The 41,200-nt window shown below is 69.2% G+C and carries 33 protein-coding genes and 1 riboswitch (1 of these 34 running past the window's edge); of the genes, 13 read left to right on the top strand and 20 right to left on the bottom strand.

Annotation, left to right across the window (positions count from 1 at the left end; genetic code table 11):
- Positions 1-259: 259 nt before the first annotated feature.
- Positions 260-1,255: an N-acetylglucosamine kinase gene (locus tag AS181_RS19695; protein ID WP_058253213.1), complete on the bottom strand. Its 996-nt coding sequence runs from the start codon at positions 1,253-1,255 to the stop codon at positions 260-262.
- Positions 1,256-1,355: 100 nt separating this feature from the next.
- Between AS181_RS19695 and AS181_RS19690 the strand changes: the two genes are divergently transcribed.
- Positions 1,356-1,823 (top strand): nitroreductase family deazaflavin-dependent oxidoreductase, encoded by a 468-nt coding sequence (locus AS181_RS19690; protein ID WP_058253212.1) that lies wholly within the window; start codon positions 1,356-1,358, stop codon positions 1,821-1,823.
- Positions 1,824-1,848: 25 nt separating this feature from the next.
- On the opposite strand, the gene AS181_RS19685 is transcribed toward AS181_RS19690, so the two are convergent.
- Both AS181_RS19685 and htpG read right to left on the bottom strand, forming a co-directional pair.
- On the bottom strand, positions 1,849-2,841 hold the full coding sequence (locus AS181_RS19685; RefSeq protein ID WP_058253211.1) for a hypothetical protein: 993 nt from the start codon (positions 2,839-2,841) through the stop codon (positions 1,849-1,851).
- 31 nt (positions 2,842-2,872) lie between these two features.
- On the bottom strand, positions 2,873-4,885 hold the full coding sequence (htpG, locus tag AS181_RS19680) for a molecular chaperone HtpG (RefSeq protein WP_058253210.1): 2,013 nt from the start codon (positions 4,883-4,885) through the stop codon (positions 2,873-2,875).
- Between the two features lie 173 nt (positions 4,886-5,058).
- Here htpG and AS181_RS19675 point away from each other — a divergent pair, with 173 nt between their 5' ends.
- Positions 5,059-5,814, top strand: coding sequence for a PIG-L family deacetylase (locus AS181_RS19675; protein ID WP_058253209.1), 756 nt, complete (start codon positions 5,059-5,061; stop codon positions 5,812-5,814).
- Here AS181_RS19675 and recD read toward each other — a convergent pair.
- The 4 genes from recD to AS181_RS19655 are packed head-to-tail and all read right to left on the bottom strand — an operon-like array spanning position 5,811 to position 15,055.
- Complete coding sequence (gene recD, locus AS181_RS19670) at positions 5,811-7,673, bottom strand: exodeoxyribonuclease V subunit alpha (RefSeq protein ID WP_058253208.1); 1,863 nt, start codon at positions 7,671-7,673, stop codon at positions 5,811-5,813. The genes AS181_RS19675 and recD overlap by 4 nt on opposite strands.
- A complete protein-coding gene (locus AS181_RS19665; RefSeq protein WP_058253207.1) occupies positions 7,670-11,053 on the bottom strand; it encodes a UvrD-helicase domain-containing protein in 3,384 nt (1,127 codons plus the stop codon). Before AS181_RS19665 ends, recD begins: the two co-directional genes overlap by 4 nt.
- The gene (gene recC / locus AS181_RS19660; protein WP_058253206.1) at positions 11,050-14,508 is read right to left on the bottom strand and encodes an exodeoxyribonuclease V subunit gamma; all 3,459 of its coding nucleotides are present in this window, start codon (positions 14,506-14,508) and stop codon (positions 11,050-11,052) included. The genes AS181_RS19665 and recC overlap by 4 nt, the downstream gene beginning before the upstream one ends.
- A 31-nt stretch (positions 14,509-14,539) precedes the next feature.
- Positions 14,540-15,055 carry an acyl-CoA thioesterase gene (locus AS181_RS19655; RefSeq protein ID WP_058253205.1) on the bottom strand — a complete coding sequence of 172 codons (516 nt, stop codon included), beginning with the start codon at positions 15,053-15,055 and terminating at the stop codon, positions 14,540-14,542.
- Between the two features lie 134 nt (positions 15,056-15,189).
- On the opposite strand from AS181_RS19655, the gene AS181_RS19650 reads away from it, so the two are divergent.
- Positions 15,190-15,795, top strand: a complete 606-nt coding sequence (locus tag AS181_RS19650; protein ID WP_058253204.1) for a GNAT family N-acetyltransferase — start codon at positions 15,190-15,192, stop codon at positions 15,793-15,795.
- A 170-nt stretch (positions 15,796-15,965) separates the two neighbouring features.
- Complete coding sequence (locus tag AS181_RS19645; protein WP_058253203.1) at positions 15,966-17,483, top strand: NAD(P)/FAD-dependent oxidoreductase; 1,518 nt, start codon at positions 15,966-15,968, stop codon at positions 17,481-17,483.
- Between the two features lie 33 nt (positions 17,484-17,516).
- Here the strand turns inward: AS181_RS19645 and AS181_RS19640 are convergent, their stop codons facing one another.
- The 7 genes from AS181_RS19640 to AS181_RS19610 form a co-directional block, all read right to left on the bottom strand.
- Positions 17,517-18,245: an urease accessory protein UreD gene (locus AS181_RS19640; RefSeq protein WP_058253202.1), complete on the bottom strand. Its 729-nt coding sequence runs from the start codon at positions 18,243-18,245 to the stop codon at positions 17,517-17,519.
- A gap of 2 nt (positions 18,246-18,247) precedes the next feature.
- Positions 18,248-18,934: an urease accessory protein UreG gene (gene ureG, locus AS181_RS19635; RefSeq protein WP_058253201.1), complete on the bottom strand. Its 687-nt coding sequence runs from the start codon at positions 18,932-18,934 to the stop codon at positions 18,248-18,250.
- Positions 18,935-18,994: 60 nt separating this feature from the next.
- Complete coding sequence (locus tag AS181_RS19630; RefSeq protein ID WP_058253200.1) at positions 18,995-19,660, bottom strand: urease accessory protein UreF; 666 nt, start codon at positions 19,658-19,660, stop codon at positions 18,995-18,997.
- The gene (locus tag AS181_RS19625; RefSeq protein WP_058253199.1) at positions 19,660-21,378 is read right to left on the bottom strand and encodes an urease subunit alpha; all 1,719 of its coding nucleotides are present in this window, start codon (positions 21,376-21,378) and stop codon (positions 19,660-19,662) included. The genes AS181_RS19630 and AS181_RS19625 overlap by 1 nt, the downstream gene beginning before the upstream one ends.
- 3 nt (positions 21,379-21,381) lie before the next feature.
- Positions 21,382-21,756 (bottom strand): urease subunit beta, encoded by a 375-nt coding sequence (locus AS181_RS19620; protein ID WP_058253198.1) that lies wholly within the window; start codon positions 21,754-21,756, stop codon positions 21,382-21,384.
- 85 nt (positions 21,757-21,841) lie between these two features.
- Positions 21,842-22,144: an urease subunit gamma gene (locus AS181_RS19615; RefSeq protein ID WP_058253197.1), complete on the bottom strand. Its 303-nt coding sequence runs from the start codon at positions 22,142-22,144 to the stop codon at positions 21,842-21,844.
- 133 nt (positions 22,145-22,277) lie between these two features.
- Positions 22,278-22,700: a PaaI family thioesterase gene (locus AS181_RS19610; RefSeq protein ID WP_058253196.1), complete on the bottom strand. Its 423-nt coding sequence runs from the start codon at positions 22,698-22,700 to the stop codon at positions 22,278-22,280.
- A 342-nt stretch (positions 22,701-23,042) separates the two neighbouring features.
- Between AS181_RS19610 and AS181_RS19605 the strand changes: the two genes are divergently transcribed.
- The 9 genes from AS181_RS19605 to AS181_RS19565 all read left to right on the top strand — a co-directional run bounded on the left by AS181_RS19605 (position 23,043) and on the right by AS181_RS19565 (position 34,552).
- Entirely contained in the window at positions 23,043-23,441 is a 399-nt protein-coding gene (locus AS181_RS19605) for a BlaI/MecI/CopY family transcriptional regulator (RefSeq protein WP_058253195.1), read from the top strand.
- Between the two features lie 44 nt (positions 23,442-23,485).
- Positions 23,486-24,439 (top strand): M56 family metallopeptidase, encoded by a 954-nt coding sequence (locus AS181_RS19600; protein ID WP_058253194.1) that lies wholly within the window; start codon positions 23,486-23,488, stop codon positions 24,437-24,439.
- A gap of 85 nt (positions 24,440-24,524) precedes the next feature.
- Positions 24,525-25,982, top strand: a complete 1,458-nt coding sequence (gene gndA / locus AS181_RS19595; protein WP_058253193.1) for an NADP-dependent phosphogluconate dehydrogenase — start codon at positions 24,525-24,527, stop codon at positions 25,980-25,982.
- 16 nt (positions 25,983-25,998) lie between these two features.
- Positions 25,999-27,432, top strand: a complete 1,434-nt coding sequence (locus AS181_RS19590; protein WP_058253192.1) for a GuaB1 family IMP dehydrogenase-related protein — start codon at positions 25,999-26,001, stop codon at positions 27,430-27,432.
- 1 nt (position 27,433) lies between these two features.
- The gene (locus AS181_RS19585; protein ID WP_058253191.1) at positions 27,434-28,903 is read left to right on the top strand and encodes a hemolysin family protein; all 1,470 of its coding nucleotides are present in this window, start codon (positions 27,434-27,436) and stop codon (positions 28,901-28,903) included.
- Positions 28,893-29,969: a hemolysin family protein gene (locus AS181_RS19580; RefSeq protein ID WP_058253190.1), complete on the top strand. Its 1,077-nt coding sequence runs from the start codon at positions 28,893-28,895 to the stop codon at positions 29,967-29,969. Before AS181_RS19585 ends, AS181_RS19580 begins: the two co-directional genes overlap by 11 nt.
- Positions 29,966-30,910 (top strand): 3-methyladenine DNA glycosylase, encoded by a 945-nt coding sequence (locus tag AS181_RS19575; protein ID WP_416259071.1) that lies wholly within the window; start codon positions 29,966-29,968, stop codon positions 30,908-30,910. Before AS181_RS19580 ends, AS181_RS19575 begins: the two co-directional genes overlap by 4 nt.
- Positions 30,911-30,946: 36 nt before the next feature.
- Complete coding sequence (locus tag AS181_RS19570) at positions 30,947-33,178, top strand: malate synthase G (protein ID WP_058253189.1); 2,232 nt, start codon at positions 30,947-30,949, stop codon at positions 33,176-33,178.
- A 138-nt stretch (positions 33,179-33,316) separates the two neighbouring features.
- Positions 33,317-34,552 (top strand): substrate-binding domain-containing protein, encoded by a 1,236-nt coding sequence (locus AS181_RS19565; protein ID WP_058253188.1) that lies wholly within the window; start codon positions 33,317-33,319, stop codon positions 34,550-34,552.
- A gap of 91 nt (positions 34,553-34,643) precedes the next feature.
- On the opposite strand, the gene gcvP is transcribed toward AS181_RS19565, so the two are convergent.
- The 6 genes from gcvP to gcvH all read right to left on the bottom strand — a co-directional run.
- On the bottom strand, positions 34,644-37,580 hold the full coding sequence (gene gcvP / locus AS181_RS19560; RefSeq protein WP_058253187.1) for an aminomethyl-transferring glycine dehydrogenase: 2,937 nt from the start codon (positions 37,578-37,580) through the stop codon (positions 34,644-34,646).
- A gap of 173 nt (positions 37,581-37,753) precedes the next feature.
- A riboswitch (glycine riboswitch) is annotated at positions 37,754-37,857 on the bottom strand.
- A 29-nt stretch (positions 37,858-37,886) separates the two neighbouring features.
- Positions 37,887-38,531, bottom strand: a complete 645-nt coding sequence (locus AS181_RS19555; RefSeq protein WP_058253186.1) for a MerR family transcriptional regulator — start codon at positions 38,529-38,531, stop codon at positions 37,887-37,889.
- Between the two features lie 295 nt (positions 38,532-38,826).
- Positions 38,827-39,339, bottom strand: coding sequence for a bifunctional nuclease family protein (locus AS181_RS19550; protein WP_055475394.1), 513 nt, complete (start codon positions 39,337-39,339; stop codon positions 38,827-38,829).
- A gap of 174 nt (positions 39,340-39,513) precedes the next feature.
- Positions 39,514-40,236 carry a transcriptional regulator FtsR gene (ftsR, locus tag AS181_RS19545; RefSeq protein ID WP_431840247.1) on the bottom strand — a complete coding sequence of 241 codons (723 nt, stop codon included), beginning with the start codon at positions 40,234-40,236 and terminating at the stop codon, positions 39,514-39,516.
- A gap of 5 nt (positions 40,237-40,241) precedes the next feature.
- Entirely contained in the window at positions 40,242-40,694 is a 453-nt protein-coding gene (gene garA, locus AS181_RS19540) for a glycogen accumulation regulator GarA (RefSeq protein WP_055475393.1), read from the bottom strand.
- Between the two features lie 315 nt (positions 40,695-41,009).
- On the bottom strand, positions 41,010-41,200 hold the end of the coding sequence (gene gcvH, locus AS181_RS19535; protein ID WP_055475392.1) for a glycine cleavage system protein GcvH. 214 nt of this gene lie beyond the right edge of the window; the window shows 191 of its 405 coding nt (coding positions 215-405); its start codon lies beyond the right edge, outside the window — the gene reads right to left on this strand; the stop codon is at positions 41,010-41,012.

Below are 41,200 nucleotides of genomic sequence, written 5' to 3'. Positions count from 1 at the left end.
TCAACTCGGGATACACGTTATTCTTCACCTGCGAGGTGCCTTTCTTCTTGTGACTATTTGTTTGTGGTGAATCAATAATCACAAGGCAGACAGGCACTTTCGCGTATCACACGCCGAACACCAGCAACATCAGTGAAATATCCAGGCTCAGGGAGCGGTGGGCTGACGCGCACTCCGCAAGCTTCCGAGCGCTCGTCAGGGAGCCGGGGTTATGCGCTTCTTTCGCATCAGGGAGCGGGGGCTGCGCGGTTCTGACGGCTCAGGGAGCAGAGGTCGCACGGTAGACGTGCTCGGACAGCGGGTGTGCGGCGTCGAGATCGGTGAGGAGTCGGACGCCGTCGAAGGGCGGGCCGTGCGGCGGTTCCACGGACGCCTCGGGGGCTCGGCGAGAGACGTTGTCGACGAACCGGTTTCGGAGTCGATCACTGGCCGACATCACACCGCCGACCCAGCTCACGCGTGCTGGCTCGCCGGCCTCGCGGCCGCTGCGTCCGAGCGCGGTCATCGCCGACGTCGCCAGTTCGTCGGCGGCGTCGTCGATGACCTGTTGGGCCACCGCATCGCCGGCCTCCGACGCGGCGTCGACCACCCGGGCGAACGCGGCGATGCGTGCGACGCGGTCGGGGTCGGCCTGAACCGACATGTACAACTCGGCCAGCGGACCGAATTCCTCCTCGGTCGCCACGCGGAGTGCCGTCTCGGGCCCCCGGCCGTCGAAGGCGCGCAGTGCCGCGGTGATGCCCGACCGCCCGATCCAGTAGGCACTGCCGGCGTCGCCGAAGAGGTATCCCCAGCCGTCCACCCGGCAGACACCGCCCCGGCCGACCCCGAGGGTGACCACGCCTGTCCCGACCGCGGTGACCGCGCCGAACTCGTGACGATTCGCGGCCAAATACGCGGTCACCGAATCATGGGCGAGGGCAACGGAGTCGACGCCTGCGTCGCCGAGCGCGGCGAGGAGATCGATTGGGCGGGAGGCGCCGGGGGTCAGTCCGGACACGCCGGCCGCGACCACCGCCGGGCCGGGCGACCCGTCGGGACCCGACCTCACCTCCGCCATTCGTAGGATGTCCCGCACAGTTGCGGCGATCTGCTCCACGACCGGTCGGTCGGTCCGGATCGGGGGCGCGTCGTGGTCAGAACCACCGTCGGGCGTCTCGATCCGCACGCGGGTGCCGGTCTGGCCGCCGTCGATCAAGATGCGCGTCACGCTGTCACCGGTCGTCACGGACCGCAACGCTACCTCGGTGCCCATCCGCCCGGAGGGCATCGAACCGTCACGGCGTCGGCGGAGACTCGACACGGGTCCGGGGAGTCGACGTCGATTCGCCGAATCCCCGTGACACACTGGGCGCATGAAGGTGCGGCGCGGACTCGCAGTGAAGATCGGGTCGATCTCCTGGATGCCTCGCTTCCTCCCGCAGATCGTCAGGTGCGACAGCGTTCTTCAATCTATGTCGGGACAGCGGCTGAGCCTGCTCGACATAGGTGATCTGCCGAACATCACGATCCGGGTCCCGGGCCGCAAGAGCGGTGCGATCCGGACGACGCAACTCCTGGCCGTCCCGGACGGGTCGGACTGGTTGATCGCCGGCTCCTACTTCGGCGGTCCCAAGATGCCGGCGTGGGTCTTCAACCTCCGCGCTGCCGACGAGATCGAGATCATCGTCCACGGTGAGGTGTCGGAGGCGGTGCCCACCGAACTGGTCGACGCCGAGCGGGACGCGGCCTGGCAGACGCTGCGGGCGGTGTGGCCGAACTTCGATCTGTACGAGAAGCGCACCGACCGCCGCATCCCGGTGTTCCGGCTGCGACCGCGCTGACCCGACCTGGTCGGAACTCGGTGGGTCAGCCGTCGGTGACGAACTCGGGACTGCTCTCGGTGAGGTCGACATGGCCCACGAGGTACTGCTCGTCGACGGTCTCCACCCGGGGGCCGTCCGCGTCGTACTCGGGGGTGTAGGACACCCGCCAGCGCACCGGGCCGACGACGTCGACGACACCCAGACCCGACCCGTCCCGGCTGCTGTCCCCACTCGCATCCGAAACCGGATCACGGAGCAGATAGCGCAGCCCGGACAGGTCTTTCGGAGCCGTCCACCGCACACTGCCGTCCACCGCGGAGCGGTACAACCGTTGGGTACAGCCCGCGACCTGCCGACCCGCATCGGCCTGGGTCGACGCCGCACACGCGGTCAGGTGCGCCGACACCGAATCGCTGACGGCTCCGGCGCCGGTGGCGCTCAGTTCGCCGACGACGCGGACGGACATGGGTCCTCTCGGCGTGGTCGGAGGATCGTCGTCTGCGACGCGCGCGACGAAGTCGGTGTCGCGGGAGCCCCAGCGCTGCGGTCCGGGGAACACGTGCACCGTGTCCCCTTCCTCGACCTCGCCGCCGAAGAACGTCGGTTGCACAACCCGTAGCGACTCGATCCGGACCGCGATCGCGCCGTCGACGACGGCCCAGCCGTCGGCGACCCGTACGGTCCGGATCTCGGTGTCGATGACCCGGGCACCCATCCGGTATCTCGCCCGGACGTTCTCCTCCGGCGCACCGTCGGCAGCAGACCGGACCTCGATGTCGCCCAGCGGCGCCGCGGCGCGTTGAGCCCGCAGGACGTTGTCGGACAGAAACCGGGTGTCGGGGCGCGGATCGATGACACCCAGAGCCGCGTCGGCGTCGGCATCGGCGAGCGCGTCGAGATAGGTCTGCACCGCCTCGGACGGGGTGGCCGCCCGCTCGTCCTCGCGGGCCAGCCCGACGACGAGCGCGGCGACCAGCACCACCGCCAGGACAACCGCCACGCCGCCGAAGACGACGATCCGTCTTCGGCGGCTCACCTGCGGCGTACCCGTGGTCTGGACAGACCGATCAGGATTCCGAACCGGCCGACGGTCCGCTCACCGCGAACGATTCGGTCAGCCGACCGGCCAACAGCTTCGCGAACTCGGCCGGGTCGTCGAGCTCACCGCCCTCGGCGATCACGGCCATGCCGTACAGCAGCTTCGCCGTCGGCACCAGTTGTTCGTGATCCCCGGCTCCGTAGGCCTTGTTCAGCGCGGCGACGAGCGGGTGATCAGGGTTGAGCTCCAGTGCCCGCTTGGACTTGGGGAATTCCTGACCGGACGCCCGGTAGAGCTTCTCCAGCTGCGGAGACATCGAGAACGTGTCACCGACCAGGCACGCCGGCGACTCGGTGAGGCGCGACGAGAGTCGCGTCTCACTGACGTCGTCGGAGAGGGTGCTCGTGAGCCACCCCAGCAGGTCGGCGTAGGTCTTGTTCTGCTCCTCCTTGGCGGAATCGTCGGCGTCCTCGTCGTCACCGTCGAGGTCGACGGCGCCCTTGGCGATCGACTGGAACGACTTGCCGTCGAACTCCGCACCCGCCGAGACCCACATCTCGTCGACGGGATCGGACAGGACGAGAACCTCGATTCCCTTGGCGCGGAACGCTTCCATGTGCGGCGAGTTCACGATCTGCTGACGCGATTCGCCGGTCATGTAGTAGATCGTGTCCTGACCGCTCTTCATCCGGCCGATGTAGTCGGCGAGTGTGGTCAGTTCGTCCTCGGAGTGGGTGGTCGCGAACGACGAGGCCTTGAGGAGCGCCTCGCGGTTGTCCGGATCGTTGACCAGACCTTCCTTGAACACCCGGCCGAAGGCATCCCAGAACGTGCGGTAGTCGTCGGGCCGGCCGGCGCGCATCTCGGTGACCGTCGAGATCACCTTCTTGGTGAGCCGGCGACGGATCGCGCGGATCTGGCGGTCCTGTTGCAGGATCTCGCGGGACACGTTCAGCGACAGGTCGGCCGCGTCGACGACACCCTTGACGAAGCGCAGGTACTCCGGCATCAGTTCGGCGCAGTCGTCCATGATGAAGACGCGCTTGACGTAGAGGTGGATGCCGACCTTGCTGTCGCGCATGAACAGGTCGAACGGTGGCTGCGTCGGGATGAACAGCAGCGCCTGGTACTCGAAGGTGCCCTCGGCCTGCAGCGTGATGGTCTCCAGCGGCGCATCCCAGGCGTGGGAGACGTGCCGGTAGAACTCCTGGTACTCCTCGTCGGTCACCTCCGAGCGCGACTTGGCCCAGAGCGCCTTCATCGAGTTGATCGTCTCGGCCTCGACGACCGTCTTCGTCTCCGGCGCTTTCTTCTCGTCCGCGTTGTCGGCGTCGGAGGCCTCGGTGTCGGGGGTCTCCACCGGAACGGTCTTCTCGACGTCCATCCGGATCGGCCACGCGATGAAGTCCGAGTACCGCTTCACGAGCTGGCGGAGCTTGGTCGGATCCGAATAGTCGTAGAGGTGATCCTCGGTGTCGACGGGCTTGAGCGCCAACGTGACCGAGGTGCCCTGCGGGGCGTCGGGGACGTCGTCGATCGTGTAGGTTCCGTCGCCGGTCGACTCCCAGCGGGTGCCGGTGCTCTCCCCCGCCTTACGGGTCACCAGCGTGACCTTGTCGGCGACCATGAACGTCGAGTAGAAGCCGATGCCGAACTGACCGATCAGTTCCTCGGCCGCCGCGTCGGACACCCCGTTCGCGCGAGCCTCCGCGAGCGACCGGCGCAACTCGGCCGTGCCCGAACGGGCCAGCGTGCCGATCAGGCCGACGACCTCGTCGCGGGTCATGCCGATGCCGTTGTCGGCCACGACGAGGGTCCGGGCCTCGGCATCGGGGTCGAGCGTGATGTGGAGGTCGGAGGTGTCGACGTCGAGGTCTTTGTCGAGCAGGGACTCCAGCCGCAGCTTGTCCAGTGCGTCGGACGCGTTGGAGATCAGCTCGCGCAGGAAGCTGTCCTTGTTGGAGTAGATCGAGTGGACCATGAGATCCAGCAGCTGCCGGGTCTCGGCCTGGAACTCGTGGACTTCGGGCTGAGCGCTCATCGCAGACCTCCATGTTCTGTTCTCGTGCACCGGACGGACGAACATCTCCGCGCCGGTGCGACACGTGTGACGGACACCGACTTTACCGAGCGGTGGTGTGGCTACCCTGGGTCGGGGACCGACTACCCCGCACGACATCCGTGCCGTGCGGGAACGATCAGGAAGCCAGGTGGATGGGCACACCCCGACTGCTGTTGGTGCACGCGCACCCCGACGACGAATCACTGTGGACCGGTGGACTCATCGCGCGTCACACCGACGCCGGCGGCGAGGTCGACCTCGTGATGTGTACCTGGACCGACGGCACCGTCCGGCACCGCGAACTCGCCGACGCGGTCGACATCCTCGGCATGCCGCGACCACCGATCATGCTCGGCTATGCCGACGACCGGCGACCAGAATCCGCACCCGATGCGCAGCGGCTGTGCGAGGCGTCGTTCGACGAACAGGTCCGTGCGCTCACCCACCACATCCGGGCACTGCAACCCGACATCGTCATCACCTACGACCCGCTGGGTATCTACGGTCACCCCGACCACGTCCACGCGCACCGGCTCGCGTGCGCCGCGGCCGACGCGGCGGCGTCGACGAAGCTCTACCACCGCGCCGGGCCGGCCTGGCGCGTGCGTTCGCTGTACTTCGCCACCATCCCGGAGTGGATGATGGACATCCTCGCGGAGAGCCTGTTCGCGGACATCCCCCGGGAGCAGCTACCCGGCACCCCGGAGTCCGAGATCGACGTGGTCGTCGACGTGTCGGATCTCGCGGCCCGCAAGAGGGCCGCCGTCACCGCCCACCGTTCCGAGATCGATCGCAGCCGGGCCATCTCCGGCTTCATGTCGCTGCCCGACGACATCCAGGAGAAGCTGCTCGGCGTCGAGTGCTATCAGCGCCGCGACCTCGTCCCCGGTGGTTGCGACCTGATCTAGGAGCGGTCGAACGGCGTCACCGCCGATCGCAGACCGCTGGCCCGCTGCACGCGGCGGTCGACCGCCGCGGCCAGCACCTCGGGTGTCCCGACGATCCGCACGTGGTCGCGGGCGCGGGTGATGGCGGTGTACAGCAACTCCCGGGTGAGCAATTCTGAGCCCGTGGGCGGGAGGATCACCGTGACCTGCCGGAACTGGCTGCCCTGGCTGCGGTGGATGGTCATCGCGTGGACCGACACGACGTCGGCGAGCTGCGTCGGGTGCAGGAGTCGCACCGATCCGCCGCGACGGAAGGCGACCCGGACTGCGTCGGCCCCCTGCGTCCGGCCCTCGGGATCGGCGATCACCACGCCCGTGTCGCCGTTGAACGTCGCCGTCTGGCGGTCGTTGGCGGTGACCAGGATGGGCTGTCCCGCATACCATCCGGCTAGCTCGGCGCCGGCGGTGCCCAGCCACTCGGTGATCCTGGCCGACCAGCCACGGACACCCCATGAGCCCTCCCGGTGCGCGCACAGCACCCGGTGGGCGTCGAGCGCGTCGAGCGCCCCGTCGGCATCGGCACGACGGGCCGCTGCCCGCAGCGCCCGGCCCCATTCGACGAGATCGGCACGGACGGCATCGAGGTCGTCGGGCGCGACGAGTTCGACGTTCGGGACGTCGTCCGCGGCGACCAGTCTCAGGACTTCGTCTGCGTCACCGGCGTTCACGGCCGCCGCGACCCGCGAGATGCCGCCGCCGAAACGGAATTGGCGCCGCAGGGTGATGACGCCACCGGCGAGATGATCGGTGTCCTCGGGTTCCAGTTCATGATCGGCATCCCCGCCCACCGCCTCGAGCGCGGCCTGTGATACCGCCGTCATGGTTCCCGAATCTCCCTGCACTCCAGCGACATCCGCCCGTTCGACGAGATCCGCGAGCACCGCTCCGGCCTCGACTGACGCGAGCTGATGCGGGTCACCGACGAAGATCACCCGTGCATCCGGACGGACTGCGTCGAGCAGACGGCTCATCGCGGTCATCGACAGCATCGAGGTCTCGTCGACGACGATGACGTCGTGCGGCAGTGTCCGCCCGCGGCCGTACCTCGGGTTGGCACCCGGGCGCCAGCCGAGCAACGAGTGGAGCGTCACGGCGTGCGCCGTGACGGGAACCGTCGACTCCGCTTCCACCGAGGCCTGCAGCTGAGCCGCCGCCCGGCCCGTCGGCGCGCACAGCCCGATACGGAGGCCGGGTCCCTGCAGGGCGTCCAGCACCGCGAGAATGCGTGCGACCGTGTAGGTCTTGCCGGTGCCGGGACCGCCCGCCAGGACGGTGGTCCAGCGGGTCGCGGCGACCGCTGCCGCCAGCTTCTGCAGGTGCCCGTCCTCAGGCGAGGTGTAGACGGCGGCTATCGCAGCGCGCAGCGCATCGGCTTCGACCACGGGTGTCGTCTGTGCGCGGCGGGCCAGCGTCTCGCGGATCGTCTGTTCCTGCCGAAAGTACTTCTGGAGGTACACCAGCGGCCCGTCGATGGACCGTCGCGCCACCAACGGACGCAACGGACCCGCCTCGCTGCCGGCCACGAGCGGACTCTCGAGCAGTGCGTCGAGCACCGCATCGGACGACGGGATGGTGAGGTCAACGGTGTCGTCGCCGGCCAACTCGCCCAGTCTGTCCAGCGCGAGGCACGTCGAACCGAGCCGCACCGCACGGACCGCCAGCGCGGCGCCGAGACGCGCGGTCTCGGACACCGGCTCGGCGCACATCGCCACGAGACGGTCGGTGATGTGCACGTCCGCGGCGGCGAGCACTCCGGCCTCGTTCCACTCGGCGAGCACACCGGTGGCCCACTCCACCACCTGGACGTCGGACACGGTCATCGGGACGCTCCCGCCAGTGCATCGGACAATGCGAGGATCAGCTCTGCGGGCACATCCCACTCGAACACGCCGCAACCGGGCGGCGTGCCCGGCCCGGCCATCCCGCGCACGAAGTGGTACTGCACCGGGCCGAGATGCCGGACCGGATCGTAGCCGACGACGCGCCATCGCAGATACCTGTGCAGCGCAACCGAATACAGCATCGCCTGCAGCGGATAGTGGGCGGCGATCATCTCGCCTGACATGGCCGCGGTGTCGAAGTCCTCGACGACCAGGTCCCCCGCCCGGATGCGGTTGGTCTTGTAGTCGACGACCACGTAGCGGCCGTCCGGGGTGCGCAGCACCGAGTCGATGCTGCCCGTCAGGAAACCGCGCAGTTCACGATCGGGGAGCTCGCGGAGGTGATCGACGTAGTCACGCAACGGATCGTCGACGGGCAGATACCGGTCCAGCAGTTCGGCGAACACCCCCGGCGTCGCCCCACGGGCGCCGGGTGTGCGATCCGGCGGCCCCAGCGGGAGCTCGAAGTCGAGCTCGGCGAGGCGATCTCCCGGCTCGACGCCCCAGAGATCGCCGAAACCGAGTGGCGTGGTGAGGACGCCGACGAGCGCGGCGACCAGTACGTCGGCGTCGATGTCGGCCGGCAGGACCCCGAGTGCGCGCGAACACAATTCGCGCACATGGGTCTCGATGTCGGGCGCCGAGGTGTCGACGTATTCGAGGACCTCGTGCACCAGGGTGCCGAACGCCGCCCCGTAGGGCAGCCCGTTCATCAGCGACGGCGTTCCCGCTCGGCGCCCCTCGGCGGGCGGCTCGTCGAGCTCGACCGGGTCGGCGACCGGCTCGTCACCCAGGATGTCGTCGGCCGGTTCGCTGCCGGTGGTGACGACAGAACCGGCGGGCCCCCCGGGTGCGCCGTGCGCGACGTCGGCGACGATGGCCGAGTACGACGTGCGACGCCATTCCTGATCGATGGCGCGCCGGAACCGCGCGACCCCGAGGGTCGCCGGCTCGACATCGGCGTGCGGCGGGACCGCCACCGCACCGGCCTCGATCCGGCCGGCGGGCTCGACCGAGATCGCGGCATCGCGCCCGGTCAGGGTGCGCAGGACGCCGACGCACGTCGCGTCGTCGTCGGGTATGGGGACGTCGGGGGCGACCGACCACACCGATTCGCCGGTCTCGGAAGGGATTCGGGTCGCGGTGTCGCGTCCGAAGATCAGTCGGTGCAGCGGTCCGCTCGTGGTGTTCATCGACGGCGCCCACCACGCCACGACCTGCGATTGCGCCCGCGTCAGCGCGACGTAGAGCAACCGGAGGTCTTCACCGGCCGTCTCCTCGGCGTACCGCTTGCGCCGCGCCGCGCGGCCGGGCGCCTGTCCGCCACCGACATCGAGGCGCCGGGTACCCGACTCGTCGTGGTAGGTGATGTTGCCGCGGTCGCCGATCCACGTCCCGTCCCAGCCGTAGGGCACGTAGACGATCGGGAACTGCAGGCCCTTGCTGGCATGCACGGTCATGATCTGGACGGCCTGGGTGTCGCGGTCGAGGCGTCGACTCTGGTCTTCGTATCGCTGGCGCGCGGACGTGTCGGCGATCCGCTCGGCCAGCCACTCGACGAGGCCACTGACTCCCGCCGAGGTCTCGACCACGTGCTTGTTGCAGAGCGCGGACACCTGCAGGAGATCGGTGAGGATGCGTTCACCGTTCTCGGTGGCCAGGACGCGCGCGGCGACACCGTGCGAGTCGAGCAGGCGCTGCGCCATCGCCGCGAACCCGCCCTGCACGAACACCCGTCCCAGCGAGGCCAGTTCGGCCCCGAGCTCGGCGACCTCGGGTTCGCCTGCGGTGGCCACCTTCTCGATCGACCAGCCGAGCAGGGTCGTGAGCGCCGCCAACCGCACGCGGTCCGCGCGGGAGGGTTGTTCGACGGCACGCATCACCCACAGCCAGTGCTGGGCCGCGGTCGTGGAGAACACGTTGACCCCCGACCCGATCACCGAGTTGATGCCGCGCTCGGCGAGCTCCCGCTGGAGCGGTTCGATGGTGCTGTTGAGCCGCACCAGGATCGCGATGTCGCCCGGATCCACCGGGCGGGAGGTTCCGTCGGCCTCGAGTCGAGCGCCCTGGGCGAGGGTCTGCGCGATGTCGTCGGCGACATCGACCGCGATCCGGTCGCGGACGTCCTTCACCGCGGGCAGGTTGTAGGCGTTACGGGACGTGAAGTCGGTGCGCAGGAAGGCGCGGATGCGTAGCGGCGGACGACCGTCGAGCCGGCTGCCCGGGTGTGCCGCCGAGACCGGATGCACCACGATGCCCGGATGTCCCAGCGCCGCTTCGCCGTACAGATGTCCGAGGGCGTCGACCAGCGCGCCGTCGGATCGCCGGTTCACGTCGAGCGCCTGCAAGGTGTCGGCCGAGGACACCGCGGCGAGGTAGCTCAGGACCTCGGCACCGCGGAACCCGTAGATCGACTGTTTGGGGTCGCCGACGAGGATGAGTCGGCGATGGCCGTGGAAACACCGGCGCAGGATGTCCCACTGCAACGGGTCGGTGTCCTGGAACTCGTCGACCAGGACCACGGTGAAGGTGTTGCGGATACGTTCGCACGCGCGCTCGCCGACCACCGGGTCGGTCACGATGCGTTGCAGGATGGCCTGCAGGTCGTCGTAGGTCCGTACGCGCGCATCACGTTTGCGCGCCTCGACGATGCGGCGGACCGCGGACGCGAAACTCACCCGACGGGCGGCCACCGCATCGCCACCCGGCCCGTCGGTCGACTCGGACTCGTCCGGCGCCAGTGCGACCGACGCCTGGCGTACCGCGTCGCGGGCGATCGACTGCGCCTCGGTGAAGTCGAATTCCGGTGTGTCGCTTGCCCAGAAACCGCGCAGGTAGAGGTCCAGCGCCACCTCTTCGGTGAGTTCGTCGACCTCTTCGACGATCGAGTAGACCAGTTCACGCTCACCCAGGAAGCCCAGCGCCTCCAGCATGCGGTTGCAGAACGTGTGGGTGGTCGCGATCGTCGACGCGTCGAAGTCGCTCAGAGCGCGAGCGAGATTGCGACGACGGGTGGCGACCTCGTCCGGTGATCCCTGCGCCAGCATCTGCAGCAGCGCGTCGTGGCCGGGGGCGGCACCGGGACGGTCGAGTCCGTCCAGCAACTCGCGCACGCGGTCTCGCATGCGTTCACGCAGCTCGGCGGTCGCGGCCCGGCTGAAGGTCACCAGCAGCATCTCCGAGATCGGGACTCCCTCGGCGATGTGCCGGGCGGCAAGTCCGACGATGGCGTAGGTCTTCCCGGTTCCGGCGCTCGCCTCCAGGACCGTGGTGTGATCCGGCAGGTCGGCGGTGACGTCGAAGGTGGCCGGCCGTCTCACGTGCCCTCCCGGTGCTCATCGAGTGGCACCCACACGGTTCGCGCCAGCCCGGCGAACAACGGTTCGTCGTCGGCCATGGGCAGTTCGACACCGCCGACGGTGCGATGGTCGGGCGTCGCGCTGTCGAGGAGGTCGTCGAAATCGACCTCGGCCAGCACGTCCCCGCCGAATGCGAGCTTCACATGCGGGTCGTGCGCGGCACCGAATCTGTCGTCGAAGCTCCGGCGGGCGTTGGCGAGCGAGAACGTGCTGCGCCGGCCGGGCCCGTCGTTCTCGACGAACGTGTACGCGGGCTCCAGCGGCAGCGGCAGCGGACGACGCAGACCCTCGTCGCGAAGCCGGACGAGGTCGTGGAGCAACGGCACCGGGTCCTCGGGGCGCCGGAGTCGGATGGTGCTGGTCCCGCCGCCTCGCGGGGCCCGCCCGATCAGGACCGCCGAGTCCACCGACCGCGCCGCGGCATTGCCCTGGGTCGCGGCGGCGGCCACCGCGAGAAGCGTGATCCAGCCGCTGAGTTGCTGTTTGGCCTTGAGCTTGGAGTACGTCGGCCGCACCAACGCGGCCGGCCCGGTGTCGCCGAACACGTCACCGACCGTTCCGTGCACCCGGCGGCCGTCGGGTAGTCGGACCAGGACGTCGAGGGTCGTGGGAGTCCCTGTGCGCAACGGCTCGACGACGCCGTACAGCCGCGTGACCGTCCGCGAGATCGCGCGGAGCTCACGGGTGCCGAAGGCGAATGGCGGCAGCGTGCCGCGCCGGAGCTCGGCCGCCTCGCACTCCCCGATGGACACCCCGGTCAGCATCCGGGAGAGGAATCGGTCGCCGATCCCCCACTTGTCCAGTGGTTCCAGTTCGACGTCGAGCTGGTCGTCGTGTGGCCGGTCGTCGTCGGGGATGCGGGCACCGAGGCGCTGGCGGACGAACGCCACGATCGGGTCCACGTGGAAGTCGATGAGGGTCGCGAGGTCGATGTCTTCGGTGTCGGGGGTCCGTTCCGGCGCGGGCAGCACCTCGGCAGCGGCGACCACCACGCGCCGCGTCGGCTCGCGTAAGGCCTCGGCTCCGCGAAGTATCGACGCGTCGTGGCTGAACGGCCCCGCGATTCCCGGCACGCCACCGGGGGTGAAGTTCCGCGCGTCGAACCCGTGCAGCGAATGCCGGCGAACGGGACTCACGCCGGTCAGACCGGTGAGCGTGTCGACCAGTTCGCTCACGACCACAGCGGGCGGGATCCGCCGGCCGGAGACGGGGTCGGCGCCACTGTAGAAGACGAGGAGGGCATCTTGCGCGGCGCAGATCGCGTCGAGGAAACACTGCCGGTCCTCGTCCCGCGGATTGCGTTCGCCCACCAGCGGATCGACGCCGAGTACGTCATCCCCGTCGATACGCTGGACACGCGGGAACACCTCGGCGTCGATCCCGAGCAGCACGATCACCCGGTGCGGCACCGAGCGCATCGGCACCATCGTGCACACCGTCAGCTCTCCGGTGCGGAAGTTCGAGCGCGTCGGCCGGCCGGCGACCAGCGCCGACAGGAGGTCCCGCACGTCCGCCAGACGCAGCACCTCCTCCGGCTCGACCGGTCGGGTGTCCCCGAAGGCCTCGCTGAGCATTCGGATGGCCTGTGCCCGTTGCCAATCCTCGGCGGGCTCGGTCGCCGTCAGCGACGAGACGGCGTCGATGAGCGTCTCCGCCCATCGGTGCGCGGGAGCGGCTTCCCGCAGTTCGGCCAGCACCCGACCGAGTCGGTCGAGGAACTCGTCGAACCTGCCGACGAGATCGATGCCGGTACTCTCCACTCCGGCGAGCGGCAGTGCGGTACCGAGCCATTCGTCGTCGGCCTCCTCGGCGACGACGCCGAGGGCGATGCGGTCCAGGCCGGCGTCGAAGGTGCCCTGGCGGAATCGTTCGAGACCGTATCGGGCGCGTTCGGCGACACCTATCCCCCAGCGGACGTTGCTGTGCGCCAGCCACTCCCGGATCAGATCCAGGTCGTCGTCGGTCATCGCGAACCGGGTTCGTACCGGCGGGGCGCCGAGGAGGTCGACGACGTCACCGGCGGTCACCCGGCCCGCGGCCAGCTCCACGACTCCGACGATCACGTCGAGGATCGGGTTCACATGGCGAATTCCACGGTCGGCGAGCCGAACTCGCAGGTCGAACGCCGGATGTGGCAGCCCCGCTTGCCCGAATGCGCCACGGATCAGGGGCGCGAAGGTCTCGACGTCCGGGCACATGATGAGGACATCGCGCGGCTGCAGCTCGGGATCGGCGGCGAACAGATGCAGCAACCGATCCCGCAGGACCTCGATCTGCCGCTCGGGCCCGTGACACGCGTGCACCTCGACGGACGGGTCCGCGGAGACGGTCGGGTCCGACGTGCCGGCGAGGCCGGGCGCGGGCGCGAGGCCGGGCGCGGGAGCAAGGTCGTCGCGGATCCCCGACTGGACGACGTGCAGCGCGGTATCGCCGAGCACCGACTCCCGCGGCACATGGTGGAGGTCCCGATCGACGATCGGAGCGAGCCGCAACTGGAGCTCCTGCAGATCACGGGAGAGACCGGCGAGCAGGGGGTTTCGCAGTTCGGGGAGCTCGCACTCCCCGCGTCGAGGTGGGACCCCGTTGCCGGAGCCGGAGTCGACGAGGGCACCGAGGTCCGCCCACAGCCGCGGACTCGGGTGGGGCACGAACAGGTGGACATCGTGGTGGACGGCCGCGGCCGCGGCGATCTGACGGAACGACTCGGTGATCCGCGTCGGCCCGAAGACCGACAGTCGTTCCGGCAATCCCCCCGCCGCGGGGTCGGTGCGCAGCCGATCGCAGACCGCGGCGAGATCCTCCGCGGGATGCGGCCGGCCGATCTCGGCGCGGACCGCGCGCCAGAACCCGGGCTGCCACGCCAGGTCGTCCCGCAGGGGGCGGCCGGCACCGTCGAGATCGTGGCCGGCGGCCCAGTCGGCGATGAGCGACGGACGTGACCGCCCGTACCGGTCGAACAACTCGGCCAGATGGCGTGCGGTGGCGTAGCGGCGCCCGATCCGGGGCGAGGAGGTGTCGCCCGCGCCGATGTGCCGCGCGATCACGTCGAGCGCGGGGTCGTCGACACGGTCGTCGAGGACACGCAGCACCGGCCACGTCAGTTCGGCCGCACGCCACGGATCGTCCGGCGCCGTCAGCGAGCCCGAAGTGTTGAGACGCGTATCACCGAGCACCGCCGCGACGATGGCGTCAGCCAGGCGGGACGGTCCGGTGAAGTCGATGTTGGCCGCGATCCCGTCGTCGCCGGCCCCTGCCCCCAGGCGTCGGGCCAGATGCTGGGCGAGCCACCGCTCGACTCCCGCGGCGGGAACCGACACGATCTCCGGGCGCATCGGGTCGCCCAGCGGGTGCGCGAGGACCTCGGCCAGGGCATCGGCCAGCGTGTCGGTGCGTTCGGCGCGGTGCAGGATGAGCATCGGACGGCTGTGACTCCGGGGCTCGGCCCGGTCAGCCCGCGGCGTTCGACCGGGGCGTGTGGAAACGCACCGGCTCGCCGAGGCGCGCGGTCAGCAGCGGCCGGGCGTCGTCGGGAATCGGGGTGGGTCGGCCGGTGTCCGGGTCGACGACGACCATCGTGGTCTCGGCCGTGGCACACAGCATCCCGGACTGGTCGAACAGGCGCAGGGCCATGACGAACGACGACCGGCCCACGCGTCCGATGCAGGTGCGCACGTGCACCGGGTCGAGCGAGTAGTGCACGGGAGCGGAGAACTCGATGTCCTGACGCGCGACGAGGAACGAGAACTTCCGCGGCCGGTCGGGCATCCATTCATAGAACGAACGCACCCGGCTCTCCTCGAAGATCCGGGAGATCTGCACGTTGTTGATGTGGTTGTTGATGTCCATGTCGCCCCAGCGCAGCGCGACCGGGATGTCGAGGACGTAGTCCGGTCCGGCGGAACCGGCTGCGGTTGCCTCGGGATCGAGGGCATCTGGGTCGGGGGCATCTCGGTGGGGGGCCACGGCGCGATCTTAGTGCGGGACACGCGTACGACGAACTGCAGGAGTCACCGCCGACCAGACCGTAGACTCACTCGCCGGGGCAGGACGTCAGGCGTATCGGTGCGCGCACCCCCGGCGCGCGGTGAGGGGCTCGGGTGAACATCGACACGGCACGGGCTCGGCTGCGCCCGGTGTCCGCCGTCGATGTCGACGAGCTCGTCCACCTCGACAGCGATCCCGAGGTCATGCGGTACGTGAGCGGCGGTGCCGCGACACCGCGCGCCGTGATCGAGGACTGGGTGGTCCCCCGCGCCGAGACCGAACACCGCAGACACGGCACCGGCACCTGGATCCTGTGCGACCCCGCCACCGCCGCCTTCCTCGGCTGGATCTCGCTGCGCACACCACGGCACAGCAACCGTGCCGAACTCGAACTGAGCTATCGCCTCCGGCGCACGGTGTGGGGCCGCGGCCTCGCGACCGAGGCGGCGTTCGCCCTCGTCGCGTTCGCGTTCGACCACCTCGGCACCGAGCGGGTGTTCGCGAGCACGGTCGCCCGCAACGCGTCGTCGCGCCGCGTGATGGAGAAGCTCGGGATGACGCTCTGCGCCATCCACCTCTGCGACGACGCCGCGGACTCGGCCGAGCTGCTGACCATCCACCCGGACCGCGACCGGTCTGAGGTCGAATACGAGCTCCTCCGGGCCGACTGGCAGGAGCGATCGCAACGATGGTCGTCGGCCGGGGGTCTCACCGCGTGAGCGCAACACCCCTCTGGCCGCGCCCATCGGATCATCATTGACTACCGTTGAGAACATGCACGGTCGTACTCCGGCCCCGGCGCTACACGGCCCCCTCGGGTAGCACCCCACTCGGGTTCGCCGAAGTCCGCACGACCGTCGCCCAACGACCTGGAAGGAGATGTCTGGAGATGAGCAGCCCCGCCGTCCAGGCCCCCGCTGGAGCAGCCACGACCCGTCGGAAAGTGGTCATCATCGGTTCGGGCTTCGGCGGATTGTTCGCCGCCCAGCGACTGGCCAAGGCCGATGTCGATGTCACGCTGATCGCCAAGACCACCCATCACCTGTTCCAACCGATGCTCTACCAGGTGGCGACCGGCATCGTCGCCGAGGGCGAGATCGCACCGGCCACCCGCGTGGTCCTGCGCAAGCAGAAGAACACCGCGGTGCTCATGGGTGACGTGTACGACATCGACCTCGAGGCCAAGACCGTCACCTCCCGCCTGCTCGAGCGCATCACGGTCACCCCGTACGACGACCTCATCGTCGCCGCCGGCGCCGATCAGTCGTACTTCGGCAACGATCACTTCGCCGAGTACGCGCCCGGCATGAAGACCATCGACCACGCACTCGAACTGCGCGGACGGATCCTGGGCGCCTTCGAGCAGGCCGAGCTGTCCCACGACCCCGCCGAGCGCGCCAAGCTGCTGACCTTCGTGGTCGTCGGCGCCGGCCCCACCGGTGTCGAATTGGCCGGCCAGATCGCCGAGATGAGCGACAAGACCCTCAAGGGCGCGTTCCGCAACATCGACCCGACCGAAGCCCGGGTGATCCTGCTCGATGCCGCGCCGGCCGTCCTGCCACCGTTCGGCCCGAAGCTCGGCGGCAAGGCCGCGGCCCGCCTCGAGCGCATGGGTGTCGAGATCCAGCTGAACGCGATGGTCGTCGACGTCGACTACGACGGCCTGGTCGTCAAGGAGAAGGACGGCACTACCCGCCGCATCGAGTCGCAGTGCAAGGTGTGGTCGGCCGGCGTACAGGCCAGCCCGCTCGGCCAGCAGCTCGCCGAGCAGTCGGGCGTCGAACTCGACCGCGCCGGCCGGGTGAAGGTGCTCCCCGACCTCACCATCCCCGGCCATCCCGAGGTGTTCGTCGTCGGCGACATGATGGCCGTCGACGGGGTCCCGGGTGTGGCGCAGGGCGCGATCCAAGGCGGCCGCTATGCCGCGGACGCCATCAAGGCCGAGCTGAAGGGGCAGACCCCCGACCAGCGCAAGCCGTTCAGCTACTACGACAAGGGCTCGATGGCGACCATCTCGCGGTACTCCGCGGTGATGCAGGTCCCGATCCCCGGCATCAAGAAGACGTTCGAGACCGAGGGCTACTTCGCCTGGCTCGGCTGGCTGGCGCTGCACCTCGTGTATCTGGTCGGGTTCCGCAACCGCCTGAACACCCTGATCAACTGGTTCTTCGCGTTCACCACGCGCGGCCGTTCGCAGCTCGCGGTGACCGAGCAGCAGGTCTACGCGCGCACCGCGATCGGCCAGTTGTCGGCGCTCGAGAAGGCCGGCGAGACATCCGATGCGGAACCGGCGAAGACCGATGCCGGGACGGTGGACACCGCGTCGACCGCTCCCGGGGCGACGGGCTCGGTCCCCACCGAGGGCAAGGACGCCGACGGCAAGGAATCCGAGGCCGAGGCCAGCTGACCCGCGGGCGGCGGCCGGCCCTTGGGCGGTCGTCTATGGCACGACGGCCAGAGAGTCGATCTCCAGGCCGTCGGCCAGCCGCCGCGCGGTGCTGACCGAGGTCCCGAGCGCCGTGGTCAGACTGGCGCCGCCGGCCAGCTGCAGACGCGCGGCGAACTCGGTCTCGTGCACGTCGCCGGGCCGGTTGTCGGGGTACCGGAACACGCTGCTCGCCGCTCGGTGGCCCGCGGCCCCCGCGGGTGTGCCCTGACCGAGCGAGAGCCGATGGGCCAGCACGACTTGATCGTCGACCTCGACGCGCAGACCCCCGGTCCAGGCACCCATCCGGTCGCGGTCGACGAGGGTGGCGTCCGTCATGCTCGCCGCCCGGCCGATCTGGACGTGCTCGTGGAGATCGAGGGTGGCGCCGGCGGCGAGTCGTGCCGTGATGTCCGAGCGGTGGACCGCGCCACCGGCGACGACCGTCGGTTGCGGGTCGATGCGCAGGCGACCACCGTCGCCGACGGCGATCTCCCACCGAGCCGACGAGTCCGGACGGTCGCGGGCCGGCAGCGCGATCGTCGCCGCGACGCTGCCGAGGCGCAACTGCGCACCCGGTTCGACCTCGATGCGCACCACGATCTCGTCACCACCGAGCGGCGTGGCGGCGGTGCCGATCAGCTGAACGTGGCCCGGCGCGGTCACCCGCACGCCCAGTCCCCCGACCGCCCGATGACGCACGCCACGCTCGACGGTGGCGACGATGTCGACCTCGGTGCGCATCGTCACCCGGCGGCGACCGGGGCCGCCAGTTGGGCCCGGACCCAGGCCAGCACGTCCGTCGCGGCCGGGTCCTCGGTCAGCGAGATCATGGCGGTCTGCCGGCCCTCGCGGACCTTCGCCGCGTCGCGCCGCATGACCTCGAGGTCGGCGTTGACGCGCTCGGCCAGATCGATCTTGTTGATCACCAACAAGTCCGAGAACGTGACGCCGGGTCCGCCCTTGCGGGGCACCTTGTCCCCGCCCGCGACGTCGATGACGAAGATCTGCACGTCGATCAGACCTGTCGAGAATGTCGCGGTGAGATTGTCGCCGCCCGATTCCACGAGGATCAGATCCAGCGGCGGGTTCGCCTCGACGAGATCGTCGATGGCGTCGAGATTGGCGGTGATGTCGTCCCGGATGGCGGTGTGCGGACATCCGCCGGTCTGGACGGCGGTGATCCGTTCATCGGGCAGAACGGCGTTGCGGCGCAGGAAGTCGGCGTCCTCGGTCGTGTAGATGTCGTTTGTCAACACGGCGACCGACAACTCGTCCCGGAGCTGTCGGCACAGTGCGGCCACCAGCGCGGTCTTGCCCGATCCGACCGGGCCACCGACACCGATGCGCAGCGCCTCGCCGGGCTCGCGCTTGCGGCGCGGCCGGTTGTGGTCGTGGGTGTGCGGCTGCCCGTCGATGAGATGCGGGGGCATGGGAACTCCTCTCGGTTCGCGACGGCGACTTCGCCGGGTCACGGGATGGATGGGCGGTGGTCAGGACATGAACAGCGGCATCGGTTGCCGCTCATGGCGTTCGGCGAAGATGTCGAGCACCGGATCGGACAGGTCCGACAGGCCGACCGCGGCCTCGGCGGCGACGCGTTCGCACTCGGGACCGAGTTCGGCGATCATGATCGACACGTCGGCCGGGTCGAGTGCGAGCAGGCGCTGGCCGGCAGTCGCCGACCCGCTCATCGTGGTGTACACGAGGATCAGGGCCGTGTGGAAACCCGACAGCGAGGACACCGCGCCGATCGACCCGCTGATGACGGGGAGATGCGTCGACGGCCGGTGGGCCGACCAATCGACGTCCGGCCACATCCGCCGCGCCAGCCGCACCATCCCGCGGCCCTGCGCCAGCGATGCCTTCCGTGCGGCCGCCGACGGTGTGCGCGCATCGGTTTCGCGTTGCGCGCGGGGCACGTCGAGCGCGCCGTCGGCCACGGCCGCCGCCACCGATGCCGCGACGAGACCGCTCGTGGTCACCCGGCGGTACAGGAAGGACGCGAGATCGCCTGCGGTGCGAATGAATCCGTCGGTGATCGCCTGCTCGACGCCACCGGAGTGGACGTGCCCGCCCACCGGTAGACGCGAATCCGCCAGGGCCAGCATCATCGCCAGCGGCGCGGAGGCGCCCGCGTTCGTGTCGTCGGGTCGCATCAGAACAGGAAATACCGTTGCGCCATCGGGAGTTCGGCGACGGGCTCGGACTCCCACACCTCACCGTCGACCCGCACCGTGAACGTGTCGGGGTCGACCTCGATCGTCGGGCAGGCGTCGTTGTTGACCATGTCGGCCTTCCCGACGCCGCGGGTGTTCTTGACAGGGACGAACCTGCGGTCGACCCCGATGCGCCCGGCGAGATCGGCGTCGGCACCCGGGGCGACGAAGCTGACCGACGTCGCGGCCGCGAGTTTCGGTGCGGCGCCGAACATCGGGCGCGGGAAGACCGGTTGCGGCGTGGGGATCGAGGCGTTGGCGTCGCCCATCGCCGCCCACGCGATGGCGCCGCCCTTGATGACCAGATCGGGGCGGATCCCGAAGAACGCCGGGTCCCACAGCACGAGGTCGGCGAGCTTACCGACCTCGACGGATCCGATCTCGTCGTCGAAGCCATGCGCACGCGCCGGACAGATCGTGTACTTCGCGATGTAGCGCCGTGCGCGATTGTTGTCCGCCCGACCGTCGCCGGGCAGCGATCCGCGTTTGCGCTTCATCACGTGCGCCGTCTGCCACGTCCGGAGCACGACTTCGCCGATCCGGCCCATCGCCTGCGAGTCCGAGCCGATCATCGAGATGGCGCCCAGGTCGTGCAGGAGGTCTTCGGCCGCGATCGTGGACGGCCGGATCCGGCTCTCGGCGAAGGCGAGGTCCTCCGGCACGGTGGGGTTGAGATGGTGGCAGACCATCAACATGTCGAGATGCTCGTCGAGTGTGTTGACCGTGTGCGGGCGCGTCGGATTCGTCGACGACGGAAGCACATTCGGGTAGGCCGCGACCGTGATGATGTCCGGCGCGTGACCACCGCCCGCGCCCTCGGTGTGGTAGGCGTGGATGCCGCGGCCGGCGATCGCGCCGAGGGTCGTCTCCACGAACCCGGCCTCGTTCAGGGTGTCGGAGTGCAGGGCGACCTGCACGCCGGTCTCATCGGCCACCCGCAGGCAGGCTTCGATGGCCGCGGGCGTACTGCCCCAGTCCTCGTGCAGCTTGAAACCCGAAGCGCCCGCGCGGATCTGCTCGTGCATCGACTCGGCGCTGACGGTGTTGCCCTTGCCGAGGAGCGCGATGTTCATCGGCCAGTGATCGGTTGCGGCGAGGATCGAGGCCAGATGCCACGCGCCGGGTGTCACGGTGGTGGCCTTGCTGCCCTCGGCCGGACCCGTACCGCCGCCGATCACGGTGGTGATCCCGTTGCCCAACGCCTCGTCCATGATCTGCGGACAGATGAAGTGCACATGGCAGTCGATCGCGCCTGCGGTGACGATCTTGCCGTTGCCGGCGATGATCTCGGTCGACGGCCCGATGACCAGGTCCGGATGCACCCCGTCCATGGTGTCGGGATTACCCGCCTTGCCCATCGCGACGATGCGTCCGTCCCGAATCCCCAGGTCGGCCTTGATGATTCCCCAGTGATCGAGGACCACGACACCGGTGATGACGGTGTCGGGGGCGCCGTCGGCGCGGGTCGCCCGACTCTGTCCCATCGACTCGCGGATCACCTTGCCACCGCCGAAGACGGCCTCGTCTCCGGCGCGACCCGGTCCGCCCGACAGGTCCTCGGTGACCTCGATGAGCAGATCGGTGTCGGCGAGGCGGATCAGATCGCCCGTGGTCGGGCCGAACAGCTGTGCGTACCGGTCACGTCCCAGGATGGCCATGCGTCACTCACTCTCGTCGGTACGGACGGCGTCGACCGGTCCGCAGGCACCGGGGGGCTCCAAGGAGATCCCGTACACCTCGCGGGTTCCGCCGAGCGGGACCAGACCGACGGTCATCTCGATGCCGGGCTCGAAACGCACCGCGGTCCCGGCCGGGATGTCGAGGCGGCGGCCGTGTGCGCGAGCGCGGTCGAAGACGAGTGCGGCGTTCGACTGCGGGAAGTGGACGTGACTGCCGACCTGCACCGGACGATCGCCGGAGTTGACGACCCGGAGTTCGACGGCGTCGGCACCCGCGTTGAGCTCGATGGTCCCGTCAGCGGCGATGACCTCACCCGGCACGAGTGTCGATCGCGGGCCGGGATGCGTACCCGACATTTCGGTCTCCTCTGGACTGCTGCTGTTCGATGGACGGGCGCGGGGCGCCACGATCCACCTCGGACGGTGCCCCGATCGCGGGGCGTCAGGCGATGGGGTCGTGCACGGTCACCAGCTTGGTGCCGTCGGGGAACGTCGCCTCCACCTGGACGTCGTGCAGCATCTCCGGCACCCCGTCCATGACGTCGTCGCGCCGGAGCACCTCGCGGCCGGATGTCATCAGCTCGGCCACCGACCGGCCGTCGCGGGCGCCCTCCAGGACGTGATCGGTGATCAGCGCGACCGACTCCGGGTGGTTGAGCTTCAGGCCGCGCCCCTGCCGCCGCCGGGCCAGCTCGGCCGCGTAGGAGATCAACAGCCGTTCTTGTTCATGCGGCGACAGTCGCACCGGGAGCGCTCCTCGAGAGTGTTCGGCCGGACGGTCTGTTCGGTGGGTCCGGCCGGGCAGTAGGAGTCATCCTGCCATGCCGACACGGGGTCGGCGCGCCGAGTGGCGATGGGGTGACGCGGGCCTCAACGGCCTATGTGACCTCGATGTTCTGCAGCCGCACCTGCGACTTGGCCAGCATCTTTCCGTCCTGGTCGACCATGTCGACAGCCCACAGCTGCTGGCGACGGCCCCGGTGGATCGGGGTGGACGTCGCGGTGACCGTGCCGGCGCGGACGGACCGGAGGAAGTCGGTGTTGTTGTTCACCCCGACGGCGGTGCCGCCGATCCCGGAATCCTGCAGCCAGAGGAAACCGCTCATGCTGGCGACACTCTCACCGACCGCGCAATAGACGCCGCCGTGCACGATGCCGAACGGCTGATGATGACGCTCGGTGATCTCCATCGTGGCCACGATCCGGTCCGGCCCGGCCTCGACGACCTCGAGTCCCAGGACCCCGTCGAGCCCTTTGCCGAATGAATCCCGGAGAACATCGTCCGCACTGTCAGCAGTCATGACGTCAACAGTCGCATGTCGGTCGGATCGTGGCGACAGCAGTCCGGGACTCGGCGGGGAACCGGGCTCGACCGCCGATCGTTTGCCCCCCGAGGATCCCAGAAGGCCCCGCATCTCTGGGAGATGCGGGGCCTTCCGTGCCGTGGACCGGGGGTCTCTGCAGCCCTCAGGACTCTCGCGCGGTCCGACGTGACACTTAATGTAGGCTAGCCTTACCAACCTGTCAAGCGTTCGGGAAAAGGCCACGTCAGGAGCGTGGTGACCGACATCGGCGTCGCTCGGCACACCGACCCGCAACAACTGGGTATCCACCGGACCCACAAACGGAGGCACAGCAGTAAAATGCGAAAGATGAATGGCCTGGGCGACCTCGAACGCGCTGTGATGGACACGTTGTGGGAGAGTTCGACCCCGCAGACCGTGCGGCAGGTACACGCCGCACTGTCCCGGGACCGCTCCCTTGCGTACACGACCGTCATGACAGTCCTGCAGCGACTGGCGAAGAAGAACCTGGTGACGCAGATCCGCGACGACCGGGCCCACAAGTACGTCCCCACCCATCCCCGCGAGGACCTGGTCGCCAGCCTCATGGTCGACGCGCTCAGCGAGGCCGCCGCTCCCGGCTCCCGACATGCGGCCCTGGTGTCCTTCGTCGGTCGCGTGGGCGCCGACGAGGCGGCCGCCCTCCGTTCCGCACTCGATGAACTCGAAGCCGCCCGCGGAACGAGCGACACCGGCTAGATTCGCGGCACCACCACTCGCAGCCCACCCTGAGGAATCACCAGATGACCGCCTTGCTCTTCGGCATCGTCAGCCTGGTGCTCGCCGGACCCGTACCCGAGGCACTGTCCCGGGCCCGCTGGCCGATCCGAGCACCACGCGCGGCGATGACGCTGTGGCAGGCCATTGCCCTGGCCGCCGTGCTGTCGGCGTTCAGCTGTGGCCTGGCGATCGCGGCGAACATCCTCGTGATCGGTCCCGACGGCACCCCGACGACGCACCCGGTCCGTGAGATCGAACGCCTCGGCTGGCCGCTGTGGCTCCTCTGCGTCGGGGTCTTCGTGCTCACCCTGCTCGTCGGCGCGCGGCTGTTCTACACCGTGATCCGCGTCGGCCTGCGCACCCGCGCCCGGCGCAAGGCGCACCGTCAGCTCATCGACATCCTCGACCGTTGCGACCGGACCGACGACGCCGACGATCCGCTCTACGCCCGCGACGTCCGGATGATCGACGTCGAACAACCCCTCGCCTACTGCCTGCCCGGGCTGCGTCAGCGCGTCGTGGTCAGCGAAGGCGTGGTGCATCGGCTCACCCGTGACGAACTCGTCGCGGTGATCGCCCACGAACGCGCGCACCTCCGCGCCCGCCACGACCTCGTCCTCGAGGCCTTCATCGCGTTGCACGAGGCGTTCCCCCGCTTCGTCCGCAGCAGCTCGGCGCTCGGCGCCGCGGAACTGCTCGTCGAGGCACTGGCCGACGACCAGGCCGTCCGCGCGACCACCCCGACGACACTGGGTCGCGCACTGGTCGCGTGCGCCGACGCGGTGGCTCCCCGCGGGGCGATGGCGGTCGGCGGGCCGACCACCCTGACCCGCGTCCACCGGCTCCGCGACGACCGTCCCGCACGCGTTCTCGCGGCCGGCGCCTACATCGCCGCCGCCGCGATCCTGGTCCTGCCGACCCTCGCGGTCGCGATCCCGTGGCTTACCGAGCTCAACCGACTCATGTCGGCGTTCTGACGACTCCTGCCCCCGGCGGTATCGGACCGCCGTCACACGTGGAGGCAGATCGCCGCTTCGGACACAGAGGCAATAGGCTGTCCGCATGAACAATGTCGACGCATCGTCCTCCTCCGCGAAGGCCCAGATCGGTGTCACCGGCCTGGCCGTCATGGGTTCGAACATCGCACGCAACTTCGCCCGTCACGGGTATACGGTCGCGCTGCACAACCGCAGCATCGCCAAGACCGACGCGCTGCTCGAAAACCACGGCGGCGACGGCAACTTCATCCGCACCGAGACGGTGGCCGAGTTCGTGGCCGCACTCGAGCGTCCGCGCCGGGTCCTCATCATGGTGAAGGCGGGCGACGCGACCGACGCGGTCATCGAGGAACTCGCCGACGCGATGGAGCCGGGCGACATCATCATCGACGGCGGCAACGCCCTCTACACCGACACCATCCGGCGCGAGGCCGCGATGTCGGCCCGCGGACTCAACTTCGTCGGCGCGGGCATCTCCGGCGGCGAAGAGGGCGCGCTCAACGGCCCGTCGATCATGCCGGGCGGACCCGCCGAGTCCTACGAGTCGCTCGGGCCCCTCCTCGAGTCGATCGCCGCCCAGGTCGACGGCGAGCCGTGCTGCACCCACATCGGGCCCGACGGCAGCGGCCACTTCGTCAAGATGGTGCACAACGGCATCGAGTACGCCGACATGCAGCTCATCGGCGAGGCCTACGACCTCATGCGCAAGGCCCTGGACATGCCGGTCTCGGAGATCGCCGACGTCTTCCGCGACTGGAACACCACCGAACTCGAGAGCTACCTGATCGAGATCACCGCGGAGGTCCTCAGCCAGGTCGACGACGAGACCGGCAAGCCGCTGGTCGACGTCATCGTCGACGCCGCGGGTCAGAAGGGCACCGGCCGCTGGACCGTGAAGTCCGCACTCGACCTGGGCATCCCGACGACCGGGATCGCCGAGGCCGTGTTCGCCCGCGCCCTGTCGAGCGCCACCGATCAGCGCGTCGCCGCGCGCGGCCTGTCGTCGGGCAACCTCGGCTCGGCCCCCGCCGACCGCGAGAGCTTCGTCAACGACATCAAGACGGCCCTATACGCCTCCAAGGTCGTCGCCTACGCCCAGGGCTTCGATCAGATCGCCGCCGGCAGCGCCGAGTACGGCTGGGATGTCGACCGCGGAGCACTGGCCACCATCTGGCGCGGCGGCTGCATCATCCGGGCACAGTTCCTCAACCGCATCCGTGAGGCCTACCACGACGACCCCGCCCTTCCGAGCCTGCTTCTCGCGCCGTACTTCCGCGAAGCCGTCGAGGTCGGCATCGACAGTTGGCGCCGGGTGGTTTCGACCGCGACGCTGCTCGGTATACCCGTGCCGGCCTTCGCGTCGTCGCTGTCGTACTACGACGGTCTGCGCGCCGAACGGCTGCCGGCCGCGCTGACCCAGGGTCTGCGCGACTTCTTCGGTGCGCACACCTACCAGCGCATCGACAAGGAGGGCACGTTCCACACACTGTGGAGCGGCGACCGCTCCGAAGTGACCGAATAGGAGCCTGCGAACCCCAGTGCGATTCATCGAAGGCCACCGGCCGACACATGATCTGACCTACGACGATCTGTTCATCGTCCCCGGCAGGTCGGATGTCAGTTCCCGATTCGACGTCGACCTGTCGACGTCGGACGGCAGCGGTACCACGATCCCGCTGGTCGTGGCGAACATGACGGCGGTGGCGGGCAAGCGCATGGCCGAGACGGTGGCCCGCCGCGGTGGGCTCGTGGTCCTCCCCCAGGACCTGCCCATCGAGGCGGCCGCCGCGTCCATCGCCTTCGTGAAGTCACGGCACCTGGTGGCCGACACACCCGTCACCCTCGACCCGGACGCGTCGGTCACCGATGCGGTCGCGTTGATCCCGAAGCGTTCCCACGGCGCGGCCGTCGTGGTCGAAGACGGCCGGCCGGTGGGTGTCGTGACCGAGAGACGGTGCCGCGACGTCGACCGGTTCGCCCGGGTCCGCGAGATCGTCGACCCCGACATCGTGACGCTGCCCGTCGACACCCCGCCCCGCGAGGTCTTCGACGCGCTGGGTGACCTGCACCTGGGCCTGGCCGTGCTCGTCGAACCCGACGGCCGGCTCACCGGGGTGCTCAACCGCGTCGGTGCCCTGCGGCATGCGATCTACACGCCGAACCTCGACTCCGCCGGCGCCCTGCGGATCGCGGCGGCCGTCGGCATCAACGGCGACGTCGTGGGCAAGGCTCGCGCGTTGGTCGCCGCGGGAGCGGATCTACTGGTGATCGACACCGCGCACGGCCATCAGGAGAAGATGCTCACCGCGCTGTCCGCGGTCGCCGACGCCGACTTCGGCGTCCCGATCGCGGCCGGCAATGTCGTGTCGGCCGAGGGCACGCTCGACCTCATCGACGCCGGCGCGTCGATCATCAAGGTCGGTGTCGGGCCGGGCGCGATGTGCACCACCCGCATGATGACCGGCGTCGGGCGTCCCCAGTTCTCGGCGGTCGCCGAATGCGCCGCGGTCGCCGCGGGACACGGTGCAGCGGTCTGGGCCGACGGCGGTGTCCGACACCCGCGCGATGTCGCGCTCGCACTGGCCGCCGGGGCGTCGAACGTGATGGTCGGCTCGTGGTTCGCCGGGACCCACGAGTCACCGGGCGACCTGCTCGTGGACGAGCGGGGTCCGTACAAGGTGAGTTTCGGCATGGCCTCGAAGCGGGCGGTCGCGGCCCGGTCGAGCGGCGACAGCACCTACGACCGAGCACGCAAGAGCTTGTTCGAAGAGGGCATCTCGAGTTCACGGATCCGCCTGAACCCGGAGCGGCCCGGCGTCGAGGACGTCATCGACCACATCTGTGCGGGCGTCCGCAGCACGGCCACGTACACCGGCGCCCGCAACCTGCGCGAACTCCACGACAAGGTGGTGTTGGGCATCCAGTCGCCCGCCGGCTTCGCCGAAGGACGGCCCCTGCCGGGCGGGTGGTGACGTGGAGATCCTGCTCCTGGTCGCGAGTCTCGTCGGATTCATCGCGCTGACGCTCGGGACGGCGCTGTTCGTGGCGGCCGAGTTCTCCCTCACCGCGTTGGAGCGGTCGACGATCACCGCCGACGTGGCCGATCGCGCGGACCGTCGTTCTCGGATGGTCCAACGCGCGCACTCCACCCTGTCGTTCCAGCTGTCGGGCGCGCAGCTGGGCATCACGATCACGACCCTCATCACCGGCTACATCGCCGAACCGGTCCTCGCCCGGATCCTCCAGCCGCCGCTGACCGCACTCGGCGTCGGCGAGTCGGTGGCCTCGGCGACCTCGCTCATCCTCGCGCTGGTGATCGCGACCTCCCTGTCGATGGTGCTCGGCGAGCTCATCCCGAAGAACCTCGCGATCGCCAAGCCGCTCGCGGTGGCGCGGGCCACCGCCGGCCCGATGACCGTGTTCTCCGCGGTCTTCCGCTGGGCGATCAACGGATTGAACGGCACGGCGAACTGGATCGTCCGCCGACTCGGCATCGAACCGACCGATGAGCTGGCCTCCGCGCGGTCGCCCCAGGAACTCGTCTCGCTCGTCCGTAACTCGGCACGTCGCGGTGCCCTCGACCAGCAGACGGCGACCCTCGTCGACCGCTCGCTGCGCTTCGGCGAACTGACCGCCGAGGACCTGATGACCCCCCGCGTGACCATCGATTGTCTCGACCGCGCCGACTCCGTCCGCGACCTCGTCATGGCGTCGTCGCGCACCGGGCACTCCCGTTTCCCGGTCGTCATCGACGGCGACCTCGACGACCTCGTCGGGGTCGTGCACATCAAACAGGCCTTCACCGTTCCGCCCGAGCGACAGGCCACCACCTCGGTCACCTCGATCGCCCGGCCGGTGCCACGTGTGCCGGCCAGCCTCGACGGTGACGCGCTGATGGAACGCATCCGCGCCGACGGGATGGAGCTGTGCGTCGTGATCGACGAATACGGCGGGACCGCCGGCATCGTCACCACCGAAGACCTCATCGAGGAGATCCTCGGCGACGTCACCGACGAACACGACGACGAACGCGCCGACGTCGCGGTCGACGGCAACGGTTACCTCTGTGCCGGACTGCTGCGCATCGACGAGCTGTACGACGCCGTCGGCTACCACGCCCCCGAAGGGCCCTACGACACGCTGGGTGGACTCGTCATGTACTGCCTGGGACGCATTCCCACCGTCGACGACGAGGTGGACCTCCCACGACGCTCGGCCGTCGGCGAGACCGACGACGACACCGCCCAGTCGCCCGACCGCGGCCCCGACGTCACCTGGCGTGCGACCGTCACCCAGATGGACGGACGCCGGGTCGACGTGGTCGCCATCCGGCCGGCTCCCGCGGATCAGGTCCGGGCGGCTCACGCGGACCGAGACCTCTCCGCCGCTTCCGAACGAAACGGCGAACCGTCGCGCATCCAGGAGGACCCGCATGGGCGGTGATCTGTGGGCGGTCGGGCTGACCGTCGTCCTCCTGGCCGGCAACGCGTTCTTCGTGGGTGCCGAGTTCTCCCTGATCTCGGCTCGGCGCGACCGCCTCGAAGCCCTCGCCGAGAGCGGCAAGAGCCGCGCGAGGACCGTCATCCACGCCGGCGAACGGCTGTCGCTGATGCTGGCCGGTGCGCAGCTCGGCATCACGATCTGCTCGATCCTGCTCGGCCGGGTCGGCGAGCCCGCGGTCGCGCATCTCATCGAGGCGCCGCTGCACCTGGCGCACGTTCCCGATGCCCTTCTCCACCCGATCTCGTTCGCCATCGCGCTGTCGCTGGTCGTGGTGCTGCACATCCTGCTGGGTGAGATGGTGCCGAAGAACATCGCGCTGGCCGGCCCGGAGTCGTCCGCGATGCTCCTCGTGCCGGCACATCTGCTCTTCATCCGGCTGGTCCGGCCGTTGATCGCGTTCTACAACTGGCTGGCAAACATCTCCCTGCGGCTCCTCCGAGTGGAACCGAAGGACGAACTCGAGTCCACGGTGTCGCTGGGCGAGCTGGCCGAGATGGTCGGCGAGTCCAAGCAGGAAGGCCTCATCGACGCCGAGGAGCACGAACGACTGACCCGCGCCCTGCAATCCATCGGCCGCACGGTGTCGGAGGTGATGATCCCGCTGGACCAGATGCGCAGTGTCGGTGTGCAGGTGTCCGGTTCCGGCGGCATCGGACCGACGCTGGGTGCCGTGGAGAAAGCGGTCGGCGAGACGGGGTTCTCCCGGTTCCCCGTCCGCGGACCCGACGGCACCTTCACCGGCTATCTGCACCTCAAGGACGTACTCGACGAGATCCTCGACGAGCACGTCGGACCGGACACCATCATCGGCGTCGACAAGATCCGGCCGCTGCCGGTCATCGATTCGACGACGCCCCTCGACGAGGCCACGGGAGTGCTGCGGCGGACCAGTTCGCATCTGGGCGCGGTGGTCGACGACAGCGGCCGCACCATCGGCATCGTCCCGCTCGCCGACCTGGTGGAGGAGTTCGTCGGCAACGTCCGCGACGAGACACACCGGGTGTGACCACGATGACCGCGCAACTGGAACATCCGGAGCTCGACCTGGCGGCGCAGGTCCTGGACGCCGACGAGTGGCGAGCACGCCGCGACGCCCATCGGCGGGCGGTGGAGGAGCTGATCGGCCCCTACCTCGACGCCCGGCGTCGCGGCGCCCGTCACCCGGTGATCGACTTCTTGTTCACCTACTACTCGTCACGTCCGGCGCACGTGCTGCGCTGGCATCCCGGGTTCGGTGTGACGATCGAGGACGGCGACGAGTTCCTCGGCCTGCGTGGCTACGAGCAGACCGCCGCCGGTGTGAGCGTCGGCGACGCCTATCTCCGGCACCGCGGCGAAGCGCTCGCCGCCGCCGTGGACATGCTCGGCGCCACCGCCCGACGACCCGCTCGGCTCGGCTGTTTCGGCCTGCACGAGTGGGCGATGGTCTACCGCACCGACGACACCCGGCACGACCTGCCGCTGCGATTGGGGTCCGCGGGCACCGACGCGGTCGTCGAGTCGATGCCGCTGCGGTGCACCCACTTCGACGCCTACCGGTTCTTCACCGACCCGGCGCGTCCGCGCAACGACACCACGCTGAGCCGGGTGACGCAGATCGCGCACGAACAACCGGGTTGCCTGCACGCGACGATGGACCTCTACCGGTACTGCTTCACCCTCGCGCCTCTCGTGCCGTCGGACCTGACGCTCGACTGCTTCGCGCTGGCACTCCGAGCCCGCGACCTCGACATGCGCGCCAGTCCCTACGATCTCAGCGACCTCGGTTACGAGCCGGTCCGCATCGAGACAGCCGCCGGCAGGGCCGACTACGTGCGCGAGCAGTCGGCGATCGCCGAACGGGGAATGACCCTGCGGACGCGGTTGCTCACCATCTGTACGGAGCTCGCGGACCTCGCGACCGTGCCCGGCGGGAGGCGCCTGCCGTCCGCCGTTACCGACGAGTAGCATGTATGCGTCGTCATTCGCTCGAGAAAGGCTGCCATGTCTGACCGGATCACCGTCAACGGGTTGCAGGTCGCTACCGTCCTGCACGACTTCATCAACAACGAGGCGTTGCCCGGTACCGGTGTAGATGCGGACGCCTTCTGGGCCGGTGCGGCCTCGGTCATCGCCGATCTCGCCCCGCGCAACCGCGAACTGCTCGCCGTCCGCGACGACCTGCAGACCAAGCTCGACGCCTGGCACCGCGATCACAAGGACGCCGACCTCACCCCCGGCAGCGCCGACTTCGACTCCTACAAGTCGTTTCTGACCGAGATCGGCTACCTCGCTGAGGTCCCCGCCGACTTCCAGATCACCACGTCGAACGTCGACCGCGAGATCGCCGACACCGCGGGCCCGCAGCTCGTGGTCCCGATCCTCAACGCGCGGTTCGCGCTGAACGCCTCGAACGCCCGCTGGGGTTCGCTGTACGACGCGCTCTACGGTACCGACGCGATCCCCGAGACCGACGGCGCGGAGAAGGGCTCGTCCTACAACAAGGTGCGCGGCGACAAGGTCATCGCCTACGCCAAGGACTTCCTCGACCAGGCCGTGCCGCTCGAACAGTGCAGCTACACCGATGTGCGGGCGTTCGCCGTCACCGACGGCGCGCTGCAGGTGACGCTGGACAGCGACAAGACCTCCACCCTGGCCGACCCGACCGCGTTCGTCGGCTACCGCGGCGACGCGGCTTCGCCGACCTCGATCCTGCTGCGCAACAACGGCCTTCACCTCGACATCGAGATCGATCCGTCCTCGCCCATCGGGTCCACCGACCCGGCCGGAATCAAGGACGTCGTCGTCGAATCCGCGATCACCACGATCATGGACTTCGAGGACTCGGTCGCTGCGGTCGACGCCGAAGACAAGGTCGTCGGGTACCGGAACTGGCTGGGCCTCAACAAGGGTGACCTCGCCGAGGAGGTTTCCAAGGGCGGCAAGACCTTCACGCGCGTGCTCAACGGCAACCGCGAGTACACCGCGCCGGACGGCACCACCTTCGACCTGCACGGGCGTTCGCTGCTGTTCGTCCGCAACGTGGGCCACCTGATGACCAACGACGCGATTCTCGACGCCGACGGCAACGAGGTCCCCGAGGGCATCCTCGACGGTCTGATCACGTCACTGATCGGCATCCACGGTTTGAGCGGCGCCGGGAGCGAAGCGAGCGGGCCGAATGGATCGCAAGCAGAGGGTCTACAGAACTCGCGGACCGGATCGGTCTACATCGTGAAGCCGAAGATGCACGGCCCCGACGAGGTCGCCTTCACCGTCGAACTGTTCGGCCGTGTGGAGAAGGTCCTCGGCCTGCCCGAGAACACGCTCAAGGTCGGGATCATGGACGAGGAGCGCCGCACCACGGTGAACCTCAAGGCCTGCATCAAGGCCGCCGAGCAGCGCGTGGTGTTCATCAACACCGGCTTCCTCGACCGCACCGGCGACGAGATCCACACCTCGATGGAAGCCGGGCCGATGGTGCGCAAGGGCGAGATGAAGCAGCAGACCTGGATCGGGGCGTACGAGAACTTCAACGTCGACACCGGCTTGCACGCGGGCCTGCAGCACAAGGCCCAGATCGGCAAGGGCATGTGGGCCATGCCCGACCTGATGGCCGACATGCTCGAGCAGAAGATCGGGCACCCGAAGGCCGGCGCCACCACCGCATGGGTGCCGTCACCGACGGCCGCCACTCTGCACGCGCTGCACTACCACCTCGTCGACGTCTTCGAGCGCCAGGACGAGATCGCCAAGCGCGATCCCGCCCGGGTCGAGGACATCCTCACCATCCCGCTCGCGCCGAAGACCGACTGGTCCGACGAGGAGAAGCAGCAGGAACTCGACAACAACTGCCAGTCCATCCTCGGTTACGTGGTGCGATGGATCGACCAGGGTGTCGGCTGCTCCAAGGTCCCCGACATCCACGACGTCGCTCTCATGGAAGACCGTGCGACGCTTCGGATCTCGAGCCAGCTGCTGGCGAACTGGCTTCGCCACGGCATCGTCGGCGAGGCCGACGTGGTGGCCTCGCTCGAGCGGATGGCCCCGGTCGTCGACCGGCAGAACGCCGGTGACCCGACCTACCGCCCCCTGGCGCCGGACTTCGACTCCAACATCGCCTTCCAGGCGGCCAAGGAGCTGATCCTCGAGGGCACGACGCAGCCGAGCGGCTACACCGAGCCGATCCTGCACCGCCGTCGCCGCGAGTACAAGGCGGCGAACCCGGCCGGCTGAGCACCGGGTTCCACGTAGGCGATACGACCGTGCCGAACCGCCGAGAGTCGGCACGGCGTATCGTCGTACCCTGCACTGCGCACCGGCTCGCCACGGCCGACCGGGCGAGGGACGCACCGAGCAGGGAGGGCATCGGCGTTGGCACATCACCGGAGTAGCGGCGGGGAGAGCATCCGAAGCCGCGGCGTGAGCCGAGGTGTCGTCGCCGCACTCTTGTCGATCCTGCTCGTCGCGGCCGTCGTCGTCATCTGGCAGGACCTCGGCGATCAGATCGATCGCCAGGCCGAGGAGGCCGCCGCGCAGTGCGTCGAGGGTCGTGAGTCGGTACCGATCGTCGCCGATCCGGATATTGCGCCGGGACTGGCGGCCGTCGCCCGCAACTTCGGCGAGACGAACCCCGTCGTGCGCGACAAATGCGTCAGCGTCGACGTCCGGCCGGGCGACGCGAAGATCACCCTCGACGGTCTGTCGGGGTCGTGGGACACCGAGTCGATGGGCGCATACCCGGCCGCCTGGGTGCCGCAGTCGTCGGTGTGGTCGGCAGATCTGGCGGCGGCGAAACCCGATGCGATCGAGGGCAACACCCGATCGCTGGTCTCGACGCCGGTCGTGCTGGCGGTGTCCCCCGAGCTCAACAGCTCCCTGGCCGGCAGTCTCGACTGGTCGCAGATCCCCACCCTGCAGCGCCGCGACAACTCACTCGCCGACTTCGGACTCCAGGGTTGGGGATCGTTGCGCATGGCGATGCCTATCGGCGCACAGTCCGACGCCAGCGCGCTGGCCGCCCAGGCGGTCGCGACACGCGTCACCCGGACCACCGGACCGCTGACCACCGCCGACGCCGAGTCGCCGCGGGTCAGTTCCAGTGTCCGCGCCATGCTGGAGGGCGCGCCGCTCTCCCCGGACGGGACACCCCAGGGCGCGGCAACGGCCATCGCCGACGCACCGGACGCGGCCCGAGCGGAGATCCACGTCGTGCCCATCACTGAACAACGCCTGTTCCAGATGACCCGCGAGGACGACCGCGCACGCCTGGCCGAACTCATCCCGTCGGGTCCGACGCCGATCGCCGACTACCCCGTCATCCGGATGTCGGGTCCCGAGGTCTCCGAGTCGGCAGCCGATGCCGTCGCCGAGTTCATCCAGTTCGCCTCGGAGCCCGAGCAGTTGCAGTTGCTCACCGAGCTCGGTTTCCGCGGCGACGCCCCGATGCCCTCCCCGACCCCGACCGTGACGTTCCCGCGCACGCCCGATCCGATGCCGACACCCGAGAACGGCGCGATCGTCGCCATCAACCGGCTCGTCTACGGGCCGGCCAGCGTTCCGGCGAGCTCCACGCCGCCCTCGGTGCCGTCGGGAAGCGCGGGGGGTTAGAGCTCGCGAGGACGGGTCGTTTCGACACGGTTCGTGGCTGCGCTCCTCACCTGCTCAACGAACAGGTGAGGAGCTTAAGACGATGAAGAAGTCAGCTGCTGTAGGCCTCGATCGGCGGGCAGCTGCACACCAGGTTGCGGTCGCCGTACACCCCGTCGATCCGCCGGACGGCCGGCCACACCTTCGCCCGGCCGCCTGCGGACGGCAGTCCCTGCGGGTAGACGGCGACTTCCCGCGAGTACGGGTGGTCCCACTCGCCGACGAGCGACTCGGCCGTGTGCGGGGCGCCGCGGAGCGGACTGTCCTCGGCGGGCCACTCCCCTCGTCCGACGAGTTCGATCTCGCCGCGGATCGCGATCATCGCATCGCAGAACGCGTCGATCTCGTCGAGGTTCTCGCTCTCGGTGGGCTCCACCATCAGCGTGCCGGCCACCGGGAAACTCATGGTCGGCGCGTGAAAACCGTAGTCCGCGAGTCTCTTCGCCACGTCGTCGACGGTGACGCCGGTGGCCTTGGTGATGGCCCGGAGGTCGAGGATGCACTCGTGGGCGACGAAGCCGTCCTCGCCGGTGTAGAGCACCGGATAGTGCTCACCGAGCCGCTTGGCGACGTAGTTGGCGGCGGTGATCGCCGTGAGCGTCGCCCGTCGGAGACCGTCCGCGCCCATCATCGCGATGTAGGCATAGGTGATCGGCAGGATCGCCGCCGAGCCGTACGGGGCCGCGGCGATCGTGGCCGACCCGGGCAGCTCGTCGGCGAGCGGGTGACCGGGGAGAAACGGGGCCAGATGCTCCCGGACCGCGACGGGTCCGACGCCGGGCCCGCCGCCGCCGTGCGGGATGCAGAACGTCTTGTGCAGGTTGAGATGGCTGACGTCACCGCCGAAATGACCCGGCCGTGCGACACCGACGAGCGCGTTGAGGTTGGCGCCGTCCACGTAGACCTGGCCGCCGGCGTCGTGCACCGCGCCGCAGACGTCGCGGACGTCGTGCTCGAAGACGCCGTGCGTCGACGGGTACGTGATCATGATCGCCGCGACCCGGCCTTCGTTTGCCGCGATCTTGGCGCGCAGATCGTCGAGGTCGACGTCGCCGTTCTCGCGGCACCCGACCACCACGACGCGCATTCCGGCCATGACGGCCGACGCGGCATTGGTGCCGTGGGCGCTCGACGGGATGAGGCAGACATCCCGGTCGACGTCGCCGCGGCTGAGGTGGTAGCCGCGGATGGCAAGCAGTCCCGCGAACTCCCCCTGTGAACCCGCGTTGGGCTGGAGGCTGACGCGGTCGTAACCGGTGACCGCCACGAGCCAGCCCTCGAGCGTGGTGATCAGCTCGCGGATGCCCGCGGTGTCGTCGGCCGGGGCGAAGGGGTGCAGCTGGGCGAAGCCGGGCCACGTGATGGGTTCCATCTCGGTGGTGGCGTTGAGTTTCATCGTGCACGACCCGAGCGGGATCATGCTGCGGTCGAGCGCGATGTCCTTGTCCGACAGGGCCCGCAGGTAACGCAGCATCGCGGTCTCGGTGCGGTACCGGTTGAACGCCGGGTGGGTCAGGTACTCGCTGGTGCGATTCTCGATCGGCTGCGCGAGTGCCCGCGGGGTGACGCCGGCGACGTCGAAGGCCCGCAGGACGGCATCGATGTCGGCGTCGGTCGTCGTCTCGTCACAGGCGATGCCGATGGTGTCGGCGTCGACGCGTCGCAGGTTGATCCCGTCGTGGCGGGCGCGGGCGAGGATCGTGTCGGCTTGACCGGGTGCGTGCACCTCGACGGTGTCGAAGAAGTTCGCGTGTGCCACCGAGAACCCGCCCGCGGCGATCGAGTCGGCGATCCGGGCCGCTGCGTCGTGGGTGCGTCGTGCGATGGCACGCAGGCCGTCCGCCCCGTGGTACGAGGCGTACATGGCGGCCATCACCGCCAGCAGCACTTGCGCGGTGCAGATGTTGCTCGTGGCCTTCTCCCGGCGGATGTGCTGTTCGCGGGTCTGCAGCGCGAGTCGGTAGGCCAGGTTGCCGTCGGCATCCTTGGAGATGCCGACGAGCCGCCCGGGAAGCTGTCGGGCGTGCTTCGACCCGACGGCGAGGTAACCCGCGTGCGGTCCGCCGAAGCCCATCGGCACACCGAAGCGTTGCGTCGTGCCGAAGCAGACGTCGGCTCCCTGCTCGCCGGGCGGCGTGACCAGTGTCATCGCCAGGAGATCGGCACCGGCCGCGACGAGAGCGCCGCGCTCGTGCGCGGCGTCGACGATCGCGGTGGCGTCGACGATGCGACCCGATGCGCCGGGCACCTGGAGGATCACGCCGAAGAAGTCGCCGTCCGGCAGTCCGCATCCGGGCAGATCGGGGTGCAACGAGGCCTCGACGACCTCGATGCCCAGGGGCTCGGCGCGCGTGTCGAGGACGGCACGCGTCTGCGGGAACAGGTCCGCGTCGACGATCACGCGGTTCGACTTCGACTTGCCCGCGCGACGCATCAGCGTCATCGCCTCGGCGGCCGCGGTGGCCTCGTCGAGCATGGAGGCATTGGCCACCTCCATGCCGGTGAGGTCGGCGACCATGGTCTGGAAGTTCAGCAGCGACTCGAGACGTCCCTGGCTGATCTCCGGCTGATACGGCGTGTACGCGGTGTACCAGGCGGGGTTCTCCAGCACGTTGCGCAGGATGACGCCGGGCGTGTGGGTTCCGTAGTAGCCGAGCCCGATCATCGACCGGGCCACGGTGTTGCGGGCTGCGAGGTCACCGAGTTGTGCGAGGACCGCACTCTCGCTCAGCGGTGCGGGCAGCGCCCCCAGGACATCGGAATCGAGTTCGTCGGCGATGACTGCGGGTATGACACGGTGCGCCAGATCATCGAGGGAAGCCGCGCCGATCGCCTCGAGCATCCGGCGGGTCTCGTCGGCGTCCGGACCGACATGGCGGTCGACGAAGGCGGCCGACAGCTGGGGAGCGGCCCGTGTGGGGTCCGGGCTGGATCCGTCTGGGCTGGATCCTTCTGGGGCGTCGGACGGGGTCGCTTCAGTGGTGGACACGGTGGCGGGCAACCTCTCGCAGGCGCCGGTACACGGACCGGCTGCTGACCCTCCCCCTCTGTCATGTCTTCGGCCACAGCCGATGTGACGCCTGAGAGATTCGGCGCTGCGCAACTCTGCGCGATCGCCTTTCACCGTGGGCGGACGACGGATCGTCACTTTCCAGAGACGTCGTCACCACCGCGGTCCTGGGTGCCTGAGAGTTTGACGGAGAGGTGTTGCTCCTTCGGCGGCCGCCGGCGATGAGTATCCGACGGCGCTCTCCCGCAGCGTAGCGACGCGGGGCCAGTCTACGCGGAGTCTCGACTACCCGGTGCGACGGGCGCGGTTCTTGCGTCGCGCAGCGAGTTCGTCCTCGGGTGCGGTCTCACTGACACCGCCGTCGGCCCGCTCGCCGGGGAAGTCGGCGATGGTGCCGGTGAGTTCGCGCATCGCGCCGCTGACGGCGATGCCGAACACGCCCTGCCCGCCCTGCAGGAGGTCGACGACCTCTTCGGCCGAGGTGCACTCGTACACGGTCGTACCGTCCGAGAACAGGGTGATCTTCGCGAGGTCCTCGACACCGCGCTGACGGAGGTGGTCGACGGCGACGCGGATGTTCTGCAGGGAGATCCCGGTGTCGAGCAGACGCTTGACGATCTTGAGGACGAGGATGTCCTTGAACGAGTACAGGCGCTGGCTTCCGGAACCAGCCGCTCCACGGATCGACGGGACGACCAGCGAGGTGCGGGCCCAGTAGTCGAGCTGGCGGTAGGTGATCCCGGCGATCTGGCAGGCGCTCGGCACCCGGTAGCCGACGAGCTCGTCGGGCACCGTGTCGTCCGGGAAGAGGCCCGGGGCGATGTCGCCGAGACTGCCCTGGGTCGGGACGGCGTCGGGACGCTCGCCCACCGGACGATCGGGTGACTGGTCGCTCGACGTCATTTCGCTGTCGACCGGACGATCGCCCACTTCTGACTCCCTCGCAAAGCTCGGATCGGACGCCGCACCACGGTGCCTGACGTCCACGTCCACAGTACGCGGTCCAGGCTGTTTCCGGTCGGCCGATCATCTTCATCGGCCCGTGTCCGGTGCTCGATGTCGCTGATGACGCTATGCGGCGGAGGACGGTGGATCAACGCGACTCGCCACGACACTCAACCTCAACTTGAGATCAAGACAAATGGTGATCGGGCGGTGTCGATTCCGTGATCTGAGTTTCGGTTCCGGTCGGCGAACACGTTCGTCGACGGATTCCACGAACCGGTCAGGCGCCGCTTGCCTTGAAGTCGTCCGGGGACACGTTGTCGAGGAACTCCTTGAACTTCTCGACCTCGTCCTCTTTGACCTCTTCGGGCTGCACCTCGGCGGACTCGTCGGAATCCTCGTCCGGGATCAGCAACCCCGCCTCGGCGAGAACCTCTTCGTCGGCGATGATCGGCACCTCGGCACGCATCGCGACCGCGATCGAATCCGACGGCCGCGCCGACACCCGCAGATCGCCGGTGAAGATCATCTCGGCGTAGAAGGTGCCCTCCTGCATGTCGACGATCCGGACCTCGACGAGGGTCTGCCCGAACTCCTTGATGAGGTTCACGATCAAATCGTGGGTCAACGGACGAGGAGGCTCGATCCCCTTCTGCCGCAGCGCAATCGACGCAGCTTCACTCTGTCCGATCCAGATCGGCAGGTAGCGTTCGCCCTCGACCTCGCGCAGCAACAACACCGGCTGACTCTGCGGGGGTTCGACCCTGATGCCCACCACACGCATCTCGCTCATCTCGCACCTCCCAGACGCCTTGTACGGCGCTCGATTCAGTGACCTCGACGCTACACCGACTGAGCGGACAGCGGCGGCCGACTCGCGGCGCCCCAGCGGATCCCCTCAGCGGATGCCCTCGACGGATCGTCGCTGTTCAGTCCGGTGCGGCGGTCGCACGCGCGCACCGCGATCTCAGTCCAGCGCACCCTTGACGGCCGCCTTGACCAACTGCGTGTGCAGCGTCACCGACAAGGCCGCGATCTCGCGCACGAGTTCCTCGGCGCGGTCCCGCGCACCGGTGCCCTTGCCCTTGGCGATCGGGTTGGCGATCTGGGCGACGAGGCCCGCCTCGCGATCTGCGGACACCTTGAATGCCCGGAGATGACGCGTCTCCAGGCCGTAACTGGCCAGGGCCGCGGCCGCCTCGACGAGCCGTACGGCGTCCTCGTCGAAGAACCCGGCGGGCCCGGCGGTCAACAGGCCGTTGCGCTGGAGTTCGGTGACGAAAGCCGAATCCACCCCGGTGCGTTCGATCAGCGACTCCCGGGAGACGCGTCCGGCGCGCGCACCGAAGTCGGTGGCCGGCGCCACGGTCCCGCGGGCCGCGGACAGCACGCGCGTTCCGCCGGGACCGAAGCCGCCGTTGCCGTTGTCGATCGCGTCGAGCTGTTCCTTGATCACCTTCAGCGGGAGATACCGGTCCCGCTGCGCGGTCAGCACGAACCGCAGCCGTTCGCAGTCGGCCTGACTGAACCGCCGATACCCCGACGGAGCCCGCTCCGGGGTCACCAGACCCTCCGACTCCAAGAATCGGATCTTCGAGATCGTGATGTCCGGGAAGTCATCACGCAATTGGGCGAGGACCGTGCCGATCGACATCGATCCTTCGCCGCGGGGGGCCGTGGACGCCGTCACGGGTGTCAGGCGTCTGCTTCGTCGCGGGGACCGCTGAGGAACACCAGACGGAACTTGCCGATCTGAACCTCGTCGCCATTGCTCAGCGACGCGGTGTCGACCGGCTCGCGGTTGACGTACGTGCCGTTGAGGCTGCCCACGTCGACGACCTGAAAGTCGTTGTCGCCGAGACGGAACTCGGCGTGACGACGGCTGACGGTCACGTCGTCGAGGAAGATGTCGCTGTCGGGGTGCCGGCCGGCCGAGGTCGTCGGCTGATCGAGGAGGAACCGCGACCCCGCATTGGGTCCTCGCTTCACGACAAGCAGCGCGGTCCCGGGAGCGAGTCGTTCGACCCCCGTGTCGGCCGGCTCACTCGAGGTGCTGGTCCCGGCATCGAGTTCATTGATGAACTCCTCCCGGAACACCGATGTGGTCTCCACCGGCGCCTCGAAGTCCCTGTCGTTTTCGCTCACCACTTCTCCTTCGTCGTCGTCAGTGCCGACCGCACAGTCGCCAACCTCGTTCTCGGAACCGCCGGCAACGCCTGGGACGGTGCCCGTCGGCTCTCGCCACGATGGCCGGTCGAATCTACATGACTTGTGCGGCCGGGTAGTTCTCGGCGCGAGATCGTGAGCATCGGTGTCACGTCGCGCCTCGTTCCCACTGCCGTAACCGTACCGGTCCTGCCGATCCCACCGGCGCGCGAGTCGACTCCGGCATCGACGATCATATCGTTCCGGAGGCGATCAGCCGGGTCGATCGGGGCTCCGGCCGTTCACGGCCGGGAGAACTCACCCCTCGATGACGGCGCGGTACCCCGCGGCGTCGAGTACCTCACCCAGGTGTTCGTCGAGGGTCGCCTCGTCTGCCGCCTCGATCTCGACCAGCCACCCCTCGCCGTACGGGTCCGAATTGACCAGTTCCGGCGAGGCGTCGAGGGCGTCGTTCACCGCCGACACCGTGCCTGCGAGCGGCCCGAAGA

The sequence above is a fragment of the Gordonia sp. SGD-V-85 genome (assembly GCF_001456905.1).
GTDB classification, from domain to species: Bacteria; Actinomycetota; Actinomycetes; order Mycobacteriales; family Mycobacteriaceae; genus Gordonia; species Gordonia hongkongensis.
The sequence above is the reverse complement of the archived record's forward strand: the minus strand, read 5'-3'. Positions and strand labels throughout refer to the sequence as shown.

What these genes read in the sequence shown, in the direction of transcription:
- AS181_RS19695 (WP_058253213.1), bottom strand. Translation starts at nt 1,255, where the DNA reads ATGGGCACCGAGGTAGCGTTGCGGTCCGTGACGACCGGTGACAGCGTG.
- AS181_RS19690 (WP_058253212.1), top strand. Translation starts at nt 1,356, where the DNA reads ATGAAGGTGCGGCGCGGACTCGCAGTGAAGATCGGGTCGATCTCCTGG.
- htpG (WP_058253210.1), bottom strand. Translation starts at nt 4,885, where the DNA reads ATGAGCGCTCAGCCCGAAGTCCACGAGTTCCAGGCCGAGACCCGGCAG.
- AS181_RS19675 (WP_058253209.1), top strand. Translation starts at nt 5,059, where the DNA reads ATGGGCACACCCCGACTGCTGTTGGTGCACGCGCACCCCGACGACGAA.
- recD (WP_058253208.1), bottom strand. Translation starts at nt 7,673, where the DNA reads ATGACCGTGTCCGACGTCCAGGTGGTGGAGTGGGCCACCGGTGTGCTC.
- recC (WP_058253206.1), bottom strand. Translation starts at nt 14,508, where the DNA reads ATGCTCATCCTGCACCGCGCCGAACGCACCGACACGCTGGCCGATGCC.
- AS181_RS19645 (WP_058253203.1), top strand. Translation starts at nt 15,966, where the DNA reads ATGAGCAGCCCCGCCGTCCAGGCCCCCGCTGGAGCAGCCACGACCCGT.
- AS181_RS19640 (WP_058253202.1), bottom strand. Translation starts at nt 18,245, where the DNA reads ATGCGCACCGAGGTCGACATCGTCGCCACCGTCGAGCGTGGCGTGCGT.
- ureG (WP_058253201.1), bottom strand. Translation starts at nt 18,934, where the DNA reads ATGCCCCCGCATCTCATCGACGGGCAGCCGCACACCCACGACCACAAC.
- AS181_RS19630 (WP_058253200.1), bottom strand. Translation starts at nt 19,660, where the DNA reads ATGCGACCCGACGACACGAACGCGGGCGCCTCCGCGCCGCTGGCGATG.
- AS181_RS19625 (WP_058253199.1), bottom strand. Translation starts at nt 21,378, where the DNA reads ATGGCCATCCTGGGACGTGACCGGTACGCACAGCTGTTCGGCCCGACC.
- AS181_RS19620 (WP_058253198.1), bottom strand. Translation starts at nt 21,756, where the DNA reads ATGTCGGGTACGCATCCCGGCCCGCGATCGACACTCGTGCCGGGTGAG.
- AS181_RS19610 (WP_058253196.1), bottom strand. Translation starts at nt 22,700, where the DNA reads ATGACTGCTGACAGTGCGGACGATGTTCTCCGGGATTCATTCGGCAAA.
- AS181_RS19605 (WP_058253195.1), top strand. Translation starts at nt 23,043, where the DNA reads ATGCGAAAGATGAATGGCCTGGGCGACCTCGAACGCGCTGTGATGGAC.
- AS181_RS19600 (WP_058253194.1), top strand. Translation starts at nt 23,486, where the DNA reads ATGACCGCCTTGCTCTTCGGCATCGTCAGCCTGGTGCTCGCCGGACCC.
- gndA (WP_058253193.1), top strand. Translation starts at nt 24,525, where the DNA reads ATGAACAATGTCGACGCATCGTCCTCCTCCGCGAAGGCCCAGATCGGT.
- AS181_RS19580 (WP_058253190.1), top strand. Translation starts at nt 28,893, where the DNA reads ATGGGCGGTGATCTGTGGGCGGTCGGGCTGACCGTCGTCCTCCTGGCC.
- AS181_RS19570 (WP_058253189.1), top strand. Translation starts at nt 30,947, where the DNA reads ATGTCTGACCGGATCACCGTCAACGGGTTGCAGGTCGCTACCGTCCTG.
- AS181_RS19550 (WP_055475394.1), bottom strand. Translation starts at nt 39,339, where the DNA reads ATGAGCGAGATGCGTGTGGTGGGCATCAGGGTCGAACCCCCGCAGAGT.